At 62.7% G+C, this 57,453-nt stretch carries 51 protein-coding genes (1 of these 51 only partly in view); 30 read left to right on the top strand and 21 right to left on the bottom strand.

Annotated elements, in window-relative coordinates:
• A protein-coding gene (dnaQ, locus tag BSG19_RS22075) for a DNA polymerase III subunit epsilon (protein ID WP_092990165.1) crosses the window boundary here: on the top strand, window positions 1-651 show its 3' portion. Its footprint begins 48 nt before the window's first position; 651 of the gene's 699 nt are visible here — the last part of the coding sequence; its start codon lies off the left edge, out of view; the stop codon is at window positions 649-651.
• Between the two features lie 60 nt (window positions 652-711).
• Here the strand turns inward: dnaQ and secB are convergent, their stop codons facing one another.
• Together secB and BSG19_RS22065 are read right to left on the bottom strand one after the other, a co-directional pair.
• Window positions 712-1,203, bottom strand: coding sequence for a protein-export chaperone SecB (gene secB / locus BSG19_RS22070; RefSeq protein WP_092990252.1), 492 nt, complete (start codon window positions 1,201-1,203; stop codon window positions 712-714).
• A 134-nt stretch (window positions 1,204-1,337) separates the two neighbouring features.
• Window positions 1,338-1,829: an FxsA family protein gene (locus BSG19_RS22065; protein ID WP_092990164.1), complete on the bottom strand. Its 492-nt coding sequence runs from the start codon at window positions 1,827-1,829 to the stop codon at window positions 1,338-1,340.
• A 220-nt stretch (window positions 1,830-2,049) separates the two neighbouring features.
• Here BSG19_RS22065 and BSG19_RS22060 point away from each other — a divergent pair, with 220 nt between their 5' ends.
• The 5 genes from BSG19_RS22060 (at window position 2,050) to gyrB (ending at window position 7,583) form a co-directional block, all read left to right on the top strand.
• A complete protein-coding gene (locus BSG19_RS22060; RefSeq protein ID WP_092990163.1) occupies window positions 2,050-2,748 on the top strand; it encodes a Tim44/TimA family putative adaptor protein in 699 nt (232 codons plus the stop codon).
• A gap of 82 nt (window positions 2,749-2,830) precedes the next feature.
• Complete coding sequence (locus tag BSG19_RS22055) at window positions 2,831-3,937, top strand: murein transglycosylase A (protein ID WP_092990162.1); 1,107 nt, start codon at window positions 2,831-2,833, stop codon at window positions 3,935-3,937.
• Window positions 3,934-4,503, top strand: coding sequence for a Smr/MutS family protein (locus BSG19_RS22050; protein WP_092990161.1), 570 nt, complete (start codon window positions 3,934-3,936; stop codon window positions 4,501-4,503). Before BSG19_RS22055 ends, BSG19_RS22050 begins: the two co-directional genes overlap by 4 nt.
• Window positions 4,500-4,877, top strand: a complete 378-nt coding sequence (locus tag BSG19_RS22045; protein ID WP_092990160.1) for a helix-turn-helix domain-containing protein — start codon at window positions 4,500-4,502, stop codon at window positions 4,875-4,877. Before BSG19_RS22050 ends, BSG19_RS22045 begins: the two co-directional genes overlap by 4 nt.
• 270 nt (window positions 4,878-5,147) lie before the next feature.
• A complete protein-coding gene (gene gyrB / locus BSG19_RS22040; RefSeq protein WP_092990159.1) occupies window positions 5,148-7,583 on the top strand; it encodes a DNA topoisomerase (ATP-hydrolyzing) subunit B in 2,436 nt (811 codons plus the stop codon).
• 98 nt (window positions 7,584-7,681) lie between these two features.
• On the opposite strand, the gene BSG19_RS22035 is transcribed toward gyrB, so the two are convergent.
• The gene (locus tag BSG19_RS22035) at window positions 7,682-8,284 is read right to left on the bottom strand and encodes a nitroreductase family protein (protein WP_092990158.1); all 603 of its coding nucleotides are present in this window, start codon (window positions 8,282-8,284) and stop codon (window positions 7,682-7,684) included.
• Window positions 8,285-8,487: 203 nt separating this feature from the next.
• On the opposite strand from BSG19_RS22035, the gene BSG19_RS22030 reads away from it, so the two are divergent.
• The 9 genes from BSG19_RS22030 to BSG19_RS21990 all read left to right on the top strand — a co-directional run bounded on the left by BSG19_RS22030 (window position 8,488) and on the right by BSG19_RS21990 (window position 17,431).
• A complete protein-coding gene (locus BSG19_RS22030; RefSeq protein WP_092990251.1) occupies window positions 8,488-9,291 on the top strand; it encodes an HpcH/HpaI aldolase family protein in 804 nt (267 codons plus the stop codon).
• 234 nt (window positions 9,292-9,525) lie between these two features.
• Complete coding sequence (gene phaZ / locus BSG19_RS22025) at window positions 9,526-10,797, top strand: polyhydroxyalkanoate depolymerase (protein WP_092990157.1); 1,272 nt, start codon at window positions 9,526-9,528, stop codon at window positions 10,795-10,797.
• A gap of 156 nt (window positions 10,798-10,953) precedes the next feature.
• A complete protein-coding gene (locus tag BSG19_RS22020; RefSeq protein WP_092990250.1) occupies window positions 10,954-11,388 on the top strand; it encodes a DUF2852 domain-containing protein in 435 nt (144 codons plus the stop codon).
• Window positions 11,389-11,515: 127 nt separating this feature from the next.
• Window positions 11,516-12,295, top strand: coding sequence for a M48 family metallopeptidase (locus BSG19_RS22015; protein WP_092990156.1), 780 nt, complete (start codon window positions 11,516-11,518; stop codon window positions 12,293-12,295).
• 75 nt (window positions 12,296-12,370) lie between these two features.
• Window positions 12,371-13,045: a phosphoribosylanthranilate isomerase gene (locus BSG19_RS22010; protein WP_092990155.1), complete on the top strand. Its 675-nt coding sequence runs from the start codon at window positions 12,371-12,373 to the stop codon at window positions 13,043-13,045.
• Window positions 13,042-14,262: a tryptophan synthase subunit beta gene (gene trpB / locus BSG19_RS22005; RefSeq protein WP_092990154.1), complete on the top strand. Its 1,221-nt coding sequence runs from the start codon at window positions 13,042-13,044 to the stop codon at window positions 14,260-14,262. Before BSG19_RS22010 ends, trpB begins: the two co-directional genes overlap by 4 nt.
• A gap of 4 nt (window positions 14,263-14,266) precedes the next feature.
• Window positions 14,267-15,106 (top strand): tryptophan synthase subunit alpha, encoded by an 840-nt coding sequence (gene trpA / locus BSG19_RS22000; RefSeq protein WP_092990153.1) that lies wholly within the window; start codon window positions 14,267-14,269, stop codon window positions 15,104-15,106.
• Window positions 15,107-15,155: 49 nt separating this feature from the next.
• Window positions 15,156-16,082 carry an acetyl-CoA carboxylase, carboxyltransferase subunit beta gene (accD, locus tag BSG19_RS21995; protein WP_092990152.1) on the top strand — a complete coding sequence of 309 codons (927 nt, stop codon included), beginning with the start codon at window positions 15,156-15,158 and terminating at the stop codon, window positions 16,080-16,082.
• 8 nt (window positions 16,083-16,090) lie between these two features.
• A complete protein-coding gene (locus BSG19_RS21990) occupies window positions 16,091-17,431 on the top strand; it encodes a bifunctional folylpolyglutamate synthase/dihydrofolate synthase (protein WP_092990151.1) in 1,341 nt (446 codons plus the stop codon).
• Between the two features lie 90 nt (window positions 17,432-17,521).
• On the opposite strand, the gene trxA is transcribed toward BSG19_RS21990, so the two are convergent.
• The 7 genes from trxA to BSG19_RS21955 all read right to left on the bottom strand — a co-directional run bounded on the left by trxA (window position 17,522) and on the right by BSG19_RS21955 (window position 28,462).
• Window positions 17,522-17,878, bottom strand: coding sequence for a thioredoxin (gene trxA, locus BSG19_RS21985; RefSeq protein WP_280142429.1), 357 nt, complete (start codon window positions 17,876-17,878; stop codon window positions 17,522-17,524).
• 69 nt (window positions 17,879-17,947) lie between these two features.
• The gene (gene addA / locus BSG19_RS21980; protein ID WP_092990149.1) at window positions 17,948-21,517 is read right to left on the bottom strand and encodes a double-strand break repair helicase AddA; all 3,570 of its coding nucleotides are present in this window, start codon (window positions 21,515-21,517) and stop codon (window positions 17,948-17,950) included.
• On the bottom strand, window positions 21,510-24,698 hold the full coding sequence (gene addB, locus BSG19_RS21975) for a double-strand break repair protein AddB (protein ID WP_092990148.1): 3,189 nt from the start codon (window positions 24,696-24,698) through the stop codon (window positions 21,510-21,512). The genes addA and addB overlap by 8 nt, the downstream gene beginning before the upstream one ends.
• A gap of 11 nt (window positions 24,699-24,709) precedes the next feature.
• Window positions 24,710-25,438: a nucleotidyltransferase family protein gene (locus BSG19_RS21970; RefSeq protein WP_092990147.1), complete on the bottom strand. Its 729-nt coding sequence runs from the start codon at window positions 25,436-25,438 to the stop codon at window positions 24,710-24,712.
• A 114-nt stretch (window positions 25,439-25,552) separates the two neighbouring features.
• Window positions 25,553-26,164 (bottom strand): alpha-ketoglutarate-dependent dioxygenase AlkB family protein, encoded by a 612-nt coding sequence (locus tag BSG19_RS21965; RefSeq protein ID WP_092990249.1) that lies wholly within the window; start codon window positions 26,162-26,164, stop codon window positions 25,553-25,555.
• Window positions 26,165-26,290: 126 nt separating this feature from the next.
• A complete protein-coding gene (gene arfB / locus BSG19_RS21960) occupies window positions 26,291-26,725 on the bottom strand; it encodes an alternative ribosome rescue aminoacyl-tRNA hydrolase ArfB (protein ID WP_092990146.1) in 435 nt (144 codons plus the stop codon).
• A gap of 126 nt (window positions 26,726-26,851) precedes the next feature.
• Window positions 26,852-28,462, bottom strand: coding sequence for a phosphoenolpyruvate carboxykinase (locus BSG19_RS21955; RefSeq protein WP_092990145.1), 1,611 nt, complete (start codon window positions 28,460-28,462; stop codon window positions 26,852-26,854).
• A gap of 384 nt (window positions 28,463-28,846) precedes the next feature.
• On the opposite strand from BSG19_RS21955, the gene BSG19_RS21950 reads away from it, so the two are divergent.
• From BSG19_RS21950 to tsaE, 8 genes are all read left to right on the top strand, one after another.
• Window positions 28,847-29,578 carry a response regulator transcription factor gene (locus BSG19_RS21950; RefSeq protein ID WP_092935839.1) on the top strand — a complete coding sequence of 244 codons (732 nt, stop codon included), beginning with the start codon at window positions 28,847-28,849 and terminating at the stop codon, window positions 29,576-29,578.
• Between the two features lie 69 nt (window positions 29,579-29,647).
• Complete coding sequence (locus BSG19_RS21945; RefSeq protein ID WP_244529383.1) at window positions 29,648-31,402, top strand: sensor histidine kinase; 1,755 nt, start codon at window positions 29,648-29,650, stop codon at window positions 31,400-31,402.
• Entirely contained in the window at window positions 31,399-31,881 is a 483-nt protein-coding gene (locus BSG19_RS21940; RefSeq protein ID WP_244529380.1) for an HPr kinase/phosphorylase, read from the top strand. Before BSG19_RS21945 ends, BSG19_RS21940 begins: the two co-directional genes overlap by 4 nt.
• A gap of 173 nt (window positions 31,882-32,054) precedes the next feature.
• Window positions 32,055-32,456 (top strand): PTS sugar transporter subunit IIA, encoded by a 402-nt coding sequence (locus BSG19_RS21935; RefSeq protein ID WP_092990144.1) that lies wholly within the window; start codon window positions 32,055-32,057, stop codon window positions 32,454-32,456.
• 15 nt (window positions 32,457-32,471) lie between these two features.
• Complete coding sequence (locus BSG19_RS21930) at window positions 32,472-32,744, top strand: HPr family phosphocarrier protein (RefSeq protein WP_092990143.1); 273 nt, start codon at window positions 32,472-32,474, stop codon at window positions 32,742-32,744.
• A gap of 163 nt (window positions 32,745-32,907) precedes the next feature.
• Complete coding sequence (gene ahcY / locus BSG19_RS21925; protein WP_092990142.1) at window positions 32,908-34,308, top strand: adenosylhomocysteinase; 1,401 nt, start codon at window positions 32,908-32,910, stop codon at window positions 34,306-34,308.
• A 497-nt stretch (window positions 34,309-34,805) separates the two neighbouring features.
• Entirely contained in the window at window positions 34,806-37,241 is a 2,436-nt protein-coding gene (locus BSG19_RS21920) for a PAS domain-containing sensor histidine kinase (RefSeq protein WP_244529379.1), read from the top strand.
• 5 nt (window positions 37,242-37,246) lie between these two features.
• Window positions 37,247-38,731, top strand: a complete 1,485-nt coding sequence (gene tsaE, locus BSG19_RS21915; protein ID WP_092990245.1) for a tRNA (adenosine(37)-N6)-threonylcarbamoyltransferase complex ATPase subunit type 1 TsaE — start codon at window positions 37,247-37,249, stop codon at window positions 38,729-38,731.
• A 4-nt stretch (window positions 38,732-38,735) separates the two neighbouring features.
• Here the strand turns inward: tsaE and coaA are convergent, their stop codons facing one another.
• From coaA to hisB, 7 genes are all read right to left on the bottom strand, one after another.
• Window positions 38,736-39,695, bottom strand: a complete 960-nt coding sequence (gene coaA, locus BSG19_RS21910; RefSeq protein ID WP_170866080.1) for a type I pantothenate kinase — start codon at window positions 39,693-39,695, stop codon at window positions 38,736-38,738.
• Between the two features lie 32 nt (window positions 39,696-39,727).
• The gene (locus BSG19_RS21905) at window positions 39,728-40,048 is read right to left on the bottom strand and encodes a phosphoribosyl-ATP diphosphatase (protein WP_092990140.1); all 321 of its coding nucleotides are present in this window, start codon (window positions 40,046-40,048) and stop codon (window positions 39,728-39,730) included.
• Window positions 40,045-40,854: an imidazole glycerol phosphate synthase subunit HisF gene (hisF, locus tag BSG19_RS21900; RefSeq protein WP_092990139.1), complete on the bottom strand. Its 810-nt coding sequence runs from the start codon at window positions 40,852-40,854 to the stop codon at window positions 40,045-40,047. The genes BSG19_RS21905 and hisF overlap by 4 nt, the downstream gene beginning before the upstream one ends.
• Complete coding sequence (hisA, locus tag BSG19_RS21895) at window positions 40,851-41,594, bottom strand: 1-(5-phosphoribosyl)-5-[(5-phosphoribosylamino)methylideneamino]imidazole-4-carboxamide isomerase (RefSeq protein ID WP_092990138.1); 744 nt, start codon at window positions 41,592-41,594, stop codon at window positions 40,851-40,853. Before hisA ends, hisF begins: the two co-directional genes overlap by 4 nt.
• Before the next feature lies 1 nt (window position 41,595).
• Window positions 41,596-42,246: an imidazole glycerol phosphate synthase subunit HisH gene (gene hisH, locus BSG19_RS21890; RefSeq protein ID WP_092990137.1), complete on the bottom strand. Its 651-nt coding sequence runs from the start codon at window positions 42,244-42,246 to the stop codon at window positions 41,596-41,598.
• Window positions 42,246-42,728: a DUF2628 domain-containing protein gene (locus BSG19_RS21885; RefSeq protein WP_092990136.1), complete on the bottom strand. Its 483-nt coding sequence runs from the start codon at window positions 42,726-42,728 to the stop codon at window positions 42,246-42,248. The genes hisH and BSG19_RS21885 overlap by 1 nt, the downstream gene beginning before the upstream one ends.
• A gap of 122 nt (window positions 42,729-42,850) precedes the next feature.
• A complete protein-coding gene (hisB, locus tag BSG19_RS21880) occupies window positions 42,851-43,456 on the bottom strand; it encodes an imidazoleglycerol-phosphate dehydratase HisB (RefSeq protein WP_092990135.1) in 606 nt (201 codons plus the stop codon).
• Between the two features lie 210 nt (window positions 43,457-43,666).
• On the opposite strand from hisB, the gene hslV reads away from it, so the two are divergent.
• From hslV to BSG19_RS21850, 6 genes are all read left to right on the top strand, one after another.
• Window positions 43,667-44,224, top strand: a complete 558-nt coding sequence (hslV, locus tag BSG19_RS21875; protein ID WP_092931171.1) for an ATP-dependent protease subunit HslV — start codon at window positions 43,667-43,669, stop codon at window positions 44,222-44,224.
• The gene (locus tag BSG19_RS21870; protein WP_092990134.1) at window positions 44,214-44,768 is read left to right on the top strand and encodes a GNAT family N-acetyltransferase; all 555 of its coding nucleotides are present in this window, start codon (window positions 44,214-44,216) and stop codon (window positions 44,766-44,768) included. The genes hslV and BSG19_RS21870 overlap by 11 nt, the downstream gene beginning before the upstream one ends.
• Window positions 44,765-46,072, top strand: coding sequence for an ATP-dependent protease ATPase subunit HslU (gene hslU, locus BSG19_RS21865; protein ID WP_092990133.1), 1,308 nt, complete (start codon window positions 44,765-44,767; stop codon window positions 46,070-46,072). The genes BSG19_RS21870 and hslU overlap by 4 nt, the downstream gene beginning before the upstream one ends.
• A gap of 167 nt (window positions 46,073-46,239) precedes the next feature.
• Window positions 46,240-47,190, top strand: coding sequence for a DUF1402 family protein (locus tag BSG19_RS21860; RefSeq protein WP_244529378.1), 951 nt, complete (start codon window positions 46,240-46,242; stop codon window positions 47,188-47,190).
• A 40-nt stretch (window positions 47,191-47,230) separates the two neighbouring features.
• Window positions 47,231-48,625, top strand: coding sequence for a cytochrome P450 (locus BSG19_RS21855; protein WP_170866074.1), 1,395 nt, complete (start codon window positions 47,231-47,233; stop codon window positions 48,623-48,625).
• Window positions 48,626-48,725: 100 nt separating this feature from the next.
• Entirely contained in the window at window positions 48,726-50,885 is a 2,160-nt protein-coding gene (locus BSG19_RS21850; RefSeq protein WP_092990131.1) for a malate synthase G, read from the top strand.
• Window positions 50,886-50,998: 113 nt separating this feature from the next.
• Here the strand turns inward: BSG19_RS21850 and BSG19_RS21845 are convergent, their stop codons facing one another.
• A complete protein-coding gene (locus BSG19_RS21845) occupies window positions 50,999-51,670 on the bottom strand; it encodes a L,D-transpeptidase (RefSeq protein ID WP_092990130.1) in 672 nt (223 codons plus the stop codon).
• A 217-nt stretch (window positions 51,671-51,887) separates the two neighbouring features.
• Here BSG19_RS21845 and BSG19_RS21840 point away from each other — a divergent pair, with 217 nt between their 5' ends.
• Window positions 51,888-52,418, top strand: a complete 531-nt coding sequence (locus tag BSG19_RS21840) for an MmcB family DNA repair protein (RefSeq protein ID WP_092990129.1) — start codon at window positions 51,888-51,890, stop codon at window positions 52,416-52,418.
• 4 nt (window positions 52,419-52,422) lie between these two features.
• On the opposite strand, the gene BSG19_RS21835 is transcribed toward BSG19_RS21840, so the two are convergent.
• The 3 genes from BSG19_RS21835 to hrpB form a co-directional block, all read right to left on the bottom strand.
• Window positions 52,423-53,016: an ActR/PrrA/RegA family redox response regulator transcription factor gene (locus tag BSG19_RS21835; RefSeq protein ID WP_092990243.1), complete on the bottom strand. Its 594-nt coding sequence runs from the start codon at window positions 53,014-53,016 to the stop codon at window positions 52,423-52,425.
• A 70-nt stretch (window positions 53,017-53,086) separates the two neighbouring features.
• A complete protein-coding gene (locus tag BSG19_RS21830; RefSeq protein ID WP_092990128.1) occupies window positions 53,087-54,421 on the bottom strand; it encodes an ActS/PrrB/RegB family redox-sensitive histidine kinase in 1,335 nt (444 codons plus the stop codon).
• Entirely contained in the window at window positions 54,422-56,896 is a 2,475-nt protein-coding gene (hrpB, locus tag BSG19_RS21825) for an ATP-dependent helicase HrpB (protein ID WP_092990242.1), read from the bottom strand.
• Between the last annotated feature and the right edge of the window lie 557 nt (window positions 56,897-57,453).

Here is a 57,453-nt window from a genome sequence, read left to right as displayed (position 1 = left end):
CAGGATCGTGTGATCGAAATTGGCGGCATCGAGCTCAACGATCATTTTCCGACCGGCCGGACCTTCCATCAATACATCAACCCGGGCGACCGGAAGGTCCATCCCGATGCGCTTGCGGTGCACGGCATCACCGATGATTTTCTGAAGGACAAGCCGGTCTTTGCCGAGGTGGTCGAAGAGCTTATGGCTTTCTTCGAGGGCGCCCGCTGGGTCGCGCACAATGCTACCTTCGATATGGGCTTCATCAATGCGGAGCTGGCACGTCTCGATCGCCCGGCCGTCTCGCCGGACCTCGTGACCGACACCCTGTCAATGGCCCGCCGAAAACATCCGATGGGACCGAATTCGCTCGATGCGCTGTGCCGGCGTTACGGTATCGACAACACCCACCGCACGAAGCACGGCGCATTGCTCGACTCCGAGCTTCTGGCCGAAGTCTATATCGAGATGATCGGGGGCCGGCAGGCGGCTCTTGGCCTGACGACGCAGGAAAGTCGCGCGCAGACTGAGGCCTCGGACGATCTCGTCGTCGTGCCGCGCGAGCGCCCGGCACCCTTGCGCCCGCGCCTTGGCGAAAGCGATGTCGCCGCACATGCGGCCCTGATCGAGAAGATCGGCGCAAAAGCTATCTGGTCGCACTACGACGTCTGAACGAAAAATGCCCGGCCTTGTCAGACCGGGCATTTTCCGAACGTTTAAGGTGATGACCGATCAGTTCGGCGTGGTCGAAACCTGGGCGCGGACACGATCTTCGGCCATGCGCTGCGTAAACATCTGCGCAAAATCGATCGGGTCGATCATCAGCGGCGGGAAGCCGCCATTGCGCGTCGCGTCGGCCACGATCTGACGGGCAAACGGGAACAGCAGGCGCGGGCACTCGATGAAGAGCAGCGGCAGCATGTGCTCCTGCGGAAAGCCCGTCACGCGGAAGACGCCGCCATAGGTCAGCTCGACGGCAAACAGAATCTTGTCGCCATCCTTGGCTTCGGCATTCAGCGTCAGCACGACGTCGAATTCCGTATCCGTCATCGGATTGGCGTTCACATTGACGTTGATGTTGATCGCCGGAGCCTTGTCGCGGGCCTGAAGCGAGCGCGGCGCACCCGGGTTTTCGAACGAGAGGTCCTTGATGTACTGGGCGAGAATGTTGAGCGAGGGATTTTCGCCAGTGCCACCGTTCGTGGGTTCTGCTGTATCGGTCATGAGGCGCGTTCCTTGGAGGCGTTCGATAGAATGATGCGTTGACGGGAGCGGTTCATCGGTCGAGCGCATCTATCATTTCAGGCATGCCCTTACAACCCGAGCGGTCGGGTCGGGCGTTGGCGATCGCCGTTCGATCAGCGCAATCGGTCGTTCGGGCCGCTGCTGTCGGGATCTCTGGTAAATTCTGCGTCATCGAGATCGATCACGCCGGGGATGGAGCGTGGTCGGGTGCTGGCGGGATCCGGGTGGGGACGGCTTGTCCGCGTGACCACGGTGACCCGCTTTCGCAGGAACTGCCACACGGCTTCCCGCACCGCCGGAATGAAGAGAAGGATGCCGAAGACGTCCGTCAGGAAACCGGGAAGGATCAGCAGAAAGGCGGCGACCACGATCATCGCGCCATGCACGATCTGCCGGCCGGGATTCTCGCCCGTGCGCGATGCGGATTGCAGTTTCCGCAGGACACCAAGGCCTTGCGCCCTCAGGAGAAGGGCACCGACGATGGCAGACAAGAGGATGAGGCCGAGCGTGGCGCCCACGCCGATCTCGCGCCCGACGACAATGAAGGTGGCGATTTCCGCCATCGGCAGGAGCAGGAAGAAGAGCGGGATCAGGGAAAGGCGCATTCGGTCCACGTGTTCGTTGGAAGGGTTGTCGTCCGCTGGGTAGCCGTGCGGCAACCGAGCTATAGAGCGTTACCGGATCATCCCCCGGCTATCATCTGCTTCGATACCTCTGCCGTTCTGCTTTTGGCGGTCAGGCAATCTGCTCGTAGCCATTTGAATGATGGGTTCATCACGTCTATATGGGTCTCTAAGATACATCATAAAAGCGGCATTGGTGGAAATGGGATCTTTCGACTTCGTAACATTGTTCTTTCTTGTCGCCGCGGTGATCATTTTCATCCAGCTTCGCAGCGTGCTGGGTCGTCGGACAGGCAATGAACGCCCGCCATCCGATCCCTTTTCTGCCCGCGAACCCGTGGAGAGCGCCGATCCCACCGGCAAGGTGGTCCAGCTTCCGCGTCGTGATACCGTCGTGGACGAGGCGGCGCGCTATGCTGCGATCGATGCATTCGCCAAGCCCGAGACCCCGCTGAACGCCTCGCTTCGCAAGATCGCCGATGCGGACAATAGCTTCACTCCGAAGGAGTTCGTGAACGGCGCGCGGATGGCCTATGAGATGATCGTGACCGCGTTTGCGGACGGCGACAGGAAGACGCTGAAGTCGCTCCTCTCCAAGGAAGTCTATGACGGCTTCGAAGCGGCGATCGCCGACCGCGAGGCCAAGGGAGAAACGGTCAAATCGACCTTTGTCGGCATCGAGAAATCCGACATCGTCTCGGCGGACCTGAAGGATGGCGAAGCGATCATCACCGTACGGATCTTCAGCCAGCTGATCTCGGCGACCTTTAACAAGGCCGGCACGGTCGTCGATGGCGATGCGGAAGCCGTGTCCGAGGTCAACGATCTCTGGACGTTCGCCCGCGACACCCGTTCGCGCGATCCGAACTGGAAGCTGATCGCAACCGAATCCGAAAACTAGGTGCTTTGCGTCCTGGCGGTTTCGCGGGGATGCAAACACGAACGAGCATGCCGGTCAGCCGAGCAGAGAGATAGGATCGCCGATGGATTTCGCGCTCCGCAAGGTCGCCTTTTCGGATCTGCCCGGCTGGGCGCAGGATGATCCGGCTGCTCTGCTGCCGGCACTCCGGCGGTGCCGGCACCATGTCGAGACGGTCAAGCACCACCGCACCGGATCGCTCGGCATATCCTCGCAAGATCTCCTGCCCGCCTATCGTGCCGCCGATGACCTCGACGCGCCTGATGCCGCTACCTCCCGCGCCTTCTTCGAGGAAAATTTTCAGCCCTTCGCCATAGAGCGTCGGGATGGAAAGGCGGGCTTCGTCACCGCCTTCTTCGAGCCGACCGTCGCCGTCAGCCGCGAGCGCACCGGCGAATACACCTATCCCTTCTATCGCCGTCCCGACGATCTGATCGATCTCGATGCAACCAACCGCCCGGCGTCTCTGGACGAAAGCTTTGCCTTTGCCCGAAAGGTCGAGGGTCTCTTCGAGGAATATCCGGACCGTGAAGCGATCGAGACCGGCTTTCTTGCCGGGCGCGGGCTGGAGATCGCCTATGCCCGATTAAAGACCGATGTCTTCTTCGCCCATGTTCAGGGTGCCGCACGCCTCGTCTTTCCGGACGGTTCTTCGCAGCGCGTTACCTATGCCGCAAAGAGCGGCCATCCCTTCTCGGCCATTGGCCGGCTGCTGATCGACCGGGGCGACATCGATGCGGCTACCGTATCCATGCAGTCGATCAAGGCCTGGCTCGATACGCATCCCGAGGAAGCCGATGCGGTGATGTGGCATAACCGCTCCTTCATTTTCTTTCGGGAGGCTGCGGTCGAGGATCCCGAGCTTGGACCCGTTGCCGCCGCCAAGGTGCCCTTGCAGCCGGGACGTTCATTGGCGATCGACCGCCTGATCCATACGTTTGGCGTGCCGTTTTTCATCGCAAGCGACAGCCTGACCCGCATCGACGACGGGAAGCCGTTCCGCCGGCTGATGCTCGCCCTCGACACCGGCACCGCCATCGTCGGCCCGGCTCGCGGTGACATCTTTACCGGTTCGGGGAATGAAGCCGGAGAGCGGGCGGGCGCGGTTCGCAACGATGCGGACTTTTTCATTTTGATTCCGAAGGCGGCGGCAGCAAGATACGAGACATGACGAGGAAGAAGACGCTATCGAGCGAGGACCGCATTCTCTGGGGCAAGGTCGCCCGCTCGACGCGCGCGCTGCCCGGACGCATGGAACTGCTTGCGCTCTTCGAAGGGGATGAAGCGCCGAAAAAGCCCGCCGAACCCGTACCTGTTCCCGTAGCGAAGGTGACGCGCGAGCCGGCACCTGTCGTCAAGGTCGAAACTGCGAGACGTCACCAGCCGCTGGAAAAGCCGGTCAAGCGCAAGCTGGCCAAGGGTCATCTGCCGATCGATGCCCGCATCGACCTTCACGGCATGGCGCAGTCGGAGGCGCATGGGCTCCTGCTGCGGTTCATAACCCGTGCGCATGATCATGGCTTGCGCCATGTTCTCGTCATCACCGGCAAGGGCACGTCGATGGGCAGCGAAGGCGTCTTGAGGCGGGCGGTGCCGCTCTGGTTCTCGCTGCCCGATTTTCGCCCTCTGATTTCCTCCTACGAGCCTGCTGCCCGCAATCATGGGGGCGAGGGCGCTCTTTATGTTCGCCTCTCGCGGCATGGCGTCTCGCGACATGGCTCCGGCTACAGTGCATGACACCCTTCGGTGAAGAAATGGTCCGCCTGCGCGCCGAGCGGGGGGTGACGCAGAAGCAGATGGCGAAGGCGCTCAACGTGTCCGCTGCCTACCTCTCGGCGCTGGAGCACGGAAAGCGCGGTACGCCGAGTTTCGATTTCCTCCAGCGGGTCGCCGGGTACTTCCACATTATCTGGGATGAAGCGGATGCCCTGTTCGCGCTTGCGGCGCAGTCGAACCCGCGCGTCACCGTCGATACATCGGGCCTTCCACCAGGCCATACGATCCTTGCCAATCTTCTGGCAGCCCGGATCCGACATCTTCCCGACCAGACGGTTGTGGATATCACGCAACTTTTGGACAATGCACAGAAGGGTGCTAAAGAAGGTTCTTGAAACCCTCTCCGGCAAAAGAGCCTGTCGATGTTGCCTCGGGAGATGCGAGAAATGATCAAAGTGCTCATCCCCTGATCCCGCTGTCGCCGGATCGCTGAAAAGTCCTGTTTCTGGCCCGCAACCATCTGTCAGATTTGGAACCGGACCCGGAAATGCCTATATTCAGACGATTGCCAATACGCTGATTCGTCATTCGGATTTCCGCATGGACCAGCTTCTCGTATGGCAAGCGTCCGGAAGACGCCGTAACAATGGAAAGACCCGACCTCTATGACCGAACTGCCTGATGCTGCAACCGGCGCGAATGCCGAATATGGTGCCGATTCGATCAAGGTTCTCAAGGGTCTCGATGCCGTGCGCAAGCGGCCGGGCATGTATATCGGCGACACCGACGATGGTTCGGGCCTGCACCACATGGTCTATGAAGTGGTCGACAACGCGATCGACGAAGCGCTGGGCGGCTATGCCGACCTCGTTACGGTGACGCTCAACGCGGATGGCTCCGTGACCGTGACCGACAACGGACGCGGCATCCCGACCGACATCCACAAGGAAGAAGGCGTATCCGCCGCCGAGGTCATCATGACCCAGCTGCACGCCGGCGGCAAGTTCGACCAGAATTCCTACAAGGTCTCCGGCGGTCTCCACGGCGTCGGCGTATCCGTGGTCAACGCGCTCTCCGTTTCCCTCAAACTGAAGATCCGCCGCGTCGGCAAGATCCACGAGATGAGCTTCACCCATGGCGTGGCCGACGGTCCGTTGGAAGTGACGGGCGACAGCGGCGGCACGACGGGAACGGAAGTCACCTTCCTGCCGAGCACCGACACCTTCACGCAGGTCGAGTTCGACTATGGAACGCTGGAGCATCGCCTGCGCGAGCTCGCCTTCCTGAATTCCGGCGTCCGCATCGTTCTCACGGACAAGCGGCACTCCGACATCAAGCAGGAAGAGATGATGTATGACGGCGGCTTGGAAGCCTTCGTCGTCTATCTCGACCGTGCCAAGAAGCCGCTGGTCTCACGGCCGGTTTCCATCCGCGGCGAGAAGGACGGCATCACCGTCGAGGTCGCGATGTGGTGGAACGACAGCTACCACGAGAACATGCTCTGCTTTACCAACAACATTCCCCAGCGGGATGGCGGCACGCATATGGCCGGCTTCCGTGGCGCCCTGACGCGCCAGGTGACGTCCTATGCCGACCAGTCAGGCATCACCAAGAAGGAGAAGGTGACGCTGCAGGGCGAAGACTGCCGCGAAGGCCTGACAGCCGTTCTCTCCGTCAAGGTTCCCGATCCCAAGTTCTCGTCGCAGACCAAGGACAAGCTCGTGTCCTCCGAAGTGCGCCCCGTGGTCGAAAGCCTCGTCAACGAAGCGCTGAGCACCTGGTTCGAAGAACATCCGGCCGACGCGAAGATTCTCGTCGGCAAGGTGGTGGAAGCCGCCGCCGCCCGCGAGGCTGCCCGCAAGGCGCGCGAACTGACCCGCCGCAAGGGTGCGCTCGACATTTCCTCGCTGCCCGGCAAGCTCGCCGACTGCTCGGAGCGTGACCCCTCCAAGTCCGAACTCTTCCTCGTCGAAGGTGACTCGGCCGGCGGTTCCGCCAAGCAGGGGCGTTCGCGCGAGAACCAGGCGATCCTGCCTCTGCGCGGCAAGATTCTGAACGTCGAGCGCGCGCGCTTCGACAAGATGCTGTCGAGCCAGGAAATCGGCACGCTTATCACGGCCTTGGGCACGTCGATCGGCAAGGACGAGTTCAATCCGGAAAAGCTGCGCTACCACAAGATCATCATCATGACGGACGCCGACGTGGACGGTGCCCATATCAGGACGCTGCTGCTGACGTTCTTCTTCCGCCAGATGCCGGAACTGATCGAGCGCGGCCATCTCTACATCGCCCAGCCGCCGCTCTACAAAGTCACGCGCGGCAAATCGGCCCAGTACCTGAAGGACGAGAAGGCCTTCGAGGAATATCTGATCTCGATGGGTCTGGAAGAGGCGCGGCTGGAACTCGGTTCCGGCGAAGTTCGTGCCGGACAGGATCTGCGTGAAGTCATCACCGATGCGCTGCGCCTGCGCGCGCTCGTCGAAGGCTTGCATTCGCGCTACAGCCGCTCCGTCGTCGAGCAGGCGGCGATTGCCGGCGCGCTCAATCCGGAACGCCTGCGCGATGACGAGAAATCCGCGGTTATCGCCCGTGAACTCGCCGAGCGACTGGACCTCATCGCCGATGAAACCGAACGGGGATGGAGCGCCGAAATTGCCGGTGACGGCGGGCTGCGGCTCGAGCGCATGGTCCGCGGCGTCAGGGAGCTGGCCTTCCTCGACATGGCGCTAATCGCATCTCAGGATGCCCGCCTGATCGACCAGCTGAACGCCAAGCTCCACGATATCTACGCCGTTCCGCCCGTTCTGCGGCGCAAGGAAGGCACGCAGGAAATCAGCGGGCCGCGCGCGCTGCTCGATGCCATCTTCGCCAGCGGCCGTAAAGGCCTCTCCATGCAGCGCTACAAGGGTCTCGGCGAGATGAATGCCGAACAGCTCTGGGAAACGACACTCGACCCGAACGTTCGTTCGCTGCTCCAGGTTCGCGTCAACGATGCGACCGATGCCGACAGCCTGTTCTCCCGCCTCATGGGCGACGAAGTGGAGCCGCGCCGCGACTTCATTCAGGAAAACGCGCTGAATGTGGCAAACCTCGATATCTGATCAGTTCCATTCCTTGGAGACGGACATCGAAAAGCCCTCGCAACCATCCGGTTGCGAGGGCTTTGTTACATTGACCTAGGACATAAGGCCTGAGCCGATCAGTTGGCCTTGAAGCTGCCGTTGAAAGCAAGTTCGGAGAGCGGACGGCGCGGGCTGGGTGTTTCCTTGGCCTGCAAACCCTCCGGCAGCACCGACTTGTCGCCGACCCGGCCGATCGCCACAGCGGCCTCGACGCGATAACCTTCGGGAATTCCCAGAATCTCGGCAGCCTTGTCGAAGTGAATGCCGGTCATGCCGTGGGCCTGATAGCCCAGAAGCATCGCCTGATGGGCAATGGCGCCCCAGGCCGAACCTGCGTCGAAGCTATGGCTATAGGAGGGCTTGGATTCGGTCGAACCCGGTGCCGTGAAATGCGTCTTCGAAATGATGATCACGAGAGCGGAGGCGGACTTCGCCCAGCTCTGGTTGAAATCGTTGAGGATCGGAAGAAGCGTATCCCATTCCGGCGTGCCGCGCAGCGCGTAGGAGAAACGCCATGGCTGGGAGTTGAAGGCTGACGGTGCCCAGCGGCCGGCTTCCAGGATCGTCAGAAGCTCGGCTTCGCCCATCGTCTCATCCTTGAAGGCGCGTGGCGACCACCGGTCGAGAAAGCTTGCTTCGATCGGATAGTCGGCCTGTCGGAAATTGCTCGACGTGGTCATGGTTCTGGTCCTTCCAGTGTGTCGGCCGCTGTGCCAGCGATCGCCGATGGGAAAAGCGCGGGCGCGTGGGAGTGCGCACGCCACCATCTAGTAAGTCCATGCCGTTCCCGACAAGATGCTTTTGGCGAATACAGTGTCTTCGCCATGGAGACGATTGTCACATGCCCTATCTCAAGCGGATCAGGGGTGAGGAGGAGAGCGACGTGCCGGCACCGGTCAACCCATTCAAGGCGGCGCTGAAGGCGCGACGCTTCCAGCTCGGTTTCTGGGTGGCGCTCGCCAGCCCTTATGCCGCCGAGGTCCTGTCCGGCAGCGGTTATGACTGGCTGCTTATCGACGGAGAGCATGCCCCGAACGACATTCCCTTGCTCGCAGCGCAGGTGCAGGCGCTCAAAGGCTCGCAAAGTCACGCCGTCGTGCGACTGCCGGTGGGTGAGACATGGATGATCAAGCAGATCCTCGACGCCGGTCCCCAGACGGTCATGATCCCGATGGTGGAAACCGTCGAGGAAGCCGAGCGTCTGGTCCGGGCGGTGCGCTATCCGCCGCATGGCGACCGCGGCGTCGGCGCTGCCCTCGGCCGCGCCTCCAGCTTCAGCCGCATCGGTGATTATCTGGAAACGGCGGATCGCGAAATCTGCCTGATCGTCCAGATCGAAAGCCGCGCCGGTCTGGCCGCTCTTGACGGGATCGCTGCCGTCGATGGTGTGGATGCCTTGTTTATCGGTCCGTCCGATCTTGCCGCCGACATGGGTCTTCTCGGGCAGCCCGGTCATGCCGATGTGACGGAGGCCATTGGCGATGCCTTCACGCGGATCGCCCGAGCCGGCAAGGCTTCCGGAATCATGACGCTGAACCTCGATCAGGCGCGGCTTTATCGTGAACTCGGCGCGGACTTCATGGCGATCGGCACGGATGTCACGACGCTCGTGGAAGCAACCACCCGGCTCCGCATGCAATATCAGAACGATGAAACTTCCGCTCCCGCAGGATCGTCGGGATATTGAGGGGCTTATCGACTTGTCAATGCCTTCGGGCGCACACTTCGTCCGGGAATGTAGGAGGATTTCAAGATGATGGAGAAGGAAGGTCTTGCTACAGTTTCGCACCGGCCAACCATGATACTCTAACACACTTGCCGCACTGCACAATAAAGCGTAGCCTGAAATATTAGAGGAATATGGAACGGGGACTTTACGCCAGAGACGTCTCCGCTCACGGTAAAAAGGAGTTTGCATCCAGTGTTTTACCAATTCTACGAACTGAACCATGCGATCATGGCTCCCTGGCGTGCCGCAGCCGACGCCATGCGTCTGGCCTATAGCAACCCGCTCAATCCGCTTTCGCAAACCTATCTCGGCCGTACTGCCGCCGCCGGTCTTGAGGTCTTCGAACGCTCGACCCGCCGCTACGGCAAGCCGGAATTCGGCCTTCATGAAACGATCATCGGCGACCAGCCGATCTCGATCGACGAGAAGATCGTCTGGCGGCAGCCCTTCTGCAATCTCATTCATTTCGAGCGTATCCTCGAAAAGCCGGCCAAGTCCGATCCACGCGTCCTGATCGTCGCGCCGATGTCCGGCCACTACGCGACCCTGCTGCGCGGCACTGTGGAAGCCCTGCTTCCGACGTCCGACATCTATATCACGGACTGGATCGACGCCCGCATGGTGCCCCTGACCGAGGGGACGTTCGACCTTGACGATTACATCGAATACGTCATCGAGATCCTGCATTTCCTGGGTCCCGATACGCATGTCATCGCGGTCTGCCAGCCCGCCGTTCCTGTTCTCGCAGCCGTCGCCATCATGGAAGCCCGGGGCGACGCGCTCTCGCCGGCCTCGATGACGCTGATGGGGGGGCCGATCGATACGCGGATCAACCCGACCGCGGTGAACAAACTGGCCAAGGACAAGCCGATCGAGTGGTTCCGCGACAATGTCGTGATGCCTGTTCCCTTTCCGCAGCCCGGCTTCATGCGGCCGGTCTATCCCGGCTTCCTCCAGCTCTCCGGCTTCATGTCGATGAACCTCGACAGGCATATCAACGCCCAGAAGGAATTCTTCGACCACCTGGTCAAGCATGACGGTGACGCCGCCGAGAAGCATCGGGAGTTCTACGACGAATATCTCGCCGTAATGGACCTCACCGCAGAATTCTACCTCCAGACGGTGGACGTCGTCTTCATGCAGCACGCTTTGCCGAAGGGCGAGATGATGCATCGCGGCGAGCGCGTGGATACGCAAGCGATCCGCAAGGTGGCCTTGCTGACGGTGGAAGGCGAAAACGACGACATTTCCGGCGTCGGCCAGACGGAGGCGGCACAGACTATCTGTTCCAATATTCCAGACCATATGCGGATGCATTACATGCAGCCGGATGTCGGCCATTACGGTGTTTTCAACGGTTCGCGCTTCCGCCGCGAGATCGCACCCCGCATCGCGGCCTTCCAGCGAGAACACGGTCGCAAGGCGACGACGGTGAAGGTCATCAAGGGTGGTAAAACCGCTTAAACCTGAGAAAGCGAATGGAAACATCAAAAAATGGTGAGATCGGGCAAGCCCTTGCCCGATTTTCCATGACCTCGTCTTGTGATGGAATGGCGTTATTCCCACATCGATGGAAGCGGGTTCGACGATCGGACCCTCATTGACGAGGACTTAATTCCCATGAATCAAAATGCCTTGATCCGTCCTGACTGGACGCCCGCGACCATTGCGTTGATGGTTCTCGGTTTCGTCGTCTTCTGGCCGCTTGGCCTTGCCATGCTCGCCTACATTCTCTTCGGCGAAAAACTGAAAGCTTTCAAGCGAGACGCAAATGCGTCCGTCGATACCGTGTTCTCCACCTTCAAGGGTGGCTTTGGCAAGACCGGGTTCACGCGAGGCACGTTCCGCACCGGCAACGTCGCCTTCGACGACTGGCGCGAGGCGGAACTGGCGCGGCTCGATGAAGAGCGCCGCCGTCTGGACGATATGCGCGAAGACTTCGACGCCTATGTCCGCGAACTGCGCCGTGCCAAGGACCAGGACGATTTCGACCGCTTCATGCGCGAACGCAACAACCCGTCGAATGGCCCGGTTACCGGCTACACCGGCAACTGATGCATCGAGCGCTTCGAAACCTCAGGCGCTCATTGACAAAGACCAGGCCGGCCTTCCCTGTGGGGAGGGCCGGTTTTTTCGTTTCCTTGCCCGGGAAAAAGACCCGCGAATCATTTATCAGGAACCCATGTTTCCTCTGTTGCTCAAGCCTGTTCGCGGGAAGAAGCCGGTCGCACCTGTCCGGCCGGTGACGAAGGCTGTCGTGAAGACGCTGACCGTCGACGGGCGAGCGGTTCCGTTGACGATCCGGCAGAACCCGCGGGCGACGCGGATGACGTTGCGGATAGAGCCCGGCGGCCGTGCGCTCAAGATGACCATTCCGCCCGGCCTGCCCGAGCGTGAGGTTACGCAGTTTCTCGACCGTCATCAGGCGTGGCTTTCCAGCCGGCTTGCGCGCTTTTCCGGCGAAAGCGTGCTGGAAGAGGGGGGCATGATCTTCCTGCGTGGCGTTGCGCATCGCATCGAGCGGACGGGGCGGCTTCGCGGCGTCACGGAAAGCGTCGTGGTCGATGAAGAGGCCGTGCTCAGGGTCAGCGGTGCGCCGGAACATCTCGGCCGTCGTATCGCCGATTTCCTGAAGAAGGAAGCACGCAAGGATCTGGAGCATCTTGCACCCGCTCATGCGCTGCATGTCGGCCGCCGGATCAAGTCTCTGACGCTGCGGGACACGCGAAGTCGCTGGGGCTCCTGCGCGGTGGATGGCGCACTGAATTTCTCCTGGCGGATCGTCATGGCGCCGCCCTACGTCATCGATTATCTCGCAGCCCATGAGGTGGCCCACCTCAAGGAAATGAACCATGGCCCGAATTTCTGGGCGCTCTGCGAGCGGCTCTGCCCCCGCACACCCGACGCCCGACACTGGCTGAAGCGCAACGGTACGCTGCTGCATGCCATCGACTTCACCTGATCGCGTGCACCGACGCGTATGCGAGCCCTTGTTTTGGCTCGACTCGCAGAGCGATTCATGCAAATGCGGTGCCTTATGACCATCGATGTCAAGATCTGCGGGTTGAAGACCGCCGAAGCCGTCGACAAGGCGGTTGCCTTGGGCGCGAACCATGTCGGCTTCATCTTTTTCGAGAAGAGCCCGCGCAATATCGAGCCGGACGATGCCGCACGGCTTGCCGACCGGATCAGGGGACAGGCAAAGATCGTTGCCGTGACGGTGGATGCGGATAACGACACGCTGGACGAAATCGTCTCGTCGCTCGACCCCGACATCCTGCAGCTTCACGGCCATGAGACGGCTGCCCGCGCGCTCGACATCCGCGCCATTTACGGCCGGCCGGTCATGAAGGCGTTTTCGGTGCGCGATGCCGACGATCTGCGCGCTGTGGATGCCTATATCGGCATTGCCGACAGGTTTCTGTTCGATGCAAAAGCCCCCAAGGGTTCGGACCTGCCGGGCGGCAACGGCGTTTCGTTCGACTGGACGCTCCTCGACGCGCTTGACGCGGAGGTGGATTACATGCTTTCCGGCGGTCTGAACGCCGGAAACATCCGTGAGGCCCTGGAGATGACGGGCACGCGCGCGATCGACATCTCCTCCGGAGTGGAGAGCGCGCCCGGCGTCAAGGACCTCAGGCGGATGGAAGAGTTTTTCGATGCCGTTGCACAGGCTCGCGCAGAGCCTTTCCGGTCAAGGAGCACGACGTGAATCAGACCCCTCTACCCAATTCCTTCCGTTCCGGCCCCGACGAGGACGGTCGTTTCGGTATCTTCGGCGGTCGCTTCGTTGCGGAAACGCTGATGCCGCTGATCCTCGAGCTCGAAGCCGAGTGGGAAAAGGCCAAGACCGATCCCGCCTTCAAGGCCGAGCTCGAACATCTCAACACGCATTATACCGGCCGTCCGAGCCCGCTCTATTTCGCCGAGCGCCTGACGGAAGAGCTTGGCGGTGCGAAGGTCTATTTCAAGCGCGACGAGCTGAACCACACCGGGTCGCACAAGATCAACAACTGCCTCGGCCAGATCCTGCTTGCCAAGCGTATGGGCAAGACCCGCATCATCGCGGAAACCGGCGCCGGCCAGCACGGCGTGGCGACGGCAACCGTTGCGGCACGCTTCGGTCTTCCCTGCGTGGTCTACATGGGCGCGACGGATGTCGAGCGGCAGTCGCCGAACGTCTTCCGCATGAAGCTTCTCGGTGCCGAAGTACGCCCCGTCACGGCGGGACACGGCACGCTGAAGGACGCCATGAACGAGGCCCTGCGCGACTGGGTCACGAATGTGGACGACACCTATTACCTGATCGGCACGGCCGCAGGCCCGCATCCCTATCCGGAAATGGTCCGCGACTTCCAGGCCGTCATCGGCCGGGAGACGCGTGAGCAGATGCTGGCCATGGAAGGCCGTCTGCCGGACATGCTGATCGCTGCCGTCGGCGGCGGCTCCAATGCTATCGGTCTCTTTCACCCGTTCCTGGACGATGCCAGCGTCAAGATCGTCGGCGTGGAAGCCGGCGGCAAGGGTCTCGACGGCGAGGAGCATTGCGCCTCGCTGACAGCGGGCTCACCCGGCGTTCTCCATGGCAATCGCACCTATCTGTTGCAGGACAAGGACGGTCAGATCAAGGAGGGCCACTCGATCTCCGCCGGCCTCGACTATCCCGGCATCGGGCCCGAGCATTCTTGGCTGAAGGATGCCGGCCGCGTCGAATATGTGCCGATCATGGACCATGAGGCGCTTGAAGCTTTCCAGCTCCTCACCCGCGTCGAAGGCATCATTCCCGCTCTGGAGCCGAGCCATGCGCTCGCCGAAGTCATCAAGCGGGCGCCGACGATGGACAAGGACCAGATCATCGTGATGAACCTCTGCGGACGCGGCGACAAGGATATCTTCACCGTCGGCAAGCTGCTCGGAATGGGACTGTAAGAACATGAGCGCACGTTTCGACAGGACCTTCGCCAAGGCTGCCGCCGAGCATCGGCCGGTGCTCGTCACCTACATCATGGGCGGCGATCCCGACTTCGACACGTCCCTGTCGATCATGAAGGCGCTGCCTTCCGCCGGTGCCGACATCATCGAGCTCGGCATGCCCTTTTCCGACCCGATGGCCGATGGCCCGGCGATCCAGCTTGCGGGCCAGCGCGCGCTCGCCGGCGGCCAGACACTCGAAAAGACGCTGGAGCTGTCCCGCCAGTTCCGCAAGACGGATACGGATACGCCGATCGTCATGATGGGCTACTACAATCCGATCTACATCTATGGCGTGGACCGTTTTCTCGAGAACGCGCTCGCCGCCGGCATCGATGGCCTGATCGTCGTGGACCTGCCGCCGGAAATGGACGACGAACTTTGCCTGCCCGCGCTCAAGAAGGGCATCAGCTTCATCCGCCTTGCAACGCCGACGACGGACGGACGGCGTCTGCCCAAGGTTCTCGAAAATACCTCGGGCTTCGTCTATTATGTCTCCATGAACGGCATAACCGGCTCGGCTCTGCCGGAACCGGCACTGGTCGGTGGCGCCGTGGCGCGCATCAAGGAGCATACCAACCTGCCGGTTTGCGTCGGCTTCGGTGTCAAGACCGCCGAGCATGCCCGTGCCATCGGCGCGTCCGCAGACGGCGTGGTTGTGGGCACGGTCATCATCAATCAGGTCGCATCCAGCCTGACCGAAGACGGTCAGGCAACAGGCGCGACCGTTCCGGGCGTCGAAGCCCTCGTTCGCGGCCTTTCGGCCGGCGTCCGGGCCGCACGTCTTGCCGCAGCCGAATAATCGCCCACATTCAGGGCAATGACAGGCTGAACGATTTCAGGAGTTTCATGTGAACTGGATTACCAACTACGTTCGCCCGAAGATCAATTCGATGCTCGGCCGCCGCGAGGTTCCGGAAAACCTTTGGATCAAATGCCCGGAAACGGGCGAGATGGTGTTTCATCGCGATCTCGAAGAAAACAAATGGGTCATTCCCGCCTCCGGCTTCCACATGAAGATGCCGGCAAAGGCGCGTCTGAAGGACCTCTTCGACGAGGGCGTCTATGAGGCACTGCCGCAGCCGAAGGTAGCGCAGGACCCGCTGAAGTTCCGCGACTCGAAGAAGTACACAGACCGTCTGCGAGACAGCCGCGCGAAGACCGAGATGGAGGATACGATCCTTGCCGGTGTCGGCACCGTCGAGGGGCTGAAGCTCGTGGCCGTCGTGCACGAGTTCGCCTTCATGGGCGGCTCGCTCGGCATTGCCGCCGGCGAGGCGATCATCAAGGCATTCGAGCGCGCGATTGCCGAGAAGTGCCCGCTCGTCATCTTCCCGGCCTCGGGCGGCGCCCGCATGCAGGAAGGCATTCTTTCGCTCATGCAGTTGCCGCGCACCACCGTTGCCGTGCAGATGCTGAAGGAGGCAGGCCTTCCCTATATCGTCGTCCTGACGAACCCCACCACGGGCGGCGTTACGGCATCCTATGCGATGCTCGGCGATTTGCACCTGGCGGAGCCCGGCGCCGAAATCTGCTTTGCCGGCAAGCGCGTCATCGAACAGACCATCCGTGAAAAATTGCCCGAGGGCTTCCAGACATCGGAATATCTGATGGATCACGGTATGATCGATATGGTCATCAAGCGTCACGACATCCCCTCGACGCTCGCCCGCGTGCTGAAGATCATGCTCAAGAAGCCGGTCGATGCCGTCAAACGGACCGTCGAGCCGGAAATCGTGGTTCCCGCGGCAGCCGTGCCTGTTGCGGCCAGCGTTTAAGCGACGCGATGACCGTCGAGGCAAGCGAAGCCACGCAGGAGATCGACAAGCTCCTCGCCCTTCACCCCAAAGGCTTCGATCTGTCGCTGGAGCGCGTCACGCGTCTCCTCGACAGGCTCGGCAATCCGCAGGACCGTCTGCCGCCCGTCATTCACGTGGCGGGCACCAACGGCAAGGGATCGGTCAGCGCTTTCTCGCGGGCGATCCTTGAAGCGTCAGGTCTTTGCGTCCACGTCCACACCTCGCCGCACCTCGTCTCCTGGCATGAGCGCTACCGCCTCGGCTTCAAGGGCGGGCGCGGCGAATATGCGACGGATGCGGTTCTCGCAGATACGGTGCGCCGGGTTGCGGCCGCAAATCGTGGCGAGACGATTACCGTCTTCGAGATTCTCACCGCCGTCACCTTCGTTCTCTTCTCCGAGCATCCGGCCGATGTCGCCATTATCGAGGTCGGTCTCGGCGGGCGTTTCGACGCGACGAACGTCATCAAGACGCCGGCCGTATCCACCATAATGCCGATCTCGCTCGACCATCAGGCCTATCTGGGTGATCGCGTCGAACTGATTGCGGCCGAAAAAGCCGGCATCATGAAGCGCGGATGTCCCGTCGTTATTGGACAGCAGGAGGAAGAGGCGGCGCGCGACGTGCTCGTCACCACTGCCGAGCGGCTGCGCTGCCCCGTATCCGTCTACGGACAGGACTTTCTGGCCCATGAGGAGTTCGGCCGCCTGATCTATCAGGACGATGCCGGACTGATCGACCTGCCGCTTCCGCGCCTCCCCGGCCGGCATCAATATGCCAATGCCGCCGCGGCGATCCGTACCATCCGTGCAGCCGGTTTCGACCCGTCCGATGCGGCAATCGAGAAGGGCCTGACGACGGTGGAATGGCCGGGCCGCCTGCAACGGCTGACGAGCGGACGGCTGGCGGAACGTGCGCCGAAGGGTGCGGAGATCTGGGTGGATGGCGGCCACAATCCTGGCGCCGGCAAGGTGATCGCCGAGACGATGGCGAACCTCGAGGAGCGCGATCCGCGGCCTCTGTTCCTCATCATCGGCATGATCAACACCAAGGATCCCGCCGGCTATTTCCAGGCCTTCTCCGGCCTTGCCGAACAGGTCTTCACCGTGCCGATCCGCGGTACGGATGTCGGAATCGATCCGGTTGTTCTGGCGGAAGATGCGGCGGCCCAGGGCTTCGAGGTCGAGCCGGTCTCCTCTGTCACGGAAGCGCTCGCGATCCTGTCGGTCCTGTTCGAGAACCAGCCGGTTGCTCCCCGCATCCTCATCGGCGGCTCGCTCTATCTCGTCGGTAACGTGCTTGCCGACAACGGCACGCCACCGCGCTGAAAAAACGCTTAACGGCAATGAAGGCAAAAAAAACCCGGCTTCAAGGCCGGGTTCTTCAATTCTCGGATCAAATGATCTTGGACGAGATCTTTAAGCGGCAGCGTTGGCGATCCAGGAGGTCAGCGCTGTTTTCGGCGCAGCACCAACCTTGATGTCAGCCACTTCGCCGGCCTTGAAGATCGCGAGTGTCGGGATCGAGCGGACGCCGTACTGGGCAGCGATCTCGGGGTTCTCGTCGATGTTGATCTTTGCAACCTTGACCTTGCCGGCCATCTCGTTGGAGATTTCCTCGAGGCTCGGTGCGATCATCTTGCACGGGCCGCACCATTCTGCCCAGAAATCGACGATAACCGGCTCCTGTGCATTGAGAACTTCATCCTGAAAATTGGATGTATCGACTTTCACGGTCGCCATGATGCGCTCCTGGTTTCTATGTGCGGGTTCTATAATGCGGATGACCCGCAGGGCATGATCAGGATGTGATGATCCGGACCCTCAATTTCAATGTCCCATATCTCATTTTGTCGCCAGTTCCACAAGCGCGGCATCGAGCAGCGCGTCCGGCACTTCGATCGCTAACGGACCCTCGGTGAAGACGAGAACGCAGCGGAAACGATGCGCCGGATAGAGCGGCCGCAGGATCTCCCGGTATATCGCAAGCTGCGTCCGGTATACCATTGGTATGGCGCTGGCGTCGCCGGGTACGTCCCGGTTCGTCTTGAAATCCGCAATCGTGATGTCATCGTCTGTAACGGCCAGCCGGTCGATCCGTCCGGACACGGCATGTTCGCGTACACCAATCCGAAGCGTACCCATGATCGACACTTCCGCGCGGCTGTTGCCGGAGAAAAGCGTCGCAAGGACGGGATCGTCGATGACGGCGAGAACGGAGCGAACGATGCTCGCCCGCTGTGCCTCGCTCCATGTGGGAACGGCGCGCGACAGGTAGAGCGCGGCATCCGCTTCGCGTGTCTCGGGCGCCCGGGCGGGCAGGACCTGCAACAACCGGTGCAGGATCGCACCGCGCAACAGGGACGGCCCGGTGCGCTTGTCCTCGAGAAAGAGACGGGAACCGGTGATCGTGTCGGCTGCATCGGCCTCGACGGAAAAGCCAGCACCCGAAGGGCTCAAGGGGCGGGGAAGGTGACGCTGGGGTGGCAGGGGTTCGAGCAGCTCTGGCGGCAAGGCTCCGACATCGTCGGCCTTGATCTCGCTTTCTACGGGTTCGATGTCGAAATCCGTCCGCTTCGTCAGGGCGTGCCAGCGCGCACCGCTCCATTGCAGGCCGCCTGCGCTGAAATCGACGGGCAAGAGGCGGCCTTCCGTATCGGCCGCAAGGCCGGCCCGCACCATGGCGTGCCAGCTCTCGGGATTGTCGAGCTTGCCACTATAACCGCAGACGATCAGGCGATCGGCTGCCCGCGTCATGCCCACATAGAGCAGCCGGCGATACTCCTCCTCGGCGCTTGCCTTCAATCGTTGCGTATCGCTGTCGATGAGGCTGTTGGAGGGTGCTCGTGGCGGTCGCCAGACGGGGATGGTCAAGGTTTCCCCATCGGGCCCTCGGCCATTCGGGGAGGGCACCATGCGGAGCGCGGGAACATGCTGGTTGTTGAAGGCCTTGCCGCTGCCATCGACCAGAAAGACGACCGGCGCTTCCAGGCCTTTTGCCGCATGCACGGTCATCACGCGAACCTCGTTGCGCTCCTTGTCCTGCTCGCGCTTGATCGTGGGTGCCTCCAGTTCGAGGCCCGAGATGAAGCTCTGCAAACCGGGAAGCCCGTTGGCTTCGTGTTCCAGACAGAAGGTCAGGAACTCGTCAAGGATGTCGCTGACCTCGCTGCCGAGGCGAGACAGGAACGCTGCCCGGCCGCCGTCGGCGCTCAAAAGACGCGCATAGAGGTCGTGCACGGAGAGCGTGTCCGCGAGCGTCCGGTAGTTCGCCAGGCGGGCGACGACAGGCTCAAGCTTGGGATCGGTCGATCCCTGAAGGGCCGTCCACAGACTTTGTCCGGCAGTCCGCGTCGTTGCGACGTCTGCCAGTATCTCCTCGGTCATTGCGAAAAGCGGGCTCTTCAGCACGGCGGCCAGCGACAGGTCGTCCTGCGGCAAAAGCAGGAACCGCCCGAGCGCCATCAGATCCTGCACGGCGATATGCGCCGTCAGCACCAGCCGGTCGGCACCGGCGACGGGTATGTCATGCCGCGTCTTCAGGGCACGCATCAGCGCGTTGACGAAGGCATCACGCTTGCGCACCAGCACGATCACGTCACCCGGCCGCATAACGCGGCGCGTCGTCTTCTCGATGATGGTTTCGGTGCCGATCCAGCTTGCAAGCGTGGCCGCTATGCGTTCGGCAAGAATGTTTGCAGGCGCATTTTCGGGCGTCGCATCGAAGGCTGCTGTCCAGTCCTCTTCCTCCAGGCTCGGTGCAGGCGCGATTGCATCCCAGATTTCGACCAGACCGGGATGGCCGACACGATTGGAAGCATGCACCACCGGCTCGTTCCGCGCGCTGAGACCGCGCGCATGGGCGGGTTGGCGAAACACCGTATCGACGGCAGACAGCACGTCCTCGGTGGAGCGGAAGGACAGCTGTAGCTGCACGGGGCTGAAGGCGAGCCCGCTAGCGTCGATCCGCCGCCTCGCCTCGCGCTCCTCCTCGGAAAAGCGTTCCGGCCGCGCGCCCTGAAACGAGTAGATCGACTGCTTCTCGTCACCAACGGCAAAGAGCGTCCTGTGCCGGCCGCGAGCGCTGTCGCCGGTAAAAAAGTCCTCGGCAAGCGACCGGATGATCGACCACTGCACCGGGCTCGTATCCTGCGCCTCGTCCACGAGGATATGATCGATGCCCTGGTCGAGCTTGTAGTGCACCCATGCGCCGACATCCGAGCGGGTCAGCAGCCGGGCTGTCCGGTTGATCAGGTCGTCGAAATCGAGCTGGCTGCGGCTTTTCTTGATGTCCTCATAGTCCTGCGTCAGCCGCTCGGCGAGCACCATGGCGGCCTGCGTCGCTTCGAACATGCGCAGCAGAGCCAGCCGGTCGGAGAGCGAGATGACAGCATCATAGGCGGCCTGCACCTTGTCTTCGAGTTCGGGCGCGGCCTTGCGCAAGGGCGCGGAAAAGAAGCCCGACATGGCTTTCGGCTTACCGCTGGATGCAGAAAAAAACAGATCGCGGAGGGCCTGATAACGCTGAAGCGGCGTCGGCAGTTCGGCGGCGACGGCGAGACCATCGGCAAAGTCCCGAACCTTGACGCCGCCGGAGGACCGCGCAAGATCGATATAGCGTGTGAGATCGGGACCGTTCAGGCCGTCGAGCGGCCAGAAGCCGGCAATGACACTGTCCGCCGTCTCGCTTTCGTCCAGACCCAGCGCGCCGCGCAGAACGCGGTCGGTACCGCCCTGTTGGTCGGCTTCCGTCAGAAAGGACTGAAGCGCGGTTCGGTTGGCAATGATCATCGACAGCAGGCTTTCGAGCCCGGTGTCGTCGGCGAGCGCCAGCACCGTCTCGAACGCGCCGGTCAGCACCGGATCGCCCTCGGTCGCGGCGGCCGTCAGGAGAAGGCGACGCGCATCGGCGAGCAGAATCGTCGCCGTCCGGTCGTCGAGCACGGAGAAATGTCCGGCAACATTGGCCTCCAGCGGAAACTGATGCAGCAGCGCTTCGCAGAACGCGTGGATCGTCTGGATCTTCAACCCGCCCGGCGTTTCCAGCGCGCGGGCGAACAGGCGCCGGGCTTCGGCGACCGTGGCGGCACTCGGCGCCTGCCCTTCGAGCGCCGTGATGCGCGCCGAGAGCGCAGCATCATCCAGCGTCACCCATTCCGCGAGACGCTCGAACACCCGGTTCGACATTTCGGCCGCTGCCGCCTTGGTATAGGTCAGGCAGAGAATGGCCGAGGCGCGGCATCCCGAAAGCAAGAGCCGGATGACACGCTGGGTCAGCACATGGGTCTTGCCCGAACCGGCATTGGCCGACACCCAGGCCGATCGCTTGGGATCGGAAGCGATGGCTTGCTGTTGTGTCGTCCAGTTCAGCCAGTCGGCAGGCGAGCCGCTCTTCGGTGCGAGATCGTCAGGCATCCCCCGTCTCCTCTTCGCCATCGGCCGTCGACCATTCGGCAACGCGCGCCAGATGATCGTATTCCCCGCCGTAGGATTTCTCCTTCTGCACGATCACCCGCGAGGCAAAGCCGCGCTGGCCCGATTGCAGCGCGCGGAGCAAGCCGGTGAACTGGGCGAGCGATTCGTCCGCCAGCATGTCCGCCGTCTTCGGCTCGACATCACCGCGCGCGCGCGCCTCGTTGTTGACCTCGTCCACCTCGAACCGGTCTCCGGGCTTGAGCCGGACATAAAGTAGCGACGCGGGATGACGCCTGCCGACCTTGTCGAAGGCGCCTGCCTTCAGCGCCGCGGCTTCGAGCGGCAGCTGTGGATCGAGCAGTGCACGGGCTTCTTTCACGGACGGGTTGGCGCCGGTCTTGTAATCGACGATGACGGCTTCTCCATCGGGGCCGATATCGATCCGGTCGGCAATACCGGTCAGCTCGATATCGGCAACGCCGACCTGAAACCTGGCGTAACGCTCCAGGAAGGATTGCCGGATGCCGTCCTTGCGGGAGATCTCCCAGTCGATGAAAGCTCGACCGACCGCCGCAAACCGGGGCCGCCAGATGACGTCGATATGCACAGGCAGCCGCTGCTCGTCGAAGGCTGCATCGATCAGCTGCTGCATGACGGCCTGCGCTTCCGGACCCGCCGGGTCGACCTCGCTCTTGGCAAAGCGCTCGACGATAGCGTGGTAGATCGTGCCACGCTCGGCCGCACCCGGATCCGCATTAAACCCGTCGATCGGCTGGAGGCGCAGGATGCGCCGGGCATAGATGGAATAGGGGTCGCGGCGCAGGCGACCGACCTCGCTGAAAGAATAGCGCCGCGGCTGCAACGCGAAATCCGGCTTCGGCTCCGGGCGCCGGGCAAGCGGCGTGTCCGGACGCGTGTCCAGGAGAGCGGCATAGCGCAGCCGGTCACGACCGTTCTCGCGCAGGCGCTGTCCCAGCGCCTTGCCGCCGACGGCGAGGAGCCGTTGCAGCCAGCGGGAGGCAACGGTGGGCGTTGCCCCCTTGCGCAAGGACCGGCTGAACACGAGCCGGCGCGTGCCGCAGGCCATCTGGAGATCGTGAGCCAGCTGACCGATGCGCCGTTCCGGCGGCTCCAGTCCGATGCCGGTCTTCATGCTGCGCGACAGGAAAGGATCGTTGGCCGTCTGTCCCGGCCACGTCCCCTCGTTCATGCCGCCGAGGACCACGAGATCGACGCTCTGCAACCGGGCTTCCAGTGCGCCGAAAATGAAGACGCGGGGATGTCGCATGGCGCGAGGCTTGACGGCGGAACCGGCCATCAGGGCTTCCACCGCTTCGCACCACTGCCCGCCATCAGCCTCGATCTGCCCGTCCACCTCGATCACCGCACGCAGCAGATCTGCGAGCGCAGCACCCGCTTCGCCAGACCAGAGAGCGCCGAGATCACCCGTCTCCGACATGGCCACGCCTTCCAGCGCGCGACCGGTCCGCTCGGCCCAGTCGGATAGCGTCAGCGATGTGCTGAACCCACCGGCACCCTTGCGCCGCCGCACCAGCATGGCGACAAGCGGCTCGACAGCGGTGGCGATGGCGGCAGCTATGAGGCGGGCATCCTCGATATCGGCATCGGATACTTGCGCCAGCCATTCCGGCGCATGGCGATCGGCCCGCCGACGCACCGCCGCTTCATCGAGCAACGGTCTGAGGTCGGCAATATCGGCCGGCACCGTGCCGCCACGAAGCGCCAGCAGCTCCAGCAGCGTGGCGGCCGGGCGGAAGCGTTCGGGCGGCATCCCGAAGAGAGCAAGCGGATGTTTCATCAGCGTGGTGATGGCGACAGGATCGCCGGGGCGCAGCGCCACGTCGAGCATGAGCCGGACAAGCGTACCCTGAGGCGTGGAGGCAAGCGGCGTTCCTGCCGAGTCATCCGCTTCGATGCCGAAGCGCTGCAACTCGGCGGCAACCCGGCGTGCGAGATCGCGGTCGGGTGTGATCAGCGCCGCCTGACATGCCTCGTCCTTTTGCAGGGCCAGCCGCAGGGAAAGCGCAATCGCCGTCGCCTCCTCGCGTTCGTTGACCGCCTCGATCAGCGCCGCATCGCAAAAGGCGGCCTCGACACGGCGCGCATCGAGCGAGCGTCGCACGGCATCCCAGGAACTCGTCGCCTCAACCGGCAGAAAGGCATGCGACAAGGTCTCGGCCCTGTCGGCAAGATCCGCATCTACGGTGCCGATCGACAAGACCTCGGTTCGTGCGATGCCCATGCGCCGGAGAAGGCGCACGAAGCCGTATTGCGGGTGGCTGCGGCTGGCGGAATCGTCGCGGCGGGCAGGGGCCGGCGCGGGTGGATCGATCAGGTTCCAGTCCGCCTCGGTCATCGTCTCGTCGAGACCAGGCAGCACGATCGCGCCTTGCGCCAGCTTCTGCACTGCGAGGATCAGCCGTGCGGTGGCGGGAATGGAGCCTGTCGAACCCGCGATGATGACCGGACCATCGATCGCGCCCGCAGCGATCCGGTGACTTTCCGCCTCGAGAACCGCATTGCGGTGGCGGGCGGGCGAGGAGCGGCTGAGTTCGGCAAGCCGGGCCGGCCAGAACTGGCTGGCGATCTGCAGGAACTCCAGCGTCAGCGTCCACCATTGGGCATAGTTACTGGCATTGAGCGCGCCAAGGCTCGCCCAGTCCAGATCCTCCGTCTCGATATCGTCAATGATCTGGACAAGGTTGCGCGCCAGCCACAAGGCGTCCGCCGGGCTTGCCGGAGCGATGAGCGGGCTGTCGCCGTGAAGTTCGGTGACGATGCGCGGCAGCGTGTTGCGCCAGGCGAGAATCAGCCGCGACAGCTCGATCAGCCGGGCCGGACCGGTCAGCGGCGGCGCGAGGTCGAGAACGGCCGGCATTTCGGCATCGAAGAAGCCGCTGTCGTCGTCCGTTTCCCCCAGCGCCCGGATGACCGGCAGGATGGCGGAGCGCGCACCGAGGCAATCCACGAACTCGGAGCGCAGCACGCGTGCGGCGCGTCGCGTGGGCACGAAGATCGTGACACCGGCAAGCGACAGCGGATCGGCCGGATCGTACCGGTAGTCCGGCACGATCGTCCCGTAGCAGATCGCATGGACGAGCGTCTTCAGGAACGGCGCACCGGCCGGTATGGTGAAGACGTTCTGTCGTGCGCGTGTCATGATGTATTCCCTCAGGTGCGTTCCGCCAGTCGCGCAAACTGCGCTTCGGCCTTGCCGAGCGCATCCGGCGTGCCCACGGTGATCCATTCGCCTTCCAGCATCAGCCCATAAAGCCGGCCGGCAGCGATGGCCGCGTCGAAATAGATATTGAGATTGAAAGCGTCCTTCGGGGCATCGGCAAACAGCGTGCTCATCATGGCGATGGCGCCGGCATAGACGACGGGTTGCGGCAATCCTTCGGCGTAGCGCACGAGGCGCCCGTCGGCCTGAAGGGAGAAATCCTTTTTGCCGTCATGCCCGGTCGTCCGGTCGAGATCGACGCACAGCAGCAGCATGTCCATGCGGGCGGGATCGAAGGCTTCGGCAAGGCGGACGAGATTGCTGCGTCCTTCCGGCTCGCCTATCCAGAAAAGGTCGGCATTCATGACCAGCACAGGGCCGGGATCGAGAATGCCGAGCCCCTTGGCAAGGCCGCCGCCCGAGTTCATGAGGGCCGAGCGCTCGTCGGATATCCGGATGGCGGGTGCGGAGCGGGCATGGAGATGCGCTTCCATGCGGTCGGCAAAATGGTGCACGTTGACGGCGGCCGTCTTGATGCCGGCCGCAACCAGAAGATCGAGCACATGGTCGATCATCGGCTTGCCGGCAATCGGCACGAGCGGCTTCGGCGTCGTGTCGGTGATGGGGCGTAGCCGCGTACCCAGTCCCGCAGCCAGCACCATGGCATTCTCAATAAGCATGTCACCTTTCCTCGAATCGGGTCGTGATTCGCAATCGACGCCCTGCATCATGTCCGTCACGCAGCCGGGTTTAAAAAACGGATGCCTTTCAGGTGCCATGTCCTCGGAGCGTTCTCAAGGCGTAACACGTCGAAGCGTCAGGTTGATGCGGCCGCCATTCTTCAGGAGCGTCGAGGTCGCCGGATAGATCCTGTCGACGCCATGAAAGGCAAGCCGGCTTTCCCCGCCGAGAACGACGATATCTCCGCTTGCCAGCTTGAACGATACCGTACGGTCGTTGCGCTCGCGACCGCCGACACGAAACAGGCAGGCATCGCCGAGCGACACCGAGACGACCGGCGTCTGCAGATCCTGCTCGTCCTTATCCTGATGCAGCCCCATTCGTGCGGTTTCCGCGTAGAAATTGACGAGACAGGCTTGCGGCGGTTTCGATGCCCCCGCGACCGTCTGCCAGAGATCGAGCAGGCTTTGCGGGATTGCGGGCCAGGGTTCTTGGCTTAACGGATGATGGGGCTGATAGCGATAGCCCCCGGCCTTGTCGGTCACCCATCCGAGCGCGCCGCAATTCGTCATCCGCACCGAGAGTTCCTTGCCTGTCTTCGGCATGACGGGGCGATAGAGGGGTGCCGCCGCAACGACTGTCCGGATCTCCTCGACAAGGGCCTCCTGCCGGTCGCGATCCAGAAAACCGGGAATATGGCGGAAACCTTTCGGCAGGACCAGCATGGCCTCCTCCTGTTCGCGTTGCTGCCAGCCGCTCATGGCACGGTTCTTTGCCGGAGTCGGATCGGCGCCGACGGCGGTTCCGGGAACGCTTCAGCCTTTCGAGGTGATCGTCCGGCCTTCGCGGTTCTATTCGCCATCCGGCCGGCCGCGCATCTTCTTCACCTCGCCGCGACCGCTCTTGGCCTTCAACCGGCGCTCGACCGAACCGCGGGTCGGCTTGGTCTTGCGACGAGGGGGAGGGGGCGGCTCGGCGGCCTTGAGGATCAGCGCCTTCAGCCGTTCCCGAGCATCCTCGCGGTTGCGGTCCTGGCTGCGAAAGCGGTTCGCCTCGATCATCAAGACGCCTTCTTTCGAGACCCGGCGACCGGCAAGTCCGATGGCGATGTCGCGAATGCGCTCAGGCAAAGAAGGGGAAGCCGCGATATTGAAGAACAGCTGGACAGCGGTCGCAACCTTGTTGACGTTTTGCCCTCCGGGCCCGCCAGCCAGCACGAACTGCTCGCTGAGTTCCCAGCCGGCAATCACGATCCGGTCGTTGATATAGAGGGGGTCGCTCGCCATGCCGTCGCCTTTCGTTCCCTGTTTATTCCAGCTTGGCGCGCATTGCAAATATCCGAAACGGCAAAACCCGGCGCTGTGGCAGCGCCGGGTTTCACGTGAAATCATTGGAGCAGGTTAGGCGTTGCCTTACTCGGCGGCAATCGCCATTCCAGGAGCGGCATCACGGACTCCACCATCGACATGACTTTCGAATTTGGTGAAGTTCGCCACGAACATGCCGGCAAGCTTGCTGGCCTGCGCGTCATAGGCGGCACCGTCTGCCCAGGTCGAACGCGGATCGAGAATGCCACCTTCGATGCCGGCAACTTCGACCGGAACCGCAAAGCCGAAATTGGCATCGGTTCGGAACGCGGTCTCGGCCAGCGAGCCGTCGAGCGCTGCAGCGAGAAGCGCGCGGGTTGCCTTGATGGGCATCCGGCGTCCGGTTCCGTAGGCGCCACCGGTCCAGCCGGTGTTGACGAGCCAGCAGGTAACGCCGTGTTCGGCGATGAGCGTACGCAGCAGGTTGCCGTATTCGCTCGGATGCCGCGGCATGAAGGGCGCGCCGAAGCAAGTCGAGAAGGTGGCTTCCGGTTCCGTCACGCCCTTTTCCGTGCCGGCGACCTTGGCGGTGTAGCCGGACAGAAAGTGGTACATGGCCTGATCGGCAGTCAGCTTGGCGATCGGCGGCATCACGCCGAAGGCATCCGCCGTCAGCATGATGATCGTCTTCGGGTGGGCAGCCGTGCCCGTTGCGCTGGCATTCGGAATGAAGTCCAGCGGATAGGCGCAGCGGGTGTTCTCGGTCAGCGAGCCATCGTCGAAGTTGGGAACACGGTTCTCATCCAGAATGACGTTTTCGAGCACGGTGCCGAAACGCTTCGTGGTTGCGAAGATCTCCGGTTCGGCTTCGGCCGAAAGACGGATCGTCTTGGCATAGCAGCCGCCTTCGAAGTTGAAGATACCGTCCTTGCCCCAGCCGTGCTCGTCGTCGCCGATCAGCGTGCGCTTCGGATCGGCCGAAAGCGTCGTCTTGCCGGTGCCCGACAGGCCGAAGAACACGGCGGAGTCGCCGTCCGGACCGACGTTTGCCGAGCAATGCATCGGCATGACGCCCTTTTCCGGAAGCAGGTAGTTGAGGGCCGTGAACACCGACTTCTTCATCTCGCCGGCATAGGATGTGCCGCCGATCAGCACCAGGCCGTTGACGAGATCGCAGGCAATGACCGTCTCGCTCCGGCAGCCGTGACGTGCAGGATCGGCGCGGAAGTGCGGCAGGTCGATGATCGTAAGCTTAGGGGCGAACGTCTTCAGGCTTTCGCGATCCGGACGGATCAGCAGGTTGCGGATGAACAGGGAGTGCCAGGCAAATTCCGTAACGACACGCGTCGGCAGGGCGTTGTCGCTGTCGGCGCCGCCGATCAGATCCTGCACATAGAGCGAACGGCCGCGCGCATGATCCATCATGTCGTTGCACAATGTTTCGAAATGCGCAGGCGACATTTCCTTGTTGTTGTCCCACCAGATCTGGTCGGTCGTCGTCGCATCGCGAACAACGAATTTGTCCTTTGCGGAGCGGCCCGTGTGCTGGCCGGTCAGGGCGCGGAGCGCGCCATCCGCCGTCACCTGGGCTTCGCCAAGTCGCAGTGATTCCTCGTAAAGCTCTGCCGGTGTCAGGTTGTAACGGACGGCGACGAGGTCTTCAAAACCCAGTGCAGCGATTCCGAGATCCGGATTGCGAATGCCAAATTCTTCCATGAGCGCTGCTCCCCTGCGTTGTATCGATGACGCAACATTAGCCGGAGTTACGCAAAACGCAAGGCGGCGCCAGAAAAAATACAATAAATTCAATATATTAATCGATTTAAAGGAAATTGTTCAATGTTCAATCGGTTTAAATTCGGAATTGAAAACCTCGTAAGATGTCACTTCAATACTCTTCTTCGCCGATTGTGCATCACAATGACGTTTTCGCTTCGCCACAATTTGTTCCACCTTTATACTCATGAACGCGCGCCGGCCCCGGCCGACCTCCGTTCTGGAGTTCCGTCTGTCCAGGCCGGCCTCTGTCGAAGATGCCCGCTTCCTGTGTGAGCGGCAACTGAAGAGAGAAGGCGCGAAGATATGATGGAGCGGAATACGATGCAGACCATTGCACTTGTCGATGACGACCGGAACATCCTGACATCGGTCTCGATCGCGCTGGAAGCCGAGGGCTACAAGGTAGAGACCTACACGGATGGTGCCTCCGCGCTCGACGGGCTTCTGGCCCGGCCGCCGCAACTGGCGATCTTCGACATCAAGATGCCGCGCATGGACGGAATGGAACTCCTGCGTCGCCTGCGTCAGAAGTCGGATATTCCCGTGATCTTCCTGACCTCGAAGGACGAGGAGATCGACGAGCTTTTCGGGCTGAAGATGGGCGCCGACGACTTCATCACCAAGCCATTCTCCCAGCGCCTGCTGGTCGAGCGCGTGAAGGCGATCCTGCGGCGGTCCGCCAACCGGGAGGCCGCAGCGGCAGCCGGCCCCGCCGGACTGCAGAAGATGAAGGACGACATCCAGGCCCGGTCTCTGGAGCGCGGCCAGCTGTCGATGGACCAGGAGCGCCACACCTGCACATGGAAGAACGAGCCGGTGACGCTGACGGTGACCGAGTTCCTCATCCTGCATTCGCTCGCTCAGCGGCCCGGTGTCGTGAAAAGCCGCGATTCGCTGATGGATGCCGCCTATGACGAGCAGGTCTATGTGGACGACCGCACCATCGACAGCCACATCAAGCGGCTGCGCAAGAAGTTCAAGATGGTCGACAACGACTTCGATATGATCGAAACCCTGTATGGCGTCGGCTACCGGTTCCGCGAATCGGCCTGAGGCTGCAAGAACATGACCAGCGGGAGAGGCTGAGCGTCCGAGGTGGCTGATATCACGAGGCATGCGGCGATCGAGGAAGCGGACGGAGCCTATCGCTCCGGCCGACGCTGGGCGCATCCCTTCACGCTGATCCGCCGCATCTTCGGCAATGCCGTCTTTTCCAGCCTCACGCGCCGCATCCTGTTCTTCAATCTCGTAGCGCTCGTCGTTCTCGTCGGCGGCATCATGTATCTCAACCAGTTCCGCGAGGGTCTGATCGATGCGCGCGTGGAAAGCCTGCTGACGCAGGGCGAGATCATCGCCGGCGCCATCGCCGCCTCCGCCTCGGTCGATACGAACTCCATCACCATCGATCCGGAAAAGCTGCTCGAGCTTCAGGCCGGGCAGAGCATCACGCCGCTGCCGCGGGACGAGGATCTCGAATTTCCAATCACGCAGGAGCGGGTCGCGCCCGTGTTGCGGCGACTGATCTCGCCTACCCGGACCCGCGCGCGTCTTTTCGATGCGGATGCCGACCTGCTGCTCGACAGCCGCCATCTCTATACCGGCGGTCAGGTGCTCCGCTTCGACCTGCCACCGATCGAGCCCGAAAACGAGACGCTGACCGGCAAGCTCAACACCTGGTACAATCGCATGCTCCAGCCGGGCAACCTGCCGCTCTACAAGGAGCCGCCGGGCGGTAACGGATCGATCTATCCGGAAGTCATGAATGCGCTCACGGGCGTGCGCGGCGCCGTGGTGCGGGTCACGGAACAGGGGGAGTTGATCGTCTCCGTCGCCGTTCCCGTCCAGCGGTTCCGGGCCGTGCTCGGCGTGCTCCTGCTATCAACACAGGCAGGCGATATCGACAAGATCGTCCATGCCGAGCGGCTGGCGATCATCCGCGTCTTCGGGGTCGCCGCCCTCGTCAACGTCATCCTGTCGCTTCTCCTGTCGAGCACGATCGCCAATCCGCTGCGCCGCCTGTCGGCCGCCGCCATCCGCGTGCGGCGCGGTGGCGCCAAGGAGCGGCAGGAGATCCCCGACTTTTCCTCCCGTCAGGACGAGATCGGCAACCTCTCCGTGGCGCTGCGGGACATGACCGGCGCGCTCTACGACCGCATCGCGGCCATCGAGAATTTTGCGGCCGATGTCAGCCACGAGCTCAAGAACCCGCTGACCTCCCTGCGAAGCGCCGTGGAAACCCTGCCTCTTGCCCGCACAGACGACTCCAAGAAGCGGCTGATGGATGTCATCCAGCATGACGTACGCCGGCTCGACCGCCTGATCAGCGATATCTCCGACGCCTCGCGGCTGGATGCAGAGCTTGCCCGCAGCGATGCGCGCATGGTCGATCTCGAAAAGCTGCTCGGCGATCTCGTCGATATCTCGCGACAGGTGCGCAACAAGAAGAAGACGGTGCTGCTCAACTTCGTCGTGGAGCGCAAGGACAACCCCAAGGCCCGTTTCGATGTCAGCGGGTATGAACTGCGCATCGGGCAGATCATCACCAACCTGATCGAGAACGCCCGGTCCTTCGTGCCGGAAGAGGGTGGCCACATCATCGTGCGGCTGACGCGAAACCGTACGCGCTGCGTCGTCTATGTCGAGGACAACGGCCCGGGCATTCAGGCCGAGGATATCGACCGCATTTTCGAACGTTTCTACACCGACCGGCCGGATGGCGAGGATTTCGGGCAAAACTCCGGCCTCGGCCTGTCGATCTCTCGGCAGATCGCCGAAGCACATGGCGGCACGCTGCGAGCTGAAAACATGACGGATGCTGAGGGCGCGGTCACCGGCGCACGCTTTATCCTGTCGCTGCCCGTCGGCGAGGCGGCGTGAGCCCGAGGCTGGATGCACCGGACCACGATCTTGCAGCCGAGGCCGCGCCCCGCAACGTTCACGCAACGGCCATCGTCCTCGGCACTCTTGGCTATCTCTTCGTCGGCCCATCCGGTACCGGCAAGACCAGCGCCGCCCTTGCCTGCCTTTCCTCGGCTGCCCGTCGCGGCTGGAATGCGGCGCTCGTCTCCGACGATCAGGTCATGGTCAGCCTGCGGAGCGGCCGTCTCGTCGCCCGCGCTCCGGCAACCATAGCGGGCCTCGCCGAGTTGCGCGGTGTCGGGCCGATCCCGGTTCGAACCGTCAGGGCCGCCGTCATGTCCTATGCCGTGCTGCCTGTCGCCCCGCCGTTCGATATGCGGGTCGCACCCGAGCTCGAGATGTGGGAAGCCGGCCCCGTCGCGCTCCCTTTGCTCCGGCTTCCGCTTCTTCCGGGCCTTGACCCACTGGATGCACTCAGCCGTTTTTCGACCCTTTGAAATGTCGCAGTCTGCACAGTTTTTGCTCATGTGAGCCGTGTTTTAGGATTTTTGACTTGCACTCCGGCATTTCCTCGCCAAGATGACCGCCCCAAGGTGGAATGAAATTGTTGCATTGCGGCATGGCATGGCTATCGTCCGCCGAAGGGAAAAGGCAGTTGGAGCAAAGACACATGATCGGACTTGTGCTTGTCACGCACGGCAAGCTGGCTGAAGAGTTTCGTCATGCGCTCGAACACGTCGTGGGGCCGCAGAAGTTCATTGAGACCGTCTGTATCGGACCCGAAGACGACATGGACCAGAGGCGTCAGGATATCCTCACGGCCGTCATCGCCGCCAACGAGGGCAGCGGTGTCATCATTCTCACCGACATGTTCGGCGGCACGCCGTCCAACCTCGCCATCTCCGTCATGCAGAGCGGCACCGTCGAGGTGATTGCCGGCGTCAACCTGCCCATGCTGATCAAGCTGGCGGGTGTGCGTGGCGAGAGCGACATGGACAAGGCGCTGATCGAGGCATCCGAGGCCGGACGAAAATATATCAATGTCGCCAGCCGCGTTCTCAGCGGCAAATAACGGACGCATTCCTTCATGACACTGTCGCGGGACCTTCAGATCATCAACAAGCGCGGTCTCCATGCGCGCGCTTCCGCCAAGTTCGTGCAGACGGTGGAGGCCTATGATGCCGACATCCACGTGACGAAGGACGGCATGACCGTCGGCGGCCTTTCGATCATGGGCCTGATGATGCTTGCCGCCAGCACCGGCAGCTCGATTTCCGTCACTGCCAGCGGCAACCAGGCAGAGGAAGCGCTTGAAGCGCTCGATGCTTTGGTGCGCGATCGCTTCGGCGAGGAAATGTAGGCATATAAACATATAAAGACGTCTTTATATGTATGTTGCCTGCGATCTGCTTTCCTGATAGAGCAGGATTGCGCCCTGGCTGTGCCGGGGCAACGAGATCACGCTCGCCAGCGGTCCCGGAGCTTGCAGCTTTCGACCCGGCGCGCCATCAGCGGAGAGCTTCATGAGCACGACCAACGACTATCTGGTAGCCGATATCGGCCTTGCCGACTTCGGCCGCAAGGAAATCACCATCGCTGAAACCGAAATGCCAGGCCTGATGGCCTCGCGCGAGGAATTCGGCACATCGAAGCCGCTGAAGGGCGCTCGCATCACCGGCTCGCTGCATATGACAATCCAGACCGCCGTGCTCATCGAGACGCTGGTTGCACTCGGTGCCGATGTTCGCTGGGCGTCGTGCAACATCTTCTCGACGCAGGACCACGCCGCCGCCGCCATCGCGGCTGCGGGCATTCCGGTCTACGCCATCAAGGGCGAGACGCTGACGGAATACTGGACCTACACGGACAAGATCTTCCAGTGGACCGATGGCGGCGTCTCCAACATGATCCTCGACGATGGCGGCGATGCCACCATGTACATCCTGCTCGGCGCGCGCGCCGAAGCCGGTGAGGACGTTCTGTCGAACCCCGGTTCGGAAGAAGAAGAGATCCTGTTCGCACAGATCAAGAAGCGTATGGCTGAAACGCCCGGCTTCTTCACCAAGCAGCGCGATGCGATCAAGGGCGTCACCGAGGAAACGACGACCGGCGTCAACCGCTTGTACCAGCTGCATGCCAAGGGCCTGCTGCCCTTCCCGGCGATCAACGTCAACGACAGCGTCACCAAGTCGAAGTTCGACAACAAGTACGGCTGCAAGGAATCGCTCGTCGATGGTATCCGTCGCGGCACGGACGTGATGATGGCCGGCAAGGTTGCCGTCGTCTGCGGTTACGGCGATGTGGGCAAGGGTTCGGCAGCCTCGCTGTCGGGTGCCGGCGCGCGCGTCAAAGTCACGGAAGTTGATCCGATCTGCGCTCTTCAGGCCGCCATGGACGGTTTCGAAGTCGTCCAGCTGGAAGACGTCGTTGCCAGCGCCGACATCTTCATCACCACGACCGGCAACAAGGACGTCATCCGCATCGAGCATATGCGCGAGATGAAGGACATGGCGATCGTCGGCAATATCGGCCACTTCGACAACGAGATCCAGGTTTCCGCCCTTAAGAACCTGAAGTGGAACAACGTCAAGCCGCAGGTCGACCTCATCGAGTTCCCCAAGGGCAACCGGATGATCCTCCTGTCGGAAGGCCGTCTGCTGAACCTTGGCAATGCCACCGGCCATCCCTCCTTCGTCATGTCGGCCTCGTTCACCAACCAGGTTCTGGCCCAGATCGAGCTCTTCACCAAGGGCGAACAGTACGAAGCCGGCGTCCACATCCTGCCGAAGCACCTCGACGAAAAGGTCGCGCGCCTGCACCTCGCCAAGCTCGGCGTGAAGCTGACGACCCTCTCCGACGAGCAGGCTTCCTATATCGGCGTGACGCCGCAGGGCCCGTTCAAGGCGGATCATTACCGCTACTAAGGCGGGATTACGCTCGTCCACAGATGAGAAGAGGCCGTGCGCTTGACAGCGCGCGGCCTCTTTTTTGTCTCCGCGCTTCCCGCTCGCGGGGGGAGTGGGTATGCTGCCTGTATCGATTCGGGACGAAGATGCGGCACTGACGCGGACTGAATCGGAAAAAAGCGTTGGTTTTCAGGACGGAACGCAGCGCGCCGCAAGCGGCGGGCAAGCATAAGCGCGTAACGATCCGGAGGAAGACGATATTCGTCCAGGCGGACTTACCTATAGACCGCGCGGGACGGCGGACGTGCGCCCTGCCGATGGACACCAGCTGGTGGAAGATCGTCGGGACGACGTGCAACGGGGACAGGCACGCGATGACGAAAGCTTTTTGGTACGCGGGAAGAGCGGCTGCTGACCCGTTAAAGACCGGCGTGGTTTCCGCCGGGGTACAGGTCCGCCCATCTTCCTCGACATCCGCTGTGCTCGATACCGCCTCTGTTCCACGCCGAAATCGCTTGTCCCGAGCCGTTCGTCGGCTGGCAGCAAGCTCCGCATTGGGGCTCCTCTCCGGCGAGGCCATGGCTGCCGAAGGCGTTGCCAGCGTCTTCCACTCCTCCGAAATCATCACCTTCTCGCTCCTGACCGGCGCCATTGCCGCGGCCATGATCTCCGCTGTCTGGGTCATTCGCCAGCGCAGCACGGTCGAGACCGACAATCGCGACCTGAAGACCGCGCTTGCAGATGCTCGCCAGAGTATCTCGCGCTTCCAGGCACTGATTTCGGACAAGAACCGCAGCATCGTCGTCTGGGACGGTCCGGCTGAAAAGCCGGAGTTCCTTGGCCAGCTTCCGCCCGAAACCGGGGCGCCGCAGGACGACAGGGATTTTCTGGCCTTCGGCCGCTGGATCAAGGCGACGTCGGCCAGCGAACTCGAGCGCGCGATCGACCGGCTGCGCACCTATGCCGAAAGCTTCGACCTCGTCGTTCAGACCAGCCGCAACGAAATTCTGGAAGCACAGGGCCGCGTCTCCGGCGGCCGGGCTTTCGTGCGCTTCGTCGCACTCAACAATCTGCGTGAGGAACTGGCGGAACTGACGCTGGAGCGCGACCGTCTGCGTGGCGATCTCGCCAACCTTCAGACGTTGCTGAATGCCGTCGACATGCCTGTCTGGCAACGCGGTCGTGACGGGCAGATTACCTGGGTCAACGAAGCCTATCGCGACGCCGTGGAGGCGCCAAGCACGGATGTGGTCGTTCAGGAAGGCCGAGAGCTTCTGGCAACCGTTTCACGTGAAAAAGCCAAGGCACTTTCGACCTACGATTCTCCGTTCCGCGACAAGATCTCGACCGTGGTGCGCGGCCAGCGCACCTTCTTCGACGTCGTCGACGCGAAGACGACCTATGGCACGGCCGGCATCGCGCTCGATGTGAGCGCCATCGAGGCTGTCCGCGAGGAGCTTTCGCGCACGCTGAAGAGCCATGCCGAAACGCTCGACCATCTGGCGACGGCCGTTGCCACCTTTGACGGCTCGCAGCGTCTTCAGTTCTACAATCAGGCCTTTCAGACATTGTGGAACCTCGACACGGCCTTCCTCGCCCGCCGTCCCGGCAATGGCGAGATCTTCGACCAGTTGCGCGAGAGCGGTCGTCTTCCCGAGCAGCTCAGCTGGAAGCAGTGGAAGGAGCAGGCTCTCTCGGTCTATCAAGCCATCGAAACCCAGACGGACATGTGGCATCTGCCGAACGGGCAGACCTTGCGCGTCTTCGCCACGGCCCGGCCACAGGGCGGGGCAACCTGGGTCTTCGAGAACCTCACCGAGCGGGTAGACTTGGAGACCCGCTACAACACGCTGGTTCAGGTTCAGGGCGAAACGATCGATCATCTCTCCGAAGGTGTTGCCGTGTTCGGTCCGGACGGGCGCATCAAGCTCTCGAACCCGGCCTTTCGGGCGCTCTGGGGCGTTACCGAGACGGAAGTTGCGCCGGGCACGCACATCCGTGCCATCGAGCAGGCTTGCGCCGTGTCCTACGATCAGCCGGATGGCTGGAAGCAGTTCGCCCATGCCATTACCAGCTTCGAGGATGAGCGGCCGTCCAGCCGTGGCATGCTGGAGCTGCGCACCGGTCTCATCCTCGACTTCGCCATCATACCCCTACCCAATGCGCAGACCATGCTGACCTTCGTCGACATGACGGACAGCGTTCGCGTCGAGCGCGCGCTGACGGAGAAGAACGAGGCGCTGCGGATGGCGGATTCGCTCAAGAACGACTTCGTCCAGCACGTCTCCTACGAGTTGCGCTCGCCGCTCACCAATATCATCGGCTTCGCCGACCTCCTGAAGACGCCGGCCTTCGGCGAACTTTCGACACGCCAAGCGGAATATGTCGACCACATCTCCACCTCCTCGTCGCTGCTGCTGACCATCGTCAACGACATCCTCGATCTCGCCACCGTCGATGCCGGTATCGTCGAGCTCGACCTTAGCGAGATCAATCTCACGGATTTTCTGGACGAAGTGGCCCAGCAGATGGCTGATCGGCTGCAGGAAAGTGCGGTCACCCTGCGTATCGACACGCCGGATATGCTCGGCACGTTCGTCGCCGATCATCAGCGGCTGAAGCAGATCTTCATCAAGCTGCTGACCAATGCCGCCAATTTCGCGCCGGAAGGGAGCGTCGTCGGCTTGTCCTGCGCCCGCGAAGGCAGCGATTTCGTCTTCACGGTCAGCGATCAGGGCCCTGGCATTCCGAAAGATGTGCTCGAAAGCGTCTTCCACCGCTTCGAAAGCCATGGCCAGCGCGGCGGTGCCGGCCTTGGACTGTCGATCGTGGACAGCTTCATCACGCTGCACCACGGCAAAGTCCGCATCGTCACACGCGAAGGCGAGGGGACAGAGGTTGTTTGCCGCATTCCCTCGGGCGCGTTGCCGAAGGCCGCAGCGGCGGAATGATCGAGATGCTGCGCCTGCCGCTGCCGGACGAAGCTGCCACCATGACGCTTGGCGAAGATCTGGCGCTTGCGCTCAAAGCCGGCGACACCATTGCCCTCTCGGGTGATCTGGGTGCCGGAAAATCGACCCTCGCCCGGGCGCTGATACGGGCCGTTGCCGACGATCCCTTCCTGGAGGTGCCGAGCCCGACCTTTACGCTGGTCCAGTCCTACGACCTGCGCATTCCCGTCTCCCATTTCGATCTCTACCGGCTGGGCGATGCGAGCGAAGTGCTGGAACTCGGCCTCGACGAACTCTCGGCAAACGGCATCTGCCTGATCGAGTGGCCGGAACGGGCGGAAGGTTACCTCCCAAGACAAAGTGTCGTCCTGACGCTTGAGCAGGATGGCGATGGCCGCATGGCTGTCTTTTCCGGCAGTGAGCCCATTCTATCGCGCATTCGTCGCAGCCTTGCGATCCGCCAGTTTCTCAGCGATCACGGCCATCGGGAAGCCAAGCGTCGGCATTTGAACGGTGATGCTTCCGTGCGCGGCTACGAGCGTATTCGCCCGGCAGAACGACCAGACCTGATCCTGATGGATGCGCCCCGGACCGTTCCGGGACCGATCTTGGAAGACGGAAAATACTACCAGCAGATCGCTCATATCGCCGAGGATGTCGGCGCCTTTGTCGCAATCGATCTGTATCTGCGCGAGCGCGGCATCGGCGCGCCGGAGATCTTCGCGCAGGATATCGACGCCGGCCTTCTGCTTCTGGAAGATCTCGGGTCCGAAGGCGTCCTCGATGCAGAGGGTGCGCCTATCGGGGAACGCTACATCGAAACGGCACGCCTGCTTGCCCGGCTGCACGCGAACGCGCCGGAAGACCGGCTTCCGCTGTCCGACGGGCAGGTCCATGTCGTCCCGCCCTTCGACCGGGCGGCGATCAAAATCGAGACGAGGCTCCTCCTCGACTGGTTTCTGCCGCATCATCGCGGCGCGCCGGCAACGCTGGAGGAGCGTGAAAGCTACGCTGCCGTCTGGGACCGGCTGATCGACCTGTCGGATCTCGGCGAGAAGCACCTGCTTCTCCGCGATGTCCATTCGCCCAACATCCTCTGGCGTAAGGGCAGGACGGGCATCGACCGCGTGGCGCTCATCGATTTTCAGGATGCGATGATCGGCCCCACCGCCTATGACGTGGCTTCGCTTGTTCAGGATGCGCGCGTCACCATCCCGCCGGATCTGGGTCGGGCGGTTCTCGATGCCTACATTGCCGAGCGCCGCCGCTTGGGGCCGTTCGACGAAGCATCTTTCCTTGAGCATTTTCACCTGATGGCCGCGCAGCGCAATTGCAAGCTGGTCGGCATCTGGGTGCGGCTGATGCAGCGGGATGGCAAGCCCGGCTATATGAAGCACATGCCGCGCACCTTTGCCTATCTCTGCGAAGCGCTGGATCATCCCTCTCTTGCTCCGCTGGAGGCCTGGCTTCAGGAAGCAGGCCTCCTCTAGGCGGTTAGAGCTTGCGAAGCGCGACCGTCTGGACGAGGTGATCCGTACCCTTTTGCAGGATGAGATCCGCACGCGGCCGGGTCGGCAGGATATTGCGGCGCAGGTTCTTCAGATTGGTGTTCTGCCAGAGCCCTTCGGCAATCGACAGCGCCTCTTCCTCGCTGACATCCGCATAGCGCTTGAAGAAGGAGTCCGGGTTCTTGAAGGCTGTCTGGCGCAGCCGCATGAAGCGATCGACATACCAGGAATGGATCAGGTTCTCGTCGGCATCGATATAGATCGAGAAGTCGAAGAAATCCGACACCATCGGCACGATCTTGCCGTCTTCGGGCAGGTCGCGCGATTGCAGCACGTTGATGCCCTCGAAGATCAGGATATCCGGCCGGTCCACCACTTGAAACTGGTCGGGCAGCACATCGTAGACGAGGTGGGAATAGCTCGGCGCCTGCACGTTCGGCTGCCCGGCCTTGATGGCGGAGAGAAAGCGCAGGAGCGCGCCGATATCGTAGCTTTCCGGAAAACCCTTCCGGTTCATGATGTTCTCGCGCATCAGCACGGCGTTCGGGTAGAGAAACCCGTCCGTCGTCACCAGATCGACCTTGGGGCTCGATGGCCAGCGCGACAGAAGCTCGGCCAGGATACGGGCCGTGGTCGATTTGCCGACCGCCACCGATCCGGCGATGCCGATCACGAACGGCGTCTTGGTCTCGTCGGAGATCGTGAGGAAGCGCTTGCGCTGCTCGTAGAGGATCTGTGATGCCTCGACATGGGTGGACAAGAGGCGCGACAGCGACAGGTAGATCCGCCGCACTTCGTCGAGGTCGATCGGGTCGTTCAGCGAGCGGAGGCGGCGAACCTCGTCACCGGTCAGCGTCAGCGGGGTGTCCGCGCGAAACTGCGACCACGCTTCGGCCGAGAAGAAGTGGTACGGGGAATAGTCTCGCCTGCCGAGATCGTCCGGCATATCCGCTTCCCCCCTGTTCTGCGCCGCAATGGTCACGTCTTTCGGCTCGCCTTCTCCTCAAGGCCTGACCGGACAGTGCGTCCCTCAAGCTCCTCCAGGACCTCCTGTAACGGAACGTCGGCAATTTTCAATACCACCAGCAGGTGATAGAGCAGATCCGCACTCTCGGAAACGAGTTCCCGGCGGTCGCCGGAGACAGCGGCGATGACCGCTTCCACAGCCTCTTCGCCGAGCTTCTTGGCAGCGCGCGCTTGTCCCTTTTCAACGAGTTTGGCGGTCCAGGACGTCTCGGGCGAGGCTTTTGCCCGCTCCGCAACGATGGCTTCGAGATCGGAAAGCGAAAATGCTGTCACAGGATGCTCTCCTCCTGCGCCGAGCCGTCGAGCCGCATGGGAATGCCGCGTTCCGCCATGTAGCGCTTGGCTTCGCCGATGCTGTAGGTGCCGAAATGGAAGATGGAGGCGGCGAGAACGGCGGTGGCATGGCCGTCGCGAATGCCTTCCACCATGTGATCGAGTGTACCGACGCCACCCGACGCGATAACGGGAACCGTTACACGGTCGGCAATGGCGCGGGTCAGCTCGAGGTCGTAGCCGATCTTGCTGCCGTCACGATCCATCGAGGTCACAAGCAGTTCGCCTGCGCCCCGCTCGACCATGCGGGCTGCGAAATCGACCGCGTCGATGCCGGTTGCCGTGCGTCCGCCATGGGTGAAGATTTCCCAGGCGCTGGTGCCCTCCGCCCCCGGCGTCACCCGTCGCTTGGCGTCGATGGAGACGACAATGCACTGGTTGCCGAACTTGTCGGCCGCCTGCGCCACGAAATCGGGATCGCGAACGGCAGCCGAATTAATCGACACCTTGTCTGCGCCGGCCAGCAGCAGCCGGCGGATATCGCCAACGCTACGCACGCCGCCACCGACGGTGAGCGGCATGAAGCAATGTTCGGCGGTGCGCTCCACCACGTCGAAGATCGTGTCGCGGCCGTCCGAAGAGGCGGTGATGTCGAGAAAGCAGAGCTCATCGGCACCGGCTGCGTCATAGGCCTTGGCGGACTCGACCGGGTCTCCGGCATCGATCAGATCGACGAAGCTGACGCCTTTGACGACACGGCCGTCCTTGACGTCGAGGCAGGGTATGACACGAGCCTTGAGGGTCATGCTGCGCGTCCCCTTGCACTGTTGAGAACGGCAAGCGCCTCGGTTGGGTCGATCCGCCCGTCGTAGAGCGCCCGGCCGGAGATCGCGCCTTCGAGCTTGGCCATGTCGGGTGCCGCCAGACGGTGGATATCCTCCATGGAGGCAAGGCCGCCGGAGGCGATGACGGGAATGGCGACCGCATCGGCAAGCGCCAGCGTGCCGGCCCAGTTGATCCCGGCGAGAATGCCGTCGCGATCGATATCGGTATAGATGATGGCCGCAACGCCAGCACCCTCGAAGCGTTGGGCAAGCTCGATCACGCCAAGCTCGGACGCCTCCGCCCAGCCCTCGACGGCGACCTTGCCGCCCTTTGCATCGATGCCGACCGCGACCTTACCGGGAAACAGCCGGCAGGCCTCCTTCACGAGTGCCGGATCGCGCACGGCGACGGTGCCGAGGATGACGCGGGCGAGGCCCTTGGCGAGCCACGTCTCGATATGGGTGAGTGTCCGGATGCCGCCGCCGAGCTGAACCGGATTGGTGGTCGCCTGGAGGATCGCCTCGACGGCCGCACCGTTGACCGTCTCACCGGCGAAGGCGCCGTTGAGATCAACCACGTGCAGCCATTCGAAGCCCTGATCCTGAAAAGCCTTCGCCTGCGCTCCGGGATCCGGATTGTAAACCGTGGCCTCTGCCATGTCGCCGAGCTTGAGGCGCACGCAGGCGCCGTCTTTGAGGTCGATCGCGGGAAAAAGGATCATGTCAGGGCTTCCAGCGCAGGAAATTGGTCAAAAGCGCGAGGCCGAGCGTCTGGCTCTTTTCCGGGTGGAACTGAGCACCTGCCTTGTTCTCATGGGCGACGAAGGCGGTCACGGGTTCGCCATAGGTCGTGGTTGCGACGAGGTCCTCGGGATTCTCGGTTGCAAGATGGTAGGAATGCACGAAATAGGCATGCAACCCATCCGGCCCGGTCGGAATGCCCTCGAAGAGCGTATGCGGCCGGTTGAGGGTCAACGTGTTCCAGCCGATCTGCGGAATTTTCAGCGTGCTATCCGCCGGTTTCATCTCGATGACGTCCCCCTTGATCCAGCCGAAACCCTGCGTCGTCGCCTTCTCCAGCCCGCGCGAGGCCATCAGCTGCATGCCGACGCAGATGCCGAGGAACGGCTTGCCCGCCTTCTCGACACCTTCGATGATGGCTTCGCTCATGCCGGCAACAGCGGAGAGACCGGCCCGGCAATCGGCATAGGCGCCAACGCCCGGCAGCACGATCCGGTCGGCGGTGGCAACGCGGTCCACTTTGTCCGTGAGGTCGATCTCGGCATCGATGCCGGCCTCGCGCGCGGCGCGCTCGAAGGCCTTGGTGGCGGAACGAAGGTTTCCGGATCCGTAATCGATGATCGCAACGCGCATCAGCGGCTCCCGTAGGTGTCGAACAGGCCGAAGCCCGGATTGGCAGGGTCGATGGTCTGGCTATTGTTCCACCCGGGCCCGAGACGCGGCAGAGGCAAGGCGGGATCGGTGGCGAGATCCTGGAGCGTCGCGCCATAGATCGCCTCGGCTGTTTTCAGATCAGGAGCCGGCACGACGGCTGCAAGTGTAAATCCACGTTTTTCCAGCCGATAGGCGAGATAGGTCGGGCCTTCCAGCGCCACGAGAAGCCGCAGCGCCAGTTCGATGAGGATGGCGGCAAGCCCGGCACCGGCCAGTCCGCCAGCCGCCGTCATGGCACTCTGAAGAATGAAGACGGCAATGCCGGCAGCCCATTGACGCTTGAAGAAAAGCCAGAAGGCGGGAAAGACGAAGGCAGGCCAGGCAAAACGGTCGGCGACAAAGATCGCATCCGCGCTGTCGCGCCGCGCGCCGGGCGGGAGATAGACGAGAAACGGTGTCATAGGCAGCCTGCTCTCAACAGATAGGTCTTCTCTCAATCGGAAGTGTCTCGACGTGGCGGCGCATCCTCGGGAATGGGCCGTTTACACGCCTGCCAGCGTCCACATTGCGGAAGAGTGCGGCTTTAGGCCAGCGTTCCCTTGGTGGAAGGAATACGGCCGGCCTGACGGGGATCGATTTCGGTTGCCGTGCGCAGGACACGGGCCACCGCCTTGAAGCACGTCTCGGCGATATGATGGTTGTTCGCGCCGTAGATGTTCTGGATATGCAGCGTGATACCGGCATTCTGCGCCAGCGCGTGGAAGAACTCCCGCACCAGCTCCGTGTCGAACGTTCCGATCTTCGGCGAGGAGAATGCAACGTTCCAGACGAGGAACGGACGCCCGGAAACGTCCACCGCCGCCCGCGTCATCGTCTCGTCCATGGCAAGGTCGATCGACGCGTAGCGCGTAATGCCGCGCCGGTCGCCGAGCGCCTTCGCGATGGCCTGGCCGATGGCGATGCCGGTATCCTCGACAGTGTGATGATCGTCCACGTGAAGGTCGCCCTTCGCCTCGATCGTCATGTCGATCAGGGAATGGCGCGACAGCTGGTCGAGCATATGGTCGAAGAAGCCGACGCCGGTCGAGATGGTCGAGGTCCCGGTGCCGTCGATCGCGACGGACACGGAGACGGACGTCTCGTTGGTCTTGCGGGATATGCTGCCGCTGCGGCCTTCTGCCTCTGCCATCGGGAACTCCGGTCTGTGAAAGTCGCCTGATATCAGGCCGGCCGGCAAATATCCAGCTTCGATTATCCGGGTACGGCTGCTGGCCGCACGGCACGCGCGCACCCTCGACGGCACCCTTTGCAATCGCCGCAGCCATTCTTACATAGATCGCGACATCAAGCATTCAAACGCTCCAGGAACAGTGCCGGAGCGGAAAGCAACAGGACGTTCATGAGCGAACATAACCCCTACGGAACCATGCATGCGACCACGATCATCACCGTGCGCAAGGGCGGCCAGGTGGTCATGGCCGGCGACGGCCAGGTCAGTCTCGGCCAGACAGTCATGAAGGGCAATGCCCGCAAGGTGCGCCGGCTCGGCAAGGGCCAGGTCATCGCGGGCTTCGCCGGCGCCACGGCCGATGCCTTCACGCTTCTCGAGCGGCTCGAAGCCAAGCTGGAACAGTATCCCGACCAGCTGATGCGGGCAGCCGTCGAACTCGCTAAGGACTGGCGGACAAACAAGTACCTGCGCAACCTCGAAGCGATGATGCTGGTCGCCGACAAGTCGATCACGCTGGCGATCACCGGCAATGGCGACGTGCTGGAGCCGGAACACGGTACCATCGCCATCGGTTCGGGTGGCAACTACGCCTATGCCGCCGCCCGCGCGCTGATGGATTCGGATCGCACAGCCGAGGAAATCGCCCGTCGCGCCATGGAGATCGCTGGCGATATCTGCGTCTATACCAACGGCAATATCGTCGTCGAGACGCTGGATGCCGCCTGAGCCCGGCGACCCTTACGTCTTTCGCGCCCTGCGCCACGAGGATTTTCCGCGGCTGGCGCAGTGGCTCGGCGAGCCGCATGTCACCGAATGGTGGGGTGCAGTGGATGTCGAGCTTGCAGCCATCGCCCGAGCGATGAAGGCGCAAGCGATGAAGGCACAAGCTATGAAGACGGGGGAGACGAAGCCGATGATCGTGGAGTGGAACGAACGGCCGATCGCCTACCTCCAGACCTACGATCCGCACGGCGAGGCGGACCATCCCTATCGCGACCAGCCGGCAGGAACGATCGGTCTCGACATGTTGATCGGCTTGGGCGAGGAAACCGGCAGAGGCCATGGCGGCCGAATAGCCGCCAGCCTTGCGGCCCGGCTATTCGCCGATGGCACCAAGCGCATCGTCATAGATCCGCACCCCGAGAATTCCCGCGCGATCCGGGCTTATGAGAAAGCCGGATTCCGCTTCGTCGACCAGCGTCACAGCCTTTACGGTCCGGCCCATCTCATGGCGCTGGATGCCCAGATTGAAGAAACGGATACAGTATGACAACCTTTTCCCCCCGCGAGATCGTTTCCGAACTCGACCGCTACATCATCGGCCAGCACGATGCGAAACGCGCCGTTGCTATCGCCCTTCGCAACCGCTGGCGCCGCCAGCAGCTTCCCGACGAGCTGCGCGATGAGGTGATGCCGAAGAACATTCTGATGATCGGACCGACCGGTGTCGGCAAGACGGAGATTTCGCGGCGCCTCGCCAAGCTCGCAGGCGCCCCCTTCATCAAGGTCGAGGCTACGAAATTCACCGAAGTCGGCTATGTCGGGCGCGATGTCGAACAGATCATCCGCGATCTGGTCGAGGTCGGCATCGGCCTCGTGCGCGAGAAGAAGCGCGGCGAGGTCAAGGCGAAGGCGCACCAGAATGCCGAGGAGCGTGTGCTCGACGCGCTGGTCGGCAGCACCGCCTCGCCCGCCACCCGCGACAGCTTCCGCCGCAAGCTGCGCGACAACGAGTTGGACGACAAGGAAATCGACATCGAGGTCGCGGACACGGCGAGCCCCGGCGGCGGCTTCGAGATCCCCGGCATGCCCGGCGCCAATATCGGCGTGCTCAACCTGTCGGAAATGTTCGGCAAGGCCATGGGTGCCCGCACGAAGAAGGTGCGCACGACGGTCAAGCAGTCCTACGCGCTCCTGATCGACGACGAATCCGACAAGTTGCTCGACAATGAGCAGATCCAGCGCGAAGCCGTTCGCTCGGCAGAGAACGACGGCATCGTCTTTCTGGACGAAATCGACAAGATCGCAGCACGTGACGGCGGCATGGGCGCCGGCGTGTCGCGCGAAGGCGTGCAGCGCGACCTGCTGCCGCTGGTCGAGGGCACCACGGTCGCGACGAAATACGGGCCTGTGAAGACGGACCACATCCTCTTTATCGCGTCCGGCGCTTTCCATGTGTCGAAGCCATCCGATCTTCTGCCCGAACTTCAGGGCCGCCTCCCGATCCGGGTGGAACTGAAGGCGCTGACCAAGGAAGACTTCCGCCGCATCCTGACGGAAACCGAGGCGAGCCTGATCCGCCAGTACAAGGCGCTGCTGGAAACCGAAGGCGTCGTCCTCGACTTCTCCGACGATGCGCTCGATGCGCTGGCGGATGTCGCGGTGCATCTGAATTCGAGTGTCGAGAACATCGGCGCGCGTCGCCTGCAGACGGTCATGGAACGCGTGCTCGACGAAATCTCGTTTGCCGCGCCGGATAAGTCGGGCGAGGAACTGAACATCGATGCCGAATATGTGCGCAAGCATGTTGGCGATCTCGCTGCCAACACGGACCTCTCGCGCTACATCCTCTGACGAACCGCTGGGCCGCTACCTTCGCGCCGCTGCATCGACGTAGAGGAAGCGGTTGCAGAGAGGCCTGGAATGGCGGAGGAATGCAGGATCATGCCCGGTGGCATGATTCCGACACCTTTACGCCGCATCACGTGCGCGAACCGCCGCACCGTTTGGAGACTGAAGCCTTGCGCAAACTCGTTCCCGTTCTCGCCCTCATAACCGCCCTGATCGCCTCGGGCGCGCCGGCGAGAGCGGAGATACGCGTCATGCCGGAGGGCAACCGCAATGCGGAGCAGCCCTCGGTGCCCGGCGCATCGGTTCGCCGCACCAAGGCGGGAAAGTCGACATTCGACGCAAAGTACGAGAAGGTCCGCCAGCTTCTGGCAACCGACAGCAAGCTGATGGGCAAGATCAAGTCCACGGCGCGCGCCTATGGCATCGATCCGATCCATATGGTCGGCGCCATCGTCGGCGAACACACCTATAATGTCGACGCCTATGACCGGCTGCAATCCTACTACGTCAAGGCGGCGGCCTATGCCGGCGACAGCTTCCGTTTCGCCTATGAGGGTGAATCGGTTGCCGATTTCGTTGATCGCCCGCAATTTTCCGTCTGCGCGGACAAGAAGGGGTCCTACGCCCTCTGGAGCTGCCGCGAAAGCGTCTGGGACAAGACGTTCCGCGGCGAGACGGTGGGGGGAACATCGTTTCCGAACAACCGATTCTCTGCTGTCTTCTTCCAGCCCTTCTATGCCGGCCAGACCTTCGGCCTCGGCCAGATCAATCCGCTGACGGCCCTGATGATGACCGACACCGTTGCGCGGGTATCCGGTTATGAGCGGCTGGACGAAAACAGTGCGGCCGAGGTCTACAAGGCGATCATGGATCCCGATCAGTCGCTCGCCTACATGGCCGCCGTCATCCGCCACTCCATCGACGTCTACCGTTCTGTGGCCGACATCGATATCTCCAACAATCCCGGCATCACCGCGACGCTCTACAACATCGGCAATCCGGACCAGCGTGCAGCGGCGCTCGCAGCGAAGAACCGCTCGGGCACGGTGGAATGGCCGGAGGAAAATTATTATGGCTGGCTGGTGAACGAGAAGCTGCCGGAACTGAAGGCGCTTCTCTGAACGTAAGGCCGGCCTCTACAATCAAAGGCCAGAACTGCCCATGGACATGATCTCACGACCCTTCGAGCCGCCGGCCCCTGTGCCGCGTGCGAAGGACCTCTCCAAGTTCGAGGTTCTCAGGACGGTTCTGCGAAACCCGCTCGAGCTCTGGAGCGAGCAGTCCTATACGCTGCCCTGGATCGAGACGCGGTTCGTCAACCAGGATACGCTGATCGTCAACGATCCCGGGCTCATCCGCTATATTCTCGTTGAAAATGTTGCGAACTACGAAATGTCGGAGGTTCGGCGGCTCGTGCTGCGGCCGATCCTGCGCGATGGGCTGCTGACGGCCGAAGGTCCGACATGGAAGCGGACCCGCAAGGCGGTGGCGCCGGTGTTTACCCCACGTCACGCCAAGGGGTTTGCCGACAAGATGCTCTCGACCTGCGAGCATTACGCCAGCCGCTACGATCGCGCCGTTGATACGCAAGGTGTGGTCGATATCGCCACCGACATGACGGAACTGACCTACGATATTCTCGCGGAGACCTTGTTCTCCGGGCAGATTGCTGCGGAAACCGAGAGTTTTACGAGGGATGTCGAGAAGCTGCTCGGCAGCATGGGTCGTGTCGATCCCATGGACATGCTGCTCGCGCCGCCCTGGGTTCCACGCATCACGCGCTGGGGCAGCGGCAAGCTGATGCGCCGCTTCGGGACGGTGGTGACGGCCACTATGCAAGAGCGCCGTCGGCAGATGAGCGCCCACCCCGACACGGTGCCGCAGGATTTCCTGACGCTCCTTCTGGAACGGGAAGGACCGGACGGGCTGCATGCCGACGAGATCGCCGACAATATTCTCACCTTCATCGGCGCCGGTCACGAGACCACGGCCCGCGCGCTCGCCTGGACGTTCTACTGTATTGCCCACGCGCCGGAATTCCGCGCGCTGATGGAGGCGGAAATCGACCGTGTCGTCGCAGACGGCACGGACCCGGTCGATTGGCTGGAGAACATGCCGCATGTTCGCGCCGCCTTTGAGGAATCCATGCGGCTCTACCCCCCGGCGCCCTCGATCAACCGGGCAGCCATCGAGGCCGACAGCTGGACGTCACCAAGCGGCGAACGAATCGATATCGCCAAGGGCGTCTCGGTGCTTGTCATGCCCTGGACGCTCCACCGCCATACGCTTTACTGGGAAAGGCCGCGCGCCTTCGTGCCGCAGCGGTTCCTGCCCGACAACCGCGAGAGCCTGCACCGCTTCCAGTATCTGCCCTTCGGCGCCGGTCCGCGCGTCTGCATCGGCGCGACGTTCGCCTTGCAGGAGGCGGTTATCGCGCTCGGCGTGCTGATGAAAACCTACCGCTTCGACGTGACGACGCAAACCAAGCCCTGGCCGGTGCAACGGCTGACGACGCAGCCGCAAGGCGGCATCCCCATGCGGGTCACGCGGCGATGAAAGACCCGCAAGGGTTTCCTTCATGATCAGAAAACGTTGACTTCACGGCGCTCGTGCGGACATTGCAATGCACGCAACGGGGAAAGAGCGAGGAGATCTCATGAGCCGCATCGATATACAGGGTTTGCAGATCGAACAGGGCCTTCACGCCTTCATCGTCAACGAGGCGTTGCCGGGGACGGGGATCGAGGCCGAGGGCTTCTTCGAAAGCTTCTCTGCGATCGTCCATGATCTCGCGCCGAAAAACCGGGCCTTGCTGCAGGTTCGCGATGCGTTGCAGGAGAAAATCGATGCCTGGTACCGTGAAAATGGCGTGCCGGTCGATCTGAAGGCCTATACCGACTTCCTGACCGAGATCGGCTATCTTTTGCCCGACGGTCCGGATTTCACCGTTTCGACTGACAACGTCGATCCGGAGATCGCCGCGATCGCCGGTCCGCAGCTTGTCGTTCCCGTCATGAACGCGCGTTATGCGCTCAACGCCGCGAATGCGCGCTGGGGCTCGCTCTACGATGCGCTCTACGGCACGGATGCGATTTCCGATGAGGGCGGCGCGGAGAAGGGCAAGGCCTACAACCCGGCGCGCGGCCGCAAGGTCATCGCCTGGGCGCGCAACTTCCTCGATGAGAGCGCCCCTCTGGAAGGTGCCAACTGGACCGATCTCCGCTCGATCTCGGTTGCGGACGGTCGTCTGGTCCTCAATGACGGAGCGCTTTCGTTGAAGGACCCGGCCCAGTTCGCCGGCTTCACGGGCGACGCCGCAGCGCCCGCATCGATCTTCCTCACGCGCAACGCGCTGCATGTCCAGATCGTTATCGACGCCACGACCGCGATCGGTGCCGATGATCCGGCGCATATTTCCGATGTCGTGCTCGAATCCGCCATCACCGCGATCATGGATTGCGAGGACTCCGTTGCCGCCGTCGATGCCGAAGACAAGACGCTGATCTACCGCAACTGGCTCGGCCTGATGGACGGCACTCTTGCCGAAGAGGTTGCCAAGGGCGGTCGCAGCTTTACCCGCAGGCTCAATCCGGATGTTACCCTGACAGCGCCCGATAGCAGCGAAACCACGCTGAAGGGCCGCGCGCTGATGCTCGTGCGCAATGTCGGCCACCTCATGACCAATCCGGCGATCCTCGACCGCGACGGCAACGAGGTTCCCGAAGGCATCATGGATGCCGTGATCACGGCGCTGATCGCGCTTCGGGACATCGGTCCGGCCGGTCGCCGCATGAATTCGCGCGAAGGCTCGATGTATGTCGTCAAGCCGAAGATGCATGGTCCCGACGAAGTCGCCTTCGCCTGCGAGATCTTCACGCGCGTCGAAGAGGCGCTGGGCATGGCGCCGAACACGATCAAGATGGGCATCATGGACGAAGAGCGTCGCACGACGGTCAACCTCAAGGCCTGCATTCGCGCCGCCCGCGAGCGTGTCGTGTTCATCAATACAGGCTTCCTCGACCGCACGGGCGATGAAATCCATACATCCATGGAAGCCGGCCCGATGATCCGCAAGGGCGACATGAAACAGGCCGCCTGGATTGCGGCCTATGAAAACTGGAATGTCGACATCGGCCTTGCCTGCGGTCTTGCCGGACATGCCCAGATCGGCAAGGGCATGTGGGCCATGCCGGACCTGATGGCGGCCATGCTGGAGCAGAAGATCGCCCATCCCAAGGCCGGAGCCAACACCGCCTGGGTTCCCTCGCCGACGGCAGCCACCCTCCACGCGACGCATTATCACACGGTCGATGTCGCTGAGGTCCAGAAGGGACTGACGAGCCGCCCGCGCGCCCGGCTCGAGGATATCCTGTCCATTCCCGTGGCCACCCGCCCGAACTGGACGCCGGAAGAAATCCAGCGCGAACTCGACAACAATGCGCAGGGGATACTCGGCTATGTCGTGCGCTGGATCGATCAGGGTGTCGGCTGCTCCAAGGTGCCCGACATCAACAATATCGGCCTGATGGAAGATCGCGCCACGCTGCGCATTTCCGCCCAGCATATGGCGAACTGGCTGCATCACGGCGTCGTTTCTGCGGAGCAGGTCACCGAGACGCTGAAGCGCATGGCTGGTATCGTCGACGGCCAGAATGCTGCTGATGCCGTCTATCGGCCGATGGCTGCGGATTTCGAGGGCTCGATTGCCTTCCAGGCCGCACTCGATCTCGTCTTCAAGGGCCGCGAACAGCCGAACGGCTATACCGAACCTGTCCTGCACCGCCGCCGCCTTGAACTGAAAGCGGCCTCGCAATAGAAAGGCCATCCGAGCGGGGTGTTCGCAGCCGGTACAACGGCATGAGATGCGCATAAAAAAAACCGGAGCAATCCGGGTTTTTTTGGGATGGCGAAGACGCCGCGAGCGGCGGATTACTGCTGAACGACGACCAGCGTGTTCTTGCCCGGGCGAACGCGGGAATAGAGATCGATGATATCCTGGTTCATCAGGCGGATGCAGCCCGAAGACGCAGCCGTACCGATCGAGTTCCATTCGGGTGTCCCGTGCAGGCGGAACAGCGTGTCCTTGCCTTCGTCATTGAAGAGATAAAGCGCCCGCGCACCGAGCGGATTGCGCAGGCCCGGGCCCATGCCGGACTCGACATATTGGGCGACGTCGGGACGGCGCTGCGCCATTTCCTTCGGCGGATGCCATGTCGGCCATTCCTGTTTCCACGCCACATAGGCGCGGCCCTGCCAGGCGAAGCCCTGCTTGCCGACGCCGATCCCGTAACGAACGGCCTTGCCGCCGGGCAGCACGTAATACAAGAAGCGGTTCGGCGTGTTGACCACGACCGTCCCGACCGGCTCGTTCGTTGCGTAATCGACGATCTGGCGATGGAAGCGCTGGTCGACGCGGTTGATCGGGATCGCCGGAAGCGCATAACCATGATCCTCGACCGGTCCGTAGCCATCGGAGAAGATCTGGTTGGTCGCGACATGCTGGATCGGCGAATTGGACGCGGTGACGGGCGCCGTGGAGCAACCGGCCAGAGCGACGCTTGCCAGAAGGCTGCACAGGAAGAATGCGTTGCGGGTGCGCATGAGAATCTCTTAAAAGGAAGCGAAGGACGGCTCGAGTGGTTCGACCATCAGCCACTACGCTTATTTTCCATTCGCCGGGTCCTTGCAAGGGAATGCGCTGCAGCACGAAGATCTGCCGATTCAAATTCGCCGTGGATGGTTTTTTTGCAACAAGAGCCACGATCCCCGGCATTTGAGATCCTCGGCGTTTGAAGCGCATGCCAGACAGGAAGATGCCATGCCGATCGTTTCGCTCCACGCCACCACGCCGCTCGTCGATGGACGCCAGTCCCGCCGTGCGATGCTGGTCCGCCGCGGCCTGCAACGCTATCTCTATGATCTGCGACACGCGGTCATGCCGGAACTGACGCTGGCTGGCGGCCGCAGGGCCGATCTTGCCTCGATTTCACCGAAAGGCGAGATCTGGATCGTCGAGATCAAGACGTCGATCGAGGATTTCAGGGTCGATCGGAAATGGCCGGATTACAGGCTGCATTGCGACAGACTGTTCTTCGCCACGCATGCGGAGGTTCCGCTCGACATCTTCCCGGACGATTGCGGCCTGTTCCTCTCGGATGGCTACGGCGCCGACATGATCCGCGATGCGCCGGAGCACCGGCTCTCGGCTCCGCAACGCAAATCGGTCACGCTCAATTTCGCCCGGGCCGCAGCCCAACGGCTCATGCTTGCGGAATGGTGCGTCGGTGGCGCGGGCGATGCTTCGCCGTTGCAGGACATCATGTCGGGCGCGCAGGACGGCGAACTCTGACGTCCTATTTCGGCGCCCGCTTTGCGAGGATCCGCTGCAGCGTCCGCCGGTGCATGTTCAGCCGGCGGGCCGTTTCCGACACATTGCGTTCGCAGATCTCGAACACCCGCTGGATATGCTCCCAGCGCACGCGGTCGGCCGACATCGGGTTTTCCGGCAGTTCCGCCTTGTCGCCATCGCTCTGGACGAGGGCGTTGTAGACCTCGTCGGCATCCGCGGGTTTCGACAGATAGTCCACCGCACCGAGCTTTACCGCGTTCACGGCGGTCGCGATATTGCCGTATCCGGTCAGCATGATGATGCGCGTGTCGTCCCGGCAGCCGCGGATCGCTTCGATCACGTCGAGGCCGCTGCCGTCGCCGAGCCGCAGATCGACCACCGCATATTTCGGCGGATGCCGCTTTGCCTGGGCGATGCCATCGGCAACCGATTCGGCGATCTCGACCGTAAAGCCGCGCAACTCCATCGCCCGCGCCAGCCGGCGCACGAACGGTCCGTCATCATCGACGATCAGCAGCGACGGATCAGGACCGATCGCCTGGTCAACGGCTTGTCCAACATTCTCGCCGGCCACCCCGGCATCGGCTCTCTCGCTCATGGCGCGATCCTTCATGTCTCTCTTGGGGAATAGATAAGGATCGGCTACGCCGTGGGAAAGGCGCAACCGTTCATTTCGCCGGCTTGGTGTCCATCAGATGCCGCGGCCATTCGACGCTGACACGCGCTCCCGGCTTCTCCGGCCCGCCATTTTCGAAGGCAAGCGTCGCGCCGGACCGCTCCAGCAGCGTCTTGGCGATGAACAGCCCGAGCCCGAGCCCGCCTGCGGTATCGTCCCGCTGCCGCCGCGTAACGTAGGGTTCGCCGATGCGGCTCAAAATATCGGGCGCATAGCCATCGCCATCGTCCTCGATCGTCACCGAGACACGTCCGGCCGAGTGCTTCACGGTCACGACGACCTCGGTCTTTGCATAATCCACGGCATTTTCGACCAGATTGCCGAGACCGTAGAGAATGCCGGCATTGCGCGTACCCACCGGTTCCCCCTTGCGACCTGACGCCTCCACCAGCTTGATCTCGATGTCGAATTCCCGATGCGGCGCCAGCACCTCCTCGATCATCGAGGACAGCGGCAGATAGCGCATATGGGCCTCGTCATTGGAGGAGAGCGTCGTCAATCGCCGCAGGATGTCGCGGCATCGTTCGCTCTGGCTGCGCAGAAGCTGGACGTCCTCGCCAAATTTCGGATCGTTTCCGAGTTCACGCTCCATTTCCTTCGCCACGACGCTGATGGTCGCCAGCGGCGTGCCGAGCTCATGCGCGGCCGCTGCTGCCAGCCCATCGAGCTGCGACAGATGTTGCTCGCGCTGGAGCACAAGCTCGGTTGCGGCCAGAGCCTCGGCCAGCTCGCTCGCCTCCAGCGAAACGCGATAGGCATAGAAGGCGGCAAAGGCCGTGGTCGAGACGATGGCAAACCAGAATCCCACCATGAGTGCCGGCGGCACCACGAGCACAGCGCCATCGTACCAGGGCAGGGGATAGGGCGAAAAGGCAAGCGCCGTGACGCCTGCCACCGCCAGAAGCGCAAGCGCGACACTGTACCATTTCGGCTGGGAGGCCGAGGAGATGATCACCGGAACCGAGACGAGCGGCGCGAACGGATTGGCAATGCCCCCGGTCATATAGAGAAGGGCTGTCAGCTGCGCGAGGTCGATGCCGAGAAGCGTAAAGGCTGCGACCGGATGGAGCCGGTGCGCGGGTGGATAGCGCAGCGTCAGATAGATGTTGACGACGGCAAGAAGCGCGATCAGCAGGAAACAGGCGATCAGCGGCATCGGAAACCGCAGCCACAGTGCCACGATGATGATGGCGATCGACTGCCCGGCCACCGCCAGCCAGCGCAGCCGCACGATGGTTTGCAGCCGCAGCGAGCGGCTGGCGGTCGGATCGTCCGGCTCGCGTGATCCGGTGGCTGCGGTTTCCAGGGCCGTGTCCTGATGTGCCATTCACGTTCCCCTTGGTTTGGCGCGCGCCGTCGGCGCGGCCTGTGCCGGGTCTTCCGGCCAAGCGTGCCTGGGATAGCGCCCGCGCATCTCCGCGCGCACCTCCTTCCAGGAGCCCGTCCAGAAACCCGGCAGATCCCGTGTCGTCTGAATGGGCCGCTGGCCGGGTGATACGAGTTCCAGAAGCAGCGGTATACGCCCTCCGCCGATGGACGGATGCACGGTCAGCCCGAACAGCTCCTGCACCCGGATCGACAGCACAGGCTCGTCGCCATCATAGCGGATCGGATGACGGTTGCCGGTCGGCGCTTCGAAATGCGTCGGCACGAGCGTTGCGAGATCTCTCGATGCGCCGGGAACAAGCGACATCAGGCCCTGCGTCAGGCTGCCCGGCTCGATCTCGCTCAATCCTCGCGCATCCGTCTGAAAGGGAACGAACCAGTCGTCAAGCCGGGCGAGAAGAGCTGCATCGGAGACATCGGGCCACGGGTCTCCCAGTGTCCGGTTCAAAAACCCCATCCGGTCCCGCAGCTGGCGTCCCTCCTTTGAGAATGGAAGCACGTCCAGCCCCAGCATCTGCACACCTTCCGCAAGCGCGCGCGCCGCATCCGCCCCGGCCGGCCGCGCCATCGGCGTCTCCTCCAGCACGATGGCGCCGATCCGCGTCACGCGTCGCGCCCGCACCTGCCGGCTCTGACGGTCGAAAAAGGTCTCGTTCCCGGTTTTGATCGCGGACGGCAAGTGCTCCTCGACATCCTCGAGACGAATCTCGGCAGCCGAGAGAATCCGGTGCCGCCCGGCAGACCCGGTCACATCGGCAATCACGAGCATTGTGGCGCCGGACAGCCGCTCGGTTTCCGCAAGCTCGGCGCCGCGCCCGTTCGCCATCACGAACCGCCCGCGCCCGCCCCGTTGCAGCGCGATCCGGTCGGGAAACGCGCGGATCAACAGGGCGCCGGCGAGCACCGGCCCCGCCGACGCGTTGCGCGAGACGCCAATCCCCGATGCCATGCGCCGTGCAAGCCCGCGCGCCGCTTCACCCCGCGAGCTTCGGTCGCTACGAAATTGCCGCAGCCGATCTTCCAGATCGACCGACGTTCCCCCGAGACCCTGCTCCGTCAGAAGTACCGCGATCTCGCAGGCTGCCATCCCCTGGCCCTCGCCGGCCGCACCCACCGCCATGGCCGCAAGCCTAGGCGGAAAGGCGAGTCTGCGTATCTGCTGGCCCGCCTCCGTTAGTCTCCCCTCGGCATCCACAGCGCCAAGCGAGGCCAGCAAGGCTCGCGCCTCGCGCCACGCCGGCGCTGGCGGAGCATCGAGAAAGAACATGGAGGACGGGTCGGCCACCCCCCAATGTGCCAGATCGAGCACCAGACCGGAGAGATCGCTGGCCAGAATCTGCGGCGGCGTGAAGGCAGGTAGTGCCGCCGTCTGCCCCGGATGCCAGAGCCGGATGGCGATGCCGGGCTCCGTCCGCCCCGCGCGACCGGCTCGCTGATCGGCCGAGGCCTTGGAAACGCGCACGGTTTCCAGCCGGGTGATTCCGGTTGCCGCCTCATAGGCCGGCAGGCGCTGCAGCCCGCTATCGACAACGATCCGCACGCCGTCGATGGTGATCGACGTCTCCGCGATTGAGGTTGCCAGCACCACCTTCCGCTGTCCGCCGGCAACGGGCCGGATCGCGCGATCCTGCTCGGCCTGGCTCAGCGTTCCATAGAGACCGATGATATCGGTTGTTGCAGGCAGGCGCCCCTCCAGCCGCTCGATCGTCCGCTTGATCTCCGCCTGGCCCGGGAGAAAGGCGAGGATCGAGCCCTCTTCACTTCGGTGTGCCTCGATGATCGCCCGCGCCACGGCATCCTCGATCCGCTCGTTGGGCAATCGTTCGCCGTGGCGGATGTCGATCGGGAAGCTTCGGCCATGGCTCTCGATGACGGGGGGATGGCCGAGCAACGCCGCTACCCGTTCGACGTCGAGCGTCGCAGACATCACGAGAATGCGCAGATCGTCCCGCAAGGCGGCGCGCACATCGAGCGCCAGCGCTAGTCCCACATCCGCATCGAGCGACCGCTCGTGGAATTCATCGAAGAGAACGGCCGCAACACCCGTCAGCTCGGGATCGTCGAGAACCATGCGCGCGAAAACGCCCTCCGTCACGACCTCGATCCGCGTCCGCGCGGAAATGCGACTGTCGAGCCGCATCCGATACCCGACCCGTTCACCGATCTCTTCGGAGAGAAGAGACGCGATTCGTCCGGCTGCAGCCCGTGCAGCAAGCCGCCGCGGCTCCAGAAGAATGATCCGACCGTCTCCCCTCCACGGAGCATCGAGCAGAAACGGCGGCACAAGCGTGGTCTTGCCGGCGCCCGGTGGCGCAGAGAGTACGGCAACGCCACTCTCGGAAAGCGCGGTGCCGATCTCGCGCAGGACGGCTTTGACAGGAAGGTCGGGAAGGGAAGCAAAAACAGGCTCGGTCATGCGGCCATAATACAGGGAGGTGACAGAAAGTGCACGAAGCTGGCGCACACATCCAAAGCACTGATGACCGATGCGGCCAGACACAACCCTCCGAACGCGGAAAAGCTGATTCCCCGAGCTTGTCGCAGCCAAAAAAGAAGCTGAACGCAGCCAAAGAGGTTATGCAATCCGAAAACGATGAAATTACAGTCGGTTACAAGAAATGTCATTTTTTTGAAACACAGCTGTTGACGAAACCTCATGCTCGGATCTATAAACCGCACACCAACGAGGGCGGCGGCGCTGCTGGCGACCAACGAACTCGCTCTGAAGTTTCTTGACTTTGTGGCGGCTTGGCGGTTTCGGGCAGATGTGCTTGAGGCTCTTGGCGGTGAGATTTTGCGGTGTTTGGGCTTTTGGGCTTTGGGCATTTGCGGTTTGGACGGGCTTTAGGTCTGTCGGTTTTTTGACAATTGAAGATGAGAAAGAGAAACGTGGGCGGCGGATGTTGCGCGGATCGGGAAGGGTTTTCGGATCTGGACCGGTTCATGGAATAGACTTCGACGGTCACGTTTTTG

It is taken from the genome of Rhizobium sp. NFR03 (genome assembly GCF_900111275.1).
In the GTDB taxonomy this organism is placed as follows: Bacteria; Pseudomonadota; Alphaproteobacteria; order Rhizobiales; family Rhizobiaceae; genus Ferranicluibacter.
The sequence above is the reverse complement of the archived record's forward strand: the minus strand, read 5'-3'. Positions and strand labels throughout refer to the sequence as shown.

Excerpts from the sequence above, each read along its gene's own strand:
- BSG19_RS21850 (WP_092990131.1), top strand. The coding sequence starts at position 48,726 with ATGAGCCGCATCGATATACAGGGTTTGCAGATCGAACAGGGCCTTCAC.
- tsaE (WP_092990245.1), top strand. The coding sequence starts at position 37,247 with ATGCTGCGCCTGCCGCTGCCGGACGAAGCTGCCACCATGACGCTTGGC.
- BSG19_RS21935 (WP_092990144.1), top strand. The coding sequence starts at position 32,055 with ATGATCGGACTTGTGCTTGTCACGCACGGCAAGCTGGCTGAAGAGTTT.
- BSG19_RS21855 (WP_170866074.1), top strand. The coding sequence starts at position 47,231 with ATGGACATGATCTCACGACCCTTCGAGCCGCCGGCCCCTGTGCCGCGT.
- BSG19_RS21950 (WP_092935839.1), top strand. The coding sequence starts at position 28,847 with ATGCAGACCATTGCACTTGTCGATGACGACCGGAACATCCTGACATCG.
- BSG19_RS22020 (WP_092990250.1), top strand. The coding sequence starts at position 10,954 with ATGAATCAAAATGCCTTGATCCGTCCTGACTGGACGCCCGCGACCATT.
- hslU (WP_092990133.1), top strand. The coding sequence starts at position 44,765 with ATGACAACCTTTTCCCCCCGCGAGATCGTTTCCGAACTCGACCGCTAC.
- hisA (WP_092990138.1), bottom strand. The coding sequence starts at position 41,594 with ATGATCCTTTTTCCCGCGATCGACCTCAAAGACGGCGCCTGCGTGCGC.
- BSG19_RS22045 (WP_092990160.1), top strand. The coding sequence starts at position 4,500 with ATGACACCCTTCGGTGAAGAAATGGTCCGCCTGCGCGCCGAGCGGGGG.
- ahcY (WP_092990142.1), top strand. The coding sequence starts at position 32,908 with ATGAGCACGACCAACGACTATCTGGTAGCCGATATCGGCCTTGCCGAC.
- BSG19_RS22055 (WP_092990162.1), top strand. The coding sequence starts at position 2,831 with ATGGATTTCGCGCTCCGCAAGGTCGCCTTTTCGGATCTGCCCGGCTGG.
- BSG19_RS22060 (WP_092990163.1), top strand. The coding sequence starts at position 2,050 with ATGGGATCTTTCGACTTCGTAACATTGTTCTTTCTTGTCGCCGCGGTG.
- addA (WP_092990149.1), bottom strand. The coding sequence starts at position 21,517 with ATGCCTGACGATCTCGCACCGAAGAGCGGCTCGCCTGCCGACTGGCTG.
- BSG19_RS21845 (WP_092990130.1), bottom strand. The coding sequence starts at position 51,670 with ATGCGCACCCGCAACGCATTCTTCCTGTGCAGCCTTCTGGCAAGCGTC.
- hisF (WP_092990139.1), bottom strand. The coding sequence starts at position 40,854 with ATGACCCTCAAGGCTCGTGTCATACCCTGCCTCGACGTCAAGGACGGC.
- hisB (WP_092990135.1), bottom strand. The coding sequence starts at position 43,456 with ATGGCAGAGGCAGAAGGCCGCAGCGGCAGCATATCCCGCAAGACCAAC.
- BSG19_RS21885 (WP_092990136.1), bottom strand. The coding sequence starts at position 42,728 with ATGACACCGTTTCTCGTCTATCTCCCGCCCGGCGCGCGGCGCGACAGC.
- coaA (WP_170866080.1), bottom strand. The coding sequence starts at position 39,695 with ATGCCGGACGATCTCGGCAGGCGAGACTATTCCCCGTACCACTTCTTC.
- addB (WP_092990148.1), bottom strand. The coding sequence starts at position 24,698 with ATGACACGCGCACGACAGAACGTCTTCACCATACCGGCCGGTGCGCCG.
- hslV (WP_092931171.1), top strand. The coding sequence starts at position 43,667 with ATGAGCGAACATAACCCCTACGGAACCATGCATGCGACCACGATCATC.
- BSG19_RS21835 (WP_092990243.1), bottom strand. The coding sequence starts at position 53,016 with ATGAGCGAGAGAGCCGATGCCGGGGTGGCCGGCGAGAATGTTGGACAA.
- arfB (WP_092990146.1), bottom strand. The coding sequence starts at position 26,725 with ATGGCGAGCGACCCCCTCTATATCAACGACCGGATCGTGATTGCCGGC.
- BSG19_RS22050 (WP_092990161.1), top strand. The coding sequence starts at position 3,934 with ATGACGAGGAAGAAGACGCTATCGAGCGAGGACCGCATTCTCTGGGGC.
- BSG19_RS22010 (WP_092990155.1), top strand. The coding sequence starts at position 12,371 with ATGACCATCGATGTCAAGATCTGCGGGTTGAAGACCGCCGAAGCCGTC.
- BSG19_RS21930 (WP_092990143.1), top strand. The coding sequence starts at position 32,472 with ATGACACTGTCGCGGGACCTTCAGATCATCAACAAGCGCGGTCTCCAT.
- BSG19_RS21840 (WP_092990129.1), top strand. The coding sequence starts at position 51,888 with ATGCCGATCGTTTCGCTCCACGCCACCACGCCGCTCGTCGATGGACGC.
- BSG19_RS21990 (WP_092990151.1), top strand. The coding sequence starts at position 16,091 with ATGACCGTCGAGGCAAGCGAAGCCACGCAGGAGATCGACAAGCTCCTC.
- BSG19_RS21970 (WP_092990147.1), bottom strand. The coding sequence starts at position 25,438 with ATGCTTATTGAGAATGCCATGGTGCTGGCTGCGGGACTGGGTACGCGG.
- BSG19_RS21830 (WP_092990128.1), bottom strand. The coding sequence starts at position 54,421 with ATGGCACATCAGGACACGGCCCTGGAAACCGCAGCCACCGGATCACGC.
- BSG19_RS22065 (WP_092990164.1), bottom strand. The coding sequence starts at position 1,829 with ATGCGCCTTTCCCTGATCCCGCTCTTCTTCCTGCTCCTGCCGATGGCG.
- hisH (WP_092990137.1), bottom strand. The coding sequence starts at position 42,246 with ATGCGCGTTGCGATCATCGATTACGGATCCGGAAACCTTCGTTCCGCC.
- BSG19_RS21955 (WP_092990145.1), bottom strand. The coding sequence starts at position 28,462 with ATGGAAGAATTTGGCATTCGCAATCCGGATCTCGGAATCGCTGCACTG.
- gyrB (WP_092990159.1), top strand. The coding sequence starts at position 5,148 with ATGACCGAACTGCCTGATGCTGCAACCGGCGCGAATGCCGAATATGGT.
- BSG19_RS22035 (WP_092990158.1), bottom strand. The coding sequence starts at position 8,284 with ATGACCACGTCGAGCAATTTCCGACAGGCCGACTATCCGATCGAAGCA.
- trpA (WP_092990153.1), top strand. The coding sequence starts at position 14,267 with ATGAGCGCACGTTTCGACAGGACCTTCGCCAAGGCTGCCGCCGAGCAT.
- BSG19_RS21870 (WP_092990134.1), top strand. The coding sequence starts at position 44,214 with ATGCCGCCTGAGCCCGGCGACCCTTACGTCTTTCGCGCCCTGCGCCAC.
- hrpB (WP_092990242.1), bottom strand. The coding sequence starts at position 56,896 with ATGACCGAGCCTGTTTTTGCTTCCCTTCCCGACCTTCCTGTCAAAGCC.
- BSG19_RS21965 (WP_092990249.1), bottom strand. The coding sequence starts at position 26,164 with ATGCTGGTCCTGCCGAAAGGTTTCCGCCATATTCCCGGTTTTCTGGAT.
- secB (WP_092990252.1), bottom strand. The coding sequence starts at position 1,203 with ATGACCGATACAGCAGAACCCACGAACGGTGGCACTGGCGAAAATCCC.
- BSG19_RS22015 (WP_092990156.1), top strand. The coding sequence starts at position 11,516 with ATGTTTCCTCTGTTGCTCAAGCCTGTTCGCGGGAAGAAGCCGGTCGCA.